A 57,671-nucleotide genomic window follows, 5' to 3' on the forward strand; every position below is an offset into this window, starting at 1 on the left:
ATAACAAGGTTCATGATGCTTTTAAACCCCGCTAAACCCGTGATTTTTCAAAATGGAACGCGCTTTGTCTGTCTGCAGAAAGGAGACAAATGCTTTGGCTGTTTGTTTGTCTTTACTGGAGGTTATGACGGCACCTGTATAAATAATGGGCGCGTGGAGGTCATCATCAATCGTGAATACGTTTTGAATCAATTCAGATCGTTGGAGATCGCTACTATAAATAAAGCCTGCTTCCATATTTCCGGACTCGACATAGGTGAGCGACCGTCCGCCTTCATTGGTATAAACGATTGTTTCCTTAATCGTTTCCCAGACACCGCTTTTTTTTAGTGCTTGTGTGGCATATTTTCCGGCGGCGATGTTTTCCGGATTACCCATGGCTATTTGTTTTATGTTCAGTTCCGGCAATTGCTTGATGGATGTTGCCGGAAATGATTCTTGTTTGCTGCTTGCCAGTATCAGACGATTACGGGCAAAATCCATTTCTGTGTCGGTTGTCAGCAAGTTTTGTCCGGTGAGTTGTTCGATAGGTTGCTGACCAGCTGATAAGAAAACGTCAACCGGTGACCCGTTGCTGATTTGGTCCGCTAACTTGCTTGAAGCACCGTAATGAAACGAGAGTGCTGCGTCCGGATGTTCTTCCTGAAATGCATCCGCCAGGTCGCCCAACACATCCGATAAACTGGACGAAGCCGATACAACCACTTCGGACGTGTCTGCATTGTCCTGGCCGGTGCACCCAACACTTATCACGGCGGCTGCGAATATAAGAATAACACCGAGATACCGCATGGAAGATCCCTCCTATGGTCGTTTTTTTCGTTTCGGATAGACCGTTATTATTTTTAGCAAAAAAATAAGCGAATATGGGACAAATAAAGCGAGCCATGAATCGTCCAGCGGAAAAAACAAGGCAAGTACCGAAAATAGAATAAACGGAAGACTTGTCGTGTATACGGTGATTTTCCACAGGATGGGAAATGTAATTTTTCGTTGCAGCAATTTAGCTGTTTTCGTTCCGATATAAGCCATTAATGAAATAAGCAAAACCACCATGACGGTTAGCGGCAGGTAGTAAAATATAAAAAAGTAAATGATTATAATTAGCGGATTCATAGTTGCTCCGGGTTCACCAGCCGTCTGCATTCTGGAAATAAGGGATGGCATGGACGTGATGAGCATCAGGATAAATAAGTACAGGACGGCATAATCCATACCAATCCGATTTAATTGAAATATGGTTTGTTTAGCGGGCAACTTCAGGCTATTGATGAATATGCGTAAAAAAATCATGGTTTCTCACCCTTAACAAATGACGTCCCAGTATTTAAAATACCATTAAATGACGTTCATGACCATGAATCGTTCTTAAAATGCCTTTATTTATCGACAAATTTCCCGAATTTATTTCCCGGGTAATAATTCGGGTTAGTCTTTTCAAATGACAATAAAAGCTTCAAACGTGTTATTATATATGAATGAGCAGTATGTTGTCTGGATGGAAAACACACCTCATAATCATGCAAGATACAAAGAAGGTGCAGTGAATGGATCAATCAAATCAATGGCGAGATGGAGCATTATTAACCATTATTTATATGCTTATTGCGCTGGTGGCTGTTTTTGTTCCGGTTATACCGTTTGTTGCTGTTTTTTTGCTTCCGGTCCCTTTCATCGTGTTTGCTTCACGATATGACTGGAAATCATCAATCATTATGGTGCTTGCAGCGTCAGGCTTAACGATGGTTTTGCTCTCGGTTCACGTTGTGCCTCTTCCCGTCCTGATGGGATTGGGTGGCGTTGCCATTGGCTCCGCTATTTACAGAAAGCACTCCGCTTATGAAACGCTGGCGAGCGGCACATTAGGGTTTGTTGTCGGGTTTGTTATGCTGTTTTTGTACAGCCAGCTTGTTTTGCAAGTTGATTTGATCAGTGAATGGAATAGCGTGATGGATGAATCCATATCCATGAGTCAAGATGTGATCGAAGAATTTGGAATGGCCGGCGAAGCAGAAGACCAAATGCAGGCAGTAAAAGATCAACTTGATATGCTATTGGAACTTATCCCGGTTTGGATCGTGTTAATCAGTTTACTGATGGCTTTTATCAGCCAATGGGTGAGCTATAAAGTGATTACGAAATGGCAGAATCATGCGTTGCAATTTCCGCCGTTTCGTATGTTCCGGCTTCCTTTGTCGCTTATTTGGGTCTATTTTGTCGCCCTGATGCTATCCTTTTTGGATCTGTCTGGAATGACCGCACAGGCCGTCCATAATGTTATGATGCTTGCTGGATTGTTAATCGCATTGCAGGGACTATCCTTTATCTTTTATTATACGTATGTGAAAAGGATAACCAAAGCGTTGCCGGTGATGAGCGTTTTGTTGACGATTTTCCTTCCGTTCATCTTCCTTTTCCTTGTGCGTTTGCTTGGTATCATAGATATAGGGTTTGCACTTAGGGACCGCATTGCCAATGGCAAAACATGATCGGGAGTACAGGTAGGAGCTGATGATATGCAGGAGTTTCAACGAAAACAGCCGTTAAGCCTCCATTTATGGGTGATGTACGTGGTTGCAGCTGTTCTTGTCGGTTTTATCTGGTACTTTCAATGGGTGCCAGGACTGATAATGACTCTTATTCTGGCTGCAGCCATCTATTACAGCATCCGATCGGAGCGGAAGCTGGTAGATGCGACGCAAAAGTACATTGAAACGCTTTCCCATCGTGTGAAACGGGTTGGGGAAGAGGCATTGCTTGAGATGCCGATTGGAATTATTTTATTTAATGAAGAATATATCATCGAATGGGCCAATCCATATATGAATCGTTTTTCTGACGAGGAGGATACGCTTGTCGGAATGTCATTGAATGACCTTTCCGATGATTTTGCGTCACGAATTAAGGAAAATGATGACGACATCTGGATGGATATGAACGGTTATCAATTTCAGATAGCAATCAGAAAGGATGACCGGCTTTTATATTTCTTTGACCGGACGGAACAGGCCCATATTCAGACACGTTATGAAAATGAGCAAACCACGATTGCTATCATATATCTTGATAATTATGAGGAAATCACCCAAAACATGGATGATACCCTTAAAAGCCAGCTGAATTCCAAAGTAACGTCTGTACTTAACAGTTGGTCAACGGATTATGGGTTTTATTTAAAACGGACATCACAGGATCGTTTTCTAGCTGTTTTGACTAAGGACACACTGGATCAGCTGGAAAAATCAAAATTTGATATACTGGATGAAGTCCGGGAACTGAACGCTGAGCAGAACGTTCCGGTTACGCTGAGCATTGGTATCGGTGCCGGAGACAACACACTTCCGGAACTTGGCGAAATGGCGCAATCCAGTCTTGATCTGGCTCTTGGCCGTGGCGGTGATCAGGTTGCGATCAAGGATAACCTGGGCAAAGTACGCTTTTATGGCGGCCGTACGAATCCAATGGAAAAACGAACGAGAGTCCGTGCACGCGTCATTTCACACGCATTAAAAGAACTTGTCCGGGAAAGTGACAATGTTATTATTATGGGGCATAAGGCACCGGATATGGATGCATTCGGTGCTGCAATTGGCATTCTGAATATAGCGAGAGCCAATGATGTGGACGGCTATATTGTATTTGACTCGAATGATGTGGATACCGGTGTCCACCGCTTGGTTGATGCACTCAAACAAGATGATGATTTATGGGGATATTTCATTGATCCGGATGAGTCAGAGGCGCTTGTTACCAGCCGTAGCCTGATTGTTGTGGTTGATACGCATAAACCTGGTATGGTGGCTCATGAAAAACTATTAAACAAAACTGATTACAAAGTTGTAATTGATCACCACAGACGTGCAGAAGAGTTTATTGAGAACCCAACGCTTGTTTATATGGAACCTTATGCATCGTCAACAGCGGAACTTGTAACGGAACTGCTGGAGTATCAGCCGCAAAAACTGAAGCTTAAAATGCTTGAAGCAACCGCTCTGCTTTCCGGTATTATAGTTGATACAAAAAGTTTCACGCTCAGGACGGGTTCCCGTACATTTGATGCCGCATCCTATCTGCGTTCCAAAGGTGCGGACACCGTACTTGTGCAGCGTTTCATGAAAGAAGATCTTGATCTTTATATTAAGCGTGGCAAACTGATTGAGCGTGCTGAAATTTATAGTAATTCCATTGCGATTGCCAAGGGTAGTCCTGGTGAAATTTATGGTGGTGTGCTGCTGGCGCAGACTGCTGACACCCTCTTGACTATGAGTGGAATTAACGCTTCGTTTGTCATTTCGGAACGTGACGACGGGCGAATTGGCATAAGTGCCCGTTCGCTCGGCGATGTAAACGTCCAGGTGATTATGGAAAAAATGAACGGTGGCGGACACCTTACCAATGCTGCCACACAAATTGAAGATACAACGATTGACGATGCAGAAGCATTGTTAAAAGATATATTGGAAGAATATTTTACAGGAGGGGAAACAGAATGAAAGTCATCTTAAAAAAGGACGTAAAAGGCCAAGGAAAAAAAGGAGAAGTAAAAAATGTCTCAGATGGTTATGCACGGAACTACCTCCTGAAAAAAGGTCTTGCAGACGAGGCGACATCAGGAAACCTGAAAGCACTTGAAGCACAAAAGGAAAAACAGCGGCAACAGGAAGATGAAATTAAAAAGGAAGCCGAACTGCTTAAAAATGAACTGGAAGATATAACCGTGGAAATTAAAGCAAAATCAGGTGAAGCCGGCCGTCTGTTTGGTTCGATCACATCGAAACATATTGCAGATACATTGAAAAACGATTATAACTATAAAATCGATAAGCGCAAAATTGAGCTGGACAGCCCCATTCGGACGCTTGGCTACACGAATGTCCCTGTCAAATTGCACCAAGACGTCACGGGAACAATTAACGTCCATGTAACTGAAACATGACTGGATGATTTTATAAAGCAGCAAGGCTCGCCGTATCTTTTTAATAAGGAGGGCAACCGATGAGTGAGCTATGGAATGATCGGACACCGCCGCATAATATAGAGGCAGAACAGGCTGTCATTGGTGCCATTTTCCTTGAACCTGATGCTATGCCAACAGCTGCTGAGCACCTTATGGCTGATGATTTTTACCGGGCAAGTCATCAACGGATTTTTGACGCCATGCTGCGATTGATGGATCGGGGGGAACCGATTGATCTTGTTACGGTGACAACCCTTCTGTCCAACGAAAAAAAGCTCGATGAAGCTGGCGGCGTCTCATATTTATCCGATTTGGCCGGTAGTGTTCCAACCGCAGCCAACATCGTTTATTACAGCAAAATCGTTGAAGAAAAAGCATTGTTGCGTCGACTGATCCGGACAGCGACAGATATTGTCACATCAGGCTTTTCCAGTGAGGAAGATGTGGATGATATTTTGAATGAAGCCGAGAAAAATATTCTTGAAGTATCCGGGCGGAAAAACACAAGCAATTTTCAACCAATTAAAGATGTTCTAATCGATGTCTATGATAATATTGAGCAGCTTCATCATCATGATGGAGATATAACAGGCATTCCAACAGGTTATCGCGATTTGGATCAGATTACGTCGGGTTTTCAGCGCAATGACTTAATTATTATTGCCGCTCGTCCGTCGGTTGGTAAAACGGCCTTTGCACTAAATATTGCACAAAACATTGCCATCAAAACCGATGAAAATGTGGCGATATTCAGTCTGGAAATGGGAGCAGACCAGCTTGTTTCCCGGATGCTTTGTGCGGAAGGGAACATCGATGCCCAGCGGCTGCGGACCGGGAAACTTGAGCCGGATGATTGGAGTAAGCTGACCATGGCGATGGGCAGTTTGTCCAATGCCGGTATTTATATCGACGATTCGCCGGGAATCCGTGTCAGTGAAATCCGTTCGAAATGCCGTCGTTTGAAACAGGAGCATGGTCTTGGCATGATCATGATCGATTATTTGCAGCTGATCCAGGGCCAGGGTCAGTCACGGGAAAACCGACAGCAGGAAGTGTCGGAGATCTCGCGTGCTTTGAAGGCACTAGCGCGGGAATTGAACGTTCCGCTGATTGCTCTGTCACAGTTATCACGTGGCGTCGAAGCACGTCAGGATAAACGGCCGATGATGTCTGATTTGCGGGAGTCCGGAAGTATTGAACAGGATGCTGATATTGTCGGCTTTTTGTACCGGGACGATTACTATGACCAGGAATCCGAAAAACAGAATATTATCGAAATTATTATTTCCAAGCAGCGGAATGGGCCAGTAGGCAATGTTGAATTGGCGTTTGTTAAAGAATATAATAAATTTGTTGATCTTGATCACCGTTATTCGGAAAGTGATGTCCCGCCTGAACCTGTACAGACATAACCAGTTCTTCAACCATGGAACTGGTTTTTTGTTTGTGCTTTGAACGAATAATAATTGATATTGTTGGTTATATCGTTCGTGTTTAATTTGACAGTCAGGACTATGATTGATAAAATCATGCTGTCAGTAACGAAAATACAATTGTGGATGCATGATGGAGGTGCGCCATGTCCTCAGTAGTAGTAGTCGGAACGCAATGGGGCGATGAAGGAAAAGGTAAAATCACCGACTTCCTGTCGCAGAATGCCGAAGTGGTTGCTCGTTATCAGGGAGGAAATAATGCGGGGCATACCATTAAATTTGACGATGCAACGTATAAATTGCACTTGATCCCATCCGGAATATTTTTTCATGATAAAACGTGTGTATTAGGTAATGGAATGGTTATTGATCCAAAGGCTTTCACAGAAGAGATGACTTATTTACATGACAATGGCATAGCAACCGATCATTTGCGTATCAGCAATCGTGCTCATATCATTTTGCCGTATCATATCAAGCTAGATGTCCTTCAAGAAGAAGATAAAGGAAACGATAAAATCGGGACAACGAAAAAAGGAATCGGCCCAGCCTATATGGATAAAGCCGCACGCATGGGCATTCGTGTTGCCGATTTGTTGGACAAAGATGCATTCCGTACAAAGCTTGAACAAAATTTAAAAGAAAAAAACCGTTTGTTTGAAAAGATTTATGAAACGGAACCAATGCAAGTGGAGGAGATACTGGAAGAGTATCACGAATACGGTCGACAGATGGCTCCATTTGTATGTGATACGTCGGTTGTTTTAAATGATGCCCTTGATCAGGGACGCCGTGTTTTATTCGAAGGAGCTCAAGGTGTGATGCTTGATATTGATCAGGGAACTTATCCGTTTGTCACATCATCCAATCCGATTGCTGGTGGGGTCACCATTGGCTCCGGTATAGGCCCGTCGAAAATTGACCATGTCGTTGGGGTGTCTAAAGCGTATACGACACGAGTCGGGGATGGTCCGTTTCCGACTGAATTGACCGACGCCACCGGCCAACAGATACGGGAGACCGGCAACGAATACGGAACAACAACTGGACGACCGCGACGTGTTGGTTGGTTTGACAGTGTGGTTGTGCGTCATGCCCAGCGTGTTAGCGGCGTGACGGATTTATCCCTCAATTCACTTGATGTTTTGACAGGTATTGAAACTCTCAAAATCTGTGTGGCTTACATGTATAACGGAGAAAAAATACATGAATTTCCGGCCAATCTGCGTATACTGGCTGAATGTGAGCCGGTTTATGAAGAAATGCCCGGATGGACGGAAAGTATCACCAATGTTCAATCCATTCATGAGCTTCCACCCAACGCCAGACATTATTTGGAACGCATCGCACAATTAACCGGCATTCAACTGTCTATTTTTTCCGTCGGTCCGGATCGCACGCAGACAAATATGGTACGCAGCGTTTACAGCTAAATACAATACTTGCTTTCACTCAACCTCTGTCTTATCGACGGAGGTTTTTTTGTCGGTTTCAGACTGAAATTTTGAAACGTATAAAATAATTGTCACTAATTGTAACGTGATTGTAAAAAAAGTAGACGTTATTATACAATTCATTTACATTTACCCGTTCTCTATTTTATCGTGTGCGAAGTTATGATAGTTTAATAAAGGACTAAAAGAAGCAATGAGACTTGTATATATCGTTGCATGGTAAAAGGAGCGTACGGTATGGCACGAAGAAAACCGCTTGATGATCTTCACAGGAATCGTCATATACTACCAAAAATAGCCATTATGATAGGTCTTGGAATATTTTTGTTTGGTACGGCTGCTCAGGCTGAAGAAGGGTCGCTGGGGAAAATATTTCATGTTTATGTTGATGGTGAACATATTGGCAAAGTAAATGATAAACAGGCCATGAAGGATATAATGGAAAGCAAAGTGAAGAACAAGAAAGCTGATTTTAACAATCTTTCGCTGACGATTGGGGAAGAAGTGAATATAGTACCTGAGCGCGTATTCGACCCATCGTATGATAACCAGAAAGTGAGCACGTATTTGCAAGAAAACCTATCTGTTCAAGCGGAAGCCGTTAAAATGGAAATAGGCGGAAAAAGCGTTGGATACTTTCAAAATAAAAAGGCCGCTGAACAAACGCTGAACGCCTATCAAACCAACTTTGTCGATGAACAGGATCTCGAGACGTTGACGGCAAAAAAACAGGAAAACGACATGACCGATTATACCCGGGCAAATCTAGTGAATGATAAACAAACGACGGACCATTTAAGCGCCGGGGATACTATTATTACAGACGTTTCCCTTTCAGATAAGGTTTCCTTTTCCGAACAAAAAACAGCGCCATCCGGCGTTTTGACGAAAAAGCAAGGTATTTCCGTCCTTGAAAAGGGGACACCAGTTGAAACGGTACATAAAGTAAACGAAGGAGAAACATTGGTGGATATAGCCAAGCAGCACGATTTAACCTTGGATGAATTGCTTAACTTAAACGAGGAACTGAAAAAATCCTCTGTTTTGCAAATTGGACAGAAACTTTATGTGACGGACTATCAGCCATTTGTTGACGTTATCGTTAAGAAGGAAATAAAAGAAAAAACGTCGATTGATTATAAAACAAAAACCATCGAATCCGATAATCTTTACAAAGGTGAAGAAAACGTAAAACAGCAAGGTGAAGAAGGTCAAAAGATGGTGCATTATTCCCTGACGATAAATAATGGGAATGAATCCAGCCGAAATATTATTAATGAAAAAACAACCAAAGAACCGGTCAAAAAAATTATCGTTAAAGGAACCAAGGTTGTCCCGTCACGTGGAACAGGCAACCTGAACTGGCCTGCAGTCGGTGGATATATATCCAGCAATGTAGGCATGCGCTGGGGGTCCATGCATAAAGGAATGGATATTGCGGGACCAAGCAGCCGCACTATAAAGGCAGCTGACAATGGGACGATTGTTTCAGCTGAACGGTCCAGCGGTTATGGTAACAAAATTACGATCGATCATAATAATGGCATGCGAACGATTTATGCTCATTTGGCCTCCATAAATGTCAGCCCGGGTCAAACGGTTGAAAAAGGTCAAAAAATTGGAGTTATGGGAGCAACGGGGGACTCTACTGGCATTCATTTGCATTTTGAAGTCTATCAAAATGGTTCGTTGCAACACCCGAAGAAGTATTTTTAGGTCATTCAGAGTGTAAGAGTTATTTTTCGTAAAAACAAATGACAACTGACTCATGCGTAAAAGATGGGTCAGTTTTTTTGTGACACTAATGATTGCATGAATGCCCGTGTGTTTTATATTTTTCGCATCTGATATAAGACATTTTGGACAAAGTACGATAGAATGGAGCGAGAAACTACAATTGGATAAAGGAAAACAATGGGGTTTAGACTCTCTTTGTTAAACGAACCTTACATAAAGGACGTGACGTTTATGGGACAGAAAATTTTGGTTGTAGATGATGAACAGCCAATAGCTGATATTTTACATTTTAATTTGGATAAAGAAGGGTATGATGTTGTTGTTGCTTACGATGGGGATGAAGCCATCGAGCTGGCTGACGAAGAGGATCCCGATCTTGTCCTTTTGGATATTATGTTACCGAATAAAGATGGTAATGAGGTTTGCCGGGAGATCCGTAAGACGCATTCCATGCCTATCATAATGCTGACGGCCAAGGATGATGAAATTGATAAAGTGCTTGGGTTGGAGCTTGGCGCGGATGATTATGTGACGAAGCCATTCAGTAATCGGGAGTTGATTGCCCGGGTGAAGGCGAATTTGCGCCGTCAACAGCAGATTCCGGATGATGGAGTTAAAACGACGAAAAACATTCAAATCGGCCGACTGGAAATTCAGCCAGATGCTTATGCTGTCACCCGTGACGGGAATCACGTAGATCTGACCCATCGTGAATTCGAATTGCTTTATTATTTGGCCCGTCATATTGGTCAAGTCATGACCCGTGAACATTTGCTGGAGACCGTATGGGGTTACGATTACTTTGGCGATGTACGGACGGTTGATGTTACTGTTCGTCGTCTCCGTGAAAAGATTGAGGAAAATCCGAGCAACCCTGTGTGGATTATTACCCGCCGTGGTGTCGGCTATTATTTGCGCAATCCTGAACAGGAGTAGAACTGGTTCATGAAAAAGTTAGGTTTTTTTCGCTCGATACAAGTGAAATTTATCATTATTTTCATTTTACTTCTATTAATCTCCACCCAGGTGATCAGTGCTTACTTTGCGCGGGGATTGGAGAGTGAGTTGAATGAAAATTTTGAGCAGTCTATTGATGCCAGTGTGGAAATTTTGAAAGTCAATTTGACCCGTGCATTCAGCAAAGACCGTTCCGATGATGATAGCGAACCGACTTTGTCGCAGGAAGTACAGAACATCGTCAATGTCAATGATACCAAAGACATCATTAATATTCAGGTGGTTAATAAACAGAGCAGAATTATAGCTTCAAGCAATAATACTGGCACTAGGAACGTGGGAAAGAAAGTGACGAGAGATATTGTCCGCAATGCTGTTTTATATGGGAACCAGGGTGATAAAAAACAGTACAACCGGGAGAAAAACCTTGTCTATGTTCGGGCGGTTCCCATATATGACAATGAAGACACACAGGTTGGCGCCCTGTACATTGAGGCAAACATGGAGGGCGTATACAATCAGCTGGAAAATATTAATCGTATTTTTATGCAGGGCTCACTTCTTGCCATTACGGTTTCGGTCCTGCTCGGAATATTGGTGGCACGCACAATCACCAAACCGATTAAGGAAATGCGCAAACAAGCACAAACATTGGCAAGAGAAGATTTTTCCCAAAGCGTTAATGTGTATGGAAAAGATGAAATCGGTCAACTTGCTGAATCATTTAATGATTTAACGTCGAAGTTGAAACATTCAAGAGCATTGACAGAAGAGGAACGACGAAAACTGAGCAGCGTTCTGTCCAATATGTCCGACGGTGTTATCGCGACAGATGACCAGGGTGTTATCACGCTTTTGAATGAAGCTGCTGCCCGTTTGCTCGACAAAGAGACGGAAGAAGCAAAAGGGATGTTTTTGTTGGATGTGTTGCAACTGGATGAAAATGAGGTTGACATCACAGAACTGCCTGATAGTGGGTCCATGATTATAGATTTCAGTCATAACGACACGATCTTTCTAATTCGTGCTAAATTCTCGACAGTCATGGACGAGGAAAACGCTATTAATGGGTTTATTACGGTTCTTAGTGATGTAACCGAACAGCAAAAAATGGAACAGGAGCGCCGCGAATTTGTGTCCAATGTATCACATGAACTGCGGACGCCATTGACAACAATGCGGAGTTATATGGAAGCATTGACGGAGGGTGCATGGGAAAACAAAGATCTCGCACCAAAATTTCTGGATGTCACCAAAAATGAAACGGAACGCATGATCCGTATGGTGAATGATCTGTTGCAGCTTTCCCGAATGGATAATCAGAATTATGAATTGAAAATGGAACGCACCGAGTTTATCACTTTCTTCCATCATGTCATCGACCGGTTTGAAATGAACGTGACGAGTGACATTACATTGAAACGGGATTTGTCGGACGGAACCTATGACGTATGGGTTGATAAGGATAAAATATTCCAAGTGCTCGATAACATCATTTCCAACGCTGTTAAGTACTCACCGGAAGGAGGTACCATCCGGTTCAAAACGATGAAACAACAAGGACGGCTGCTGGTGAGTGTGTCGGATGAAGGCATGGGGATCCCCCGGGATAAAGTTGATAAAATATTTGACCGCTTTTACCGTGCAGATAAAGCACGGTCCCGCAAGGTCGGCGGCACGGGTCTGGGATTGTCGATTGCCAGGGAAATTGTTGAAGCACACAATGGCACCATCCGGGCGAAGAGCAAAGAAGGTAAAGGGACAACAATTCTCTTTACGCTTCCGCTAATGAACACGAAGCGGAGGGGTGCGTAATGCGGTTTGAAACCGTCAAATCGGTTATATTATGGGCACTGGTCGTGGGGAGCCTGCTGCTTTCGTTTGCCCTGTGGAATTATAAACCGGAAGTAGAAGATCTCCCACCTGAACAGTTTCAAGACCGGGTTGACCTTGGTGGAGATGAAGAGACAAAAAAAAATATTATAAAACCAAAATCCATTATTTTCCGAAACGAGCAGCATTATTATGGTTTTACAGACCCGAATGACAGCGAAACGTTGTATCAGGATATGCATTCATGGATGTTGTATGACTTCCGGACAGAAGAAAGCCGTGGTCGACCGACGGAAAGCAATCAACTGGAGGTTGTATTCCCGACTGCCATTCCTATGAGCATGTTGGACAGCCTGTTTACATTTAATGGGGATCCTCTTTTTCCCGACTGGGATTTTGAACGGTTCTTTATAACGTTTGATGAAGATGATTCATCACTGCAAATCACGTTTCTTGACCGGAAAGGTGACCAACAAGCGACAGCGGCCGTTAATAATAGTGAAACCTTCAGCCGGCTCTGGCAGCTTTTGACAACGTTTGAAGGATTGCGTGAATACGCGCAGTTTGATAAAGCGGAGCAACCCATTTATATACCGAAACACGCGGTGGAAATGGCAAATAAGTCAGTGGCAGTCAGGGAAATAGGTTCTCATTCAATGGTTGATGTGTTGTTCCGGAATCCGGATGCTGTCATCCGCAATCAAATCAATGACAATGAAGTATATTTTACGGACAATGCACGCGGCATTATGCGTGTTTATCAAGACAGACGGACGATGGAGTTTCAAAACCCTCTTCAGTCCCCTTTTGAACAAATGGAGCCGGCGGCACTCCTGGAACGGAGCAAAAACAATATCAACGAGTATAAGGGATGGACAGATGATTATCATTTGATGGATATAGAAACATCGATCAACACCATTCGTTATCAGATGTTTTATGATGGTTATCCGGTCTATGGAAACAACCATGCATCGATGATTGAGCAACAATACCGGATTAAGGACTTGAATCAGCCGAACCGCTACCATCGTCCATTGTTCAGCCTGGCGAACTTGCTCAGCAGTAAAACGGAAGAACTGCCATCAGGTGCGAACGTCATCGATTATCTGAACAACAATAAAACATATAAGCCAGAGCAAGTGGATGATATTCGCATCGGTTATGACTTGACCTATCAAGGTGAATCAGACGCTCTGACATTGGAAGCGGCATGGTTTATCAATTATAAAGGCTGTTGGCAGAAAATGAGTTCTGATGACATAACGCTGCAAAAAGGAGGGAGCTGAGGATGCAATGGAAACAAATCAAAATGCTATTTATCCTCTGCTTCCTTGTGCTTAATGTGTATTTATTATTCATGTTTTTTAATAAACAAGAGGAATCCGATTTTGGTTACGAAAATCCGGACGAAGTAACATTGGAGCAGGAGTTGGAGTCAGAAGATATTACTATCAGTACTGACTTGTCACAGAAGGAAATAAATGAATCATATATTACAGCAGGGAAGAAAACATTCACAGACAAAGAATTGGACTATTTCAGTCCACTGGAAAATCAAAACGTCGAAATTCTGAATCAAACATTTATCATTTCCCGTTTTAAAGAACCAGTAAGCGTACCGGATGATGCAAAGAAAAATACAATCAGTCAACTGGTTAAAAGCAAGATTCTTCTTCCCGATAATTATACATTTGGTTCATGGAATAAGTCGATGAATACGCTCGTGTTTTTCCAGAAGAAAAAGGATCATCCCATTTATTACAATCAAAGTGGCATCATTATCGTATATCTCAATGATGACAATGAGATGATGTTCTATACACAAACCATGCTCGGAAAGGCAGCGCCGTCTACAAATAAAAAGAAGACTCTGATTAAGCAAATGGATGCCATCAAGGTTCTTTATGAAGGCAACAAAATTTGGCCAGGTGATGACATAACAGATGTCAAACTTGGTTTTCACACACGATTTCCACTTCCGAATGGGAAACAGGTTTTTGCGCCTACATGGATCGTTTCTGTTAATGAAGACAAGCATTTTTCTGTGAACGCACTTGAGAATCTCGTCGTCCAAAACGATGAAACATCCTTTTTAGTCGATGCCGTGGCAGCGTCTATAGAAAAAGTTAAAAATCTGCCAGACGACAATGATATGAAAAAGTATGTACTGAAACATATGAATGAACGTGTGAATCGTCAGTAAAAGAGGTGGGATTAAATGACTATGCGTTTTAGTGTTTTAGCCTCCGGAAGCACCGGAAATGCCTTTTATATTGAATCTAATCAAGAGAAACTGCTGGTTGACGTCGGGTTGAGTGGAAAGCAAATGGACAGGCTGTTTAACGAAATAAGCGTCGATCCATCCGAATTAACCGGTATTTTAGTGACACATGAACATCAGGATCACATAAAAGGATTGGGGGTTTTTGCGCGTAAATATCAGTTGCCGATTTATGCGAATGAAAAAACCTGGAAAGCTATGCAACCGTCCATTGGAACCATTGCATTGGATCAGAAGTTTCATTTTGGTATGGAAGAAGTGAAGCCATTCAATGATATGGATGTGGAATCGTTCGGTGTGTCCCATGATGCAGCTGAACCCATGTTTTTCACGTTTCGTCACAATGGCACCAAAGTTGCACTTGTGACTGATTTGGGCTATGTATCTGAGCGGATCCGGAAAACGGTGGAAGATGCGGATGCTTATATATTTGAAGCCAATCATGATATAGAGATGCTGCGTATGGGACGTTATCCGTGGAACGTCAAACGACGTATACTGGGGGACACCGGCCATGTTTCTAACGAGGATAGCGGTCTTGCTCTTTGTGATGTGATCAGTAATCGCACCAAGCGTATTTATTTGGCCCATTTAAGCCAAGATAATAACATGAAGGAACTCGCACGTATGTCGGTTAGCCATGTTCTGACGGATCGAGGGATTGATCTCCCTCTTTATAATACTGATCCGAAAATACCGACATCATTGTATGACGTCGGTTGAAATCATTGGCATCCGTGAGTGCGTGGTTCTCATCCTTTTAAAGGAGAGATAACATGGGTTATTTTGAAAAGGGCCATGCTGAACGAGGAAGTAGCAAACGCGGGTGGCTTGTTCCAGCACTTATAGGAATGGGAATAGGCATAATAGCTGTCTTGGCGTTGATTCCCACAGTACTCAAAACTGACATAATGCCGTCTTTAGGGATGAACGATACATCGGAAAAGGCAATAGATGGTACCGGTTCCGGGCTTGATGCCAATGATTATGTATCGGTGAATGTTTCCTCGCAGATTACAGATGTTGTAGACAATGTTTCCCCTGCTGTTGTAGGTGTCATTAATATACAGCGCAAAGGTGATTATTGGCAACAGGGTAATCAGCGAAAAGCTGGTTCCGGCTCGGGGGTTATCTATAAGAAGCAGGACGGCCAGGCATATGTCATCACCAATCATCATGTGGTGCAGGGGGCCGATTCGGTGGAAATCATTCTATCCAATGATAATCGTGTTGAAGCCAAAATTCTTGGAAGTGATTTATTTTCTGATTTGGCGGTTCTGCAGATGGATGGCAGCAATGTGAACCAAACGATGAAACTGGGAACATCGGCTAATGTAAAAGTCGGGGAGCCAGCCATTGCCATCGGGAATCCACTCGGTAAGTTTTTAGGTTCCGTTACCCAGGGCGTCATCAGCGGAACGCAACGTACTATTCCACAGGATTTCAACCAGGACGGCCGGGCGGATTGGCAAACTGAAGTCATTCAGACAGATGCGGCCATTAATCCGGGCAACAGTGGTGGTGCATTGATTAATATCGATGGTCGGCTGATTGGAATCAACTCCATGAAAATTAATGAAGAATCGGTCGAGGGCATTGGGTTTGCCATCCCGATTGATGCTGCCAAACCGATTGTCGATCAGCTGGAACAGAATGGTCAGGTGAAGCGTCCGTATATGGGTGTGGAGATATATTCTCTGGATGAGGTGCCAAAGACCGAATGGGACCGGACATTGAACCTTCCTGACGATGTGAATGGTGGGGTTTATGTCTGGAATACTGAATCACTGTCTCCTGCAGACAAGGCCGGAATCAAGCGTCTTGACGTTATCACCGCCATCGACGGAAAACAGGTACTGAACATGATTGATCTGCGGAAGATTCTTTATCAGAAAAAAGAAATCGGCGACTCGTTGGACGTGACATTTTATCGGGACGGAGATAAGCAGACAACAACGATGACTTTAGGCAAGCAACGCTAAGCTATCCTTTATAAAGGATAGCTTTTGCTTTTTTAAGGTTTATAGCAGGGATTACTGAAAGGATTTGTTGTTCATTTATACACATTTCATCCACAGCCTGTATATAACAAACTATATATGGTAGCGAACATGTATGCCAGGACAACATAACGACGAACATTTGTGCATATGTGTATAAATTTGTGGATAAGTACGAAAGCATATCGTTATGGTCAGGAGGACGGTTGGCCCGGTTTGTGCTGCCAAAGTAACAGAAGCAAGATGAGCATAACGATATCAAGCCGTGCTTCAAAAGCGAATGACAACACTCCTTGGTTCATTAACACAGGAATTTTGGTTACATAAATAGCCCCAATGATAATGATCATGAGTGCTGTGGCCGCTTGTCTAACATAGATTCTCCCGATAATGAGCACACTGCATGCAAGTTCTGTTATGGCTACGAGAAAAAGAAATTTTTCCGGAAATGGAAGTCCCAGATTGGCGAAAACCGTTTGGAAATCGCTATTGACTAACTTACATACGCCGGATATGAAAAAAACGTAACCAATTGCGTAACCGATCCAGTTCATAGTTTGCATACACACCTCCTTGCCATGGTGTGTTATGTATATGTTCGAATTGGGACAATCTTGACAACCTCTCCCACATTTTTTGTATGGTTATTCAGAACGGCAGTTGTAACAAAGGTCGATGTGACTTATCCCCAAAAATCTGTGGATGAACTGTGGATAATATGTTGATTGGCTGAATGAAATGGTCCATTTTGTTACACTGGACCTACGTAAGTTTAAGAGTATTCTTATGATGGGTTAAGGAGGCGATTGGAATGGAACGTTTAAGCGAAGAGCAAATAGAAACAGAATTGGAAACGTTGCCGGAATGGAAACGCCTTGACGAAAAATGGATCGAACGTCGCTACCGGTTTAAAGACTTTTTGAGTGGTGTTCGTTTTGTGGATCAGATTGCGGAATATGCCGAAAGCAAAAAGCATCATCCATTTATCTCTATCGATTACAAAGTCGTCACCTTGAAAATATCGTCATGGCAAATGAAGGGACTGACCGATTTGGACTTCGAAATGGTCAGGCATTTTGACGATCTGTACGAGAAGGCATCAAAATAATTAATTGTGGATGCTGGTGTTAGATTCTGTACGTTTCTTTATGTTTTATGAAAGGCCGGGTGATAATTGGAAGCATGATTCGGTCGCAGCTGCTTCCATTCAGATGCCAACATGCCGTATAACGCATGATCGGTATAAGATGCGTGCAATTGTTCGGCTTGGCGCAACTGTCCTTCCTGTACAAAACGAAGCCGTTCCGGAATCGCTCGGCTTTTCGTGTTGGCAACGGCTGCCCGGATTTCAATACGATTTAATGCCAACGAATAAACGCCATAGTCAATTAAACCACTAACGGCACGGATCATGATCCCATTGCCTTGATAAGGCGTTCCCAACCAATAGCCGATTTGGCCGGCATTATTTGCCCAGTCCAGATGATTGAAAGCAACCACCCCGGCTAGTTCGCTTTTATAAAGAATACCGGTTGTCAGTGCTCGACGATTGGAAAAAGCTTTCAGGCTGGATTGGATAAATGCTTTGGAATCCGCTGTCGAATTAGTGCCATCAACCCATGGCAGCCATTGACGCAAGTGGTGCCGTGATTGATCCGTCAATTGAAATAACCGGTTCGCATCATGAAGTTCTAAATGTTTTAATGCCAATTCATCGTCGATCTGAAAAAGAAACATAATATCACACCCCCAATGAAGTTAAGGCTATTTTATCATGAAAACGAGGGTATCGCGGATAGAATTGCAAATTTTTTTATGCACTCTTAGTCTGATTATATTGCGGTAGATGGAGAGAAAGAAAAGACAATCGAACATGAAAGGAGGATGACAGGATGAAGACAAATGTTAATGGTCGTACGGTGGAACTGCTGACGGGTGATATTACCAAACAGCAGACGGATGCGATTGTTAATGCCGCGAACGGCACCCTACTTGGGGGAGGTGGTGTGGATGGTGCTATCCATCGGGCAGCCGGCAATAATCTGCTCACTGCTTGCAAAAGCGTACGCCAAGAGAAGCTGAACGGTGAAAAGCTGCCGACAGGGGAAGCCGTAATAACAGATGGTTTTAGGCTTCCGGCCACGTATGTTATCCATACAGTCGGCCCGGTCTGGTCAGGGAACCATCAGCAAAGAGATGAACAGTTACTGGCCGACTGTTACTGGAATTCTTTGCAGCTAGCAGCTGATCATCAGGCAACGAGCGTCGCTTTTCCATCGATTGCAACAGGTGTTTATCGTTTTCCCGTGGATTTGGCAGCACAGGTGGCATTAACGACGATTGCCCGCTTTCTCCGGAATCAGAATGATCATGATATTCGTTATGTCGCTATGGTATTGTTTTCCGAACAAGATTACGATATATATCAGGCGTCCATGGAAGAAATAAAGACATCCACCCGAGATTTGGAATAGATGGGTGTTGGTATTATTCCTTCCTCATAAGATAAGGAAGTCTGGTCGTGAACCAGGCTTTTTTTCAGGTGACTCGTTCTAGCGACAAGTCTTGCAATCTGATGTATAATGGGTTCCGGGAAAACAGGCAGTCGCGCCAACACTTGTATGAAGGAATGACAGTACGAATAGGGGAGTCGTTATGGACGAAGAGAATGTAACACGGATTGATCAGGACGGAAAAACATATATTTTGATTGGCACGGCCCACGTATCCAAACATAGTGCTGAACAAGTTCGCGACGTCATTGACGAAGAACAGCCGGATGCCGTTTGTATTGAACTTGATGAGCAGCGGTACCAATCTGTTACAGAAGGCGATAAATGGAAGGAAACGGACATTTTTCAAATCATTAAACAAAGAAAAGCAACGGTGTTGTTAATGAACCTCGTCATTTCTTCCTTCCAAAAACGAATGGCCAAGCAATTTGGCATTAACGCCGGACAAGAGATGATTCAGGGTATTGAGTCAGCACATGAGGCGGATGCCGACCTAGTACTGGCCGATCGCGATATTCGCATAACCTTTTCCCGCATATGGGGAAACATTGGACTAAAGGGAAAAATGATGCTATTGATGCAGATGATTGGCAGCATATTCAGCCAGCAAACCATTACTGAAGAGGAGCTGGAGAAATTAAAGTCGAAAGATATGCTGGACAGCATGCTGGAAGAGTTCACAGAGCATTTCCCACGGTTGAAAAAACCGCTTATTGACGAACGGGATCAATATCTCGCTCAAAAGATAAAACAAGCGCCAGGTGACAAAGTTGTTGCTGTGCTTGGTGCGGCACATGTTCCGGGTATTCAACGGGAGATCCATACGGAGCATGATCTGACGCGGCTTCAGGAGCGTCCGACCAAGTCCCGCATTCCAAAAATCATTGCTTGGGCCATTCCGATTCTGATTCTGTCCGTGATTGCCTATACATTTTGGACAAACCCGGCAGCAGGATGGCAGCAAACGATCAGTTGGGTTGTTTGGAATGGAGTCCTATCCGCTATTGGAACAGCGGTTGCCTTGGGACATCCTCTGACCATCGTAACAGCATTTGTCGCAGCCCCGTTGTCATCCTTGAACCCGCTGATTGCCGCCGGTTGGTTTGCCGGTATTGTCCAGGCATTCGTCCGCAAACCGAATGTTGGTGATTTTGAACAATTGACAGAAGATGTCCATCATGTGAAAGGGTTTTGGCATAATAAGGTCACCCGCATACTGCTCATCGTCGTTCTTGCCAACATTGGCAGCTCACTTGGCACATTTATTGGCGGCGCCGACGTTATCCGGTTGTTTTTTGAGAACCTGTGAACGCACCGATCGTAGGATAACTTATGAAAGCATTAAAAAAAGCTTGAGAGAGTATGAACCTCAAGCTTTTTTTGCATCGTTGTCTTTTAGTTTGAAGCCGATAAATTTGGCCTCGGTCATATCCTCAACGGCATATTTGACACCCTCTTTTCCAATGCCGCTCTGTTTCACCCCACCATATGGGTGATTATCCTGGCGATATGTGGAGATTTCGTTGATCCAAACGCCGCCCATCTCGAGCTGGTCAGCTACTCTTAATGCCTGGTCGAGGTTCTTTGTAAAGACGCCCGCTTGGAGACCGTAAATCGAATTGTTCGAATAGGTAACGGCGTCGTCCTCGTTATCAAACGGAATAACCGATACAATCGGTGCAAAGACTTCTTCAGCAATGATTTTCATGTTGCTATTAACATTGGTCATGATGGCTGGTCGTAAAACTGTTCCTTCCTGGTTGCCACCCGCTTCGACGTTGGCTCCGTTATCGACCGCATCGTCTATCCATTGTTTAGCGCGCTTCGCTTCACTTTCGTCAATCATTGGTCCGATGTCTGTATCTGTTTCTTCCGGATTCCCGACCTTCAGACCTTTTGTTTTTTCAATAAACTGCTTGAGAAATTGGTCATAAACGGACGTCTGCACATAAATTCGCTGAGCGGAAATACATACTTGTCCGGAGAAAGCAAACGATCCTTTCACTAAAAGATCCACGGCTTCATTGATGTTGGCATCGTCAAAAATAATATTGGGCGAGTTGGATCCGAGTTCTAGCGTCACTTTTTTAAACCCGGCTGATTCTCGGATGGAACGTCCCACGGGAAGACTGCCGGTAAACGATATTTTATGCACCTGATCGTGCTTGACGAGACCTTCCCCGATTTCACCAGTTCCCAGCAACAGATTCAGCACGCCATCCGGTATACCTGCTTCTTGAAAAAGCTGAACAAGTTTATAAGCGGAAACCGGTGTTTTTTCGGCCGGCTTGAAAATGACGGTGTTGCCGGCAGCAATTGCTGGAGCAATTTTGTGCAACGATAAATTCAGCGGAAAATTGAACGGCGTAATCGCTGCAACGACGCCAAGTGGAATGTGCTTGACCAGCCCAAGACGCCCGTCTCCATCCAGGGCGGCATCCATTGGTACCACTTCACCGCTGATATGTTTTGCTTCTTCGGAGGCAAAACGCAACACTTGAATGGCCCGCTGCACTTCTTCCTGGCTCGAACGGATCGGTTTGCCTGCTTCTTTCATAATAGTATCTGCAAAATCATCAACCCGCTCTTCCATCAAATCGGCTGTCTTCCGTAAAATATCCGATCGTTCATGCGCGGGCATATCTTTCATCGTGTGGTGAAATGTGTCAAAAGCATTAGTAACCGCCTGTTCCAAATCGGCTTTGGATGCGAGAGCAATGGTCGCCTCTTTTTCCCGTGTGTATGGGTTTAATACGTCCTTGGTATTCGACGCTTCGTTGTATTCCTGGCCATTAATGATCGAACCGAGCATGGTCTATCTTCCTTTCTGTTAACAAATGATGTCACCCAGTTTTTCCGTCAGTTTCATGTTTTCCTTATAGTCGACCGGGCAATCGATAAAGACTGGTTTAGCCATGGCGGTGGCTTGCTCCAGCGCTGGCTTAAGGTCGTCCGCTGCTTGGATGTTTATGGCTTCAAATCCGTATGATGTCGCCAGTTGCTGGTAGTCCGGGTTGCCAAATTTGATGTAGGAGGCCCGGTCAAATTCTTTCTTTTGGTGCCACTCAATCAACCCATAGCCATTATCGCGCCACATGAGCACTATGATCGGCAAGTCGAGACGTTTGGCCGTTTCCAGTTCGGCACCGGTCATTTGGAAAGATCCATCCCCGCAGACAGCAACAACATGGCGTTGTGGCTTGGCCATTTTGGCGGCAATGGCGCTCGGAACCGCAACGCCCATGGATGCAAGTCCGTTCGATATAAGGCATGTATTCGGTTCGTAACAATGGTACATGCGCGCCATCCACATTTTGTGAGCACCGACATCGGATATAGCGATATCGTCTTCTCTCAGCACAGAGCGCAAATCGGCAATGATTTTTTGCGGCTTAACCGGAAAGCTGTCATCCGTCCGGAATGATTCAAATTCGTTAATGGTTTGCTTGCGCACATTGGCCGCCCACTCTTTGTCCCGTTTTCGGGTGTCGATTGCTTCGCTTAAATGTCTCAGGTTGTTGGTTATGTTACCGAGCACATTCAAAGCGACTGGATAATTCATATCCGTTTCCGCTTCTGTGGTGTCGATATGAATAATCGACGTTGTGCCGTTAGAGTTCCAATTTTTAGGTGGGTATTCAGCTATATCGAATCCAACCGTGATGATCAAATCGGACGTGTCAAAGCCGCATGCAATGTAATCATTTTCACCGATTCCGGCTGTTAATAGACTGAGATCATTGGTCCATGGCAGCGTGCCCTTTCCCATAAAGGAATGCACAACAGGTATCTGGCTTTTCTCGCTGAATGCCCGCATGTCTTCCGTTGCCTGTTGTCTCGCTATTCCATTGCCGGCAAGGATAATTGGGTTTTCCGCTTGATTGATCATGGATGCTGCCCGTTTGACGACATCCTCGCTTGCCTCTGTATGCGGTCTACCCATTAAGGGAAGTGGCTGGCCGTCAGTGTCCATGGCAGCGATATCTTCCGGCAAATCAATATGGGTAGCCCCCCATTTATCTCCACCGGCAATCTGGAAGGCTTTGCGGACGACCTCAGGAGTGATGGAGGGGGTTTTAATTTGTGTGTTCCATTTGGTGACAGGTTCGTACATGTTGATCAAATCGTAATATTGATGTGATATTTTGTGCTGGCGGTCCAGCCCTGCCTGCCCGGTGATGGCAACAAGCGGTGCGTGATCCATATTAGCATTGGCCACCCCTGTCATCAGATTGGTAGCGCCGGGACCAAGTGTGGCAAGGCAGACACCCGGTTTTCCGGTCAGTCGCCCATATGTGCCAGCCATAAATGCGGCGCTCGTTTCATGGTGGGTAACGATGAAATCAATGGTTGAATCAGAGAATGCATCCATCAGATCAATATTTTCTTCGCCCGGAACACCAAAAACGTATTGGACCCCTTCCTGTTCCAGACATTTGACAATTAATTTGGCAACATTCATGCTATCCATCCTTTTTAGCTTAGTAACAAATGAGCTCTGTTCTTGTTCTAGCTTTCCTTGAACCGCGTATAATATGAATCAAAAAGTATGTTCAGGAGGATAGACATAATAGGTTACATGCTGTCGTCATTGGTGGGTTTCGTGAGGAACGGGCATTTTCGCGACACCGCTTGCATAGGATGTAGAAATCGTTTCCTGGATGGAGGAATGACATGGATATTCTTAATAAGGTGAAACATCATCGTGAAGAAGAACAACAGTTAAAGTGGGAAGGCACGTTTGCAGAATATCTGGAAATTGTAAAGGAACATCCGGAAGTTGCCCAGACAGCCCACTCGCGCGTTTATAATATGATCCAACAGTCCGGATTAAAGGAAAAAGATGGCCAAAAGATGTATCAATTTTTTGGTGATGAGATTTTTGGACTGGAAGATACGATTGAAAAACTAGTGGAGGAATACTTTCATCCGGCAGCAAAAAGGCTCGACGTACGGAAACGGATTTTGCTTTTAATGGGACCTGTCAGCGGTGGAAAATCGACCATTGTCAACATGTTGAAACGCGGTCTTGAACAGTATTCACGGACCGATGAAGGTGCTGTTTACGCTATTAAAGGCTGCCCAATGCATGAGGATCCGCTTCATTTAATCCCTCAGCATTTGCGTGAAGATTTTTACGATGAATACGGCATTCGCATTGAAGGACATCTTTCCCCCTTGAATGCGATGCGATTGGAAAAAGAGTACGACGGGCGCATGGAAGATGTGATGGTGGAACGCATCTTTCTTTCCGAAGATAATCGAGTTGGTATCGGTACGTTTACTCCATCGGATCCGAAATCCCAGGATATTGCCGATTTGACGGGCAGTATCGACTTTTCAACGATTGCCGAGTATGGGTCGGAGTCCGATCCGCGTGCCTACCGTTTCGATGGTGAGTTGAACAAAGCCAATCGCGGCATGATGGAATTTCAGGAAATGCTGAAGTGTGATGAAAAGTTTCTGTGGCACTTGCTCTCTTTAACCCAGGAAGGCAATTTCAAAGCCGGTCGATTCGCTTTAATTAGCGCGGATGAAATGATTGTGGCCCACACGAACGAGGCGGAATACCGATCCTTCATTGCCAATCAAAAAAACGAAGCTCTCCAATCACGGATTATCGTTATGCCGATACCGTACAACTTGAGAGTAAGCGAGGAAGAACGGATTTATCAAAAAATGATCCGTGAAAGCGATATGGCACACGTTCATATTGCCCCGCATGCGCTCAGGGTTGCAGCTATTTTTTCCATTTTGACGAGGTTGGAAGAGTCCAAAAAACAGAGCGTCGATCTCGTCAAGAAAATGCGTCTGTATGACGGCGACAATGTGGAAGGATATAACCAGGTTGATGTAGACGAATTGAAAAAAGAATATCCGGATGAAGGAATGAATGGCATTGATCCACGCTATGTCATCAACCGGATTTCCTCGGCCATTATCCGTAAAGAGGTTGCCTCCATCAATGCGCTTGATGTGCTGCGTTCCTTGAAGGAAGGTCTGGAACAGCATCCATCAATATCGGATGAGGATAAAGAAAGGTATTTAAACTATATTTCCGTTGCGCGACGGGAATATGATGATATTGCCAAAAAAGAAGTGCAGAAAGCGTTCGTCTATTCCTATGAGGAATCTGCCAAAACCTTGCTGAATAACTATTTGGATAACGTTGAAGCGTATTGCAATCAAACCAAACTGCCTGATCCGCTTACTGGTGAGGAAATGAATCCGGATGAAAAACTTATGCGGTCAATTGAGGAGCAGATCGGCATCTCGGAAAATGCAAAAAAAGCCTTCAGAGAGGAAATTCTGATTCGCATTTCCGCTTACGCACGCAAAGGAAAACGCTTCGATTACAGTTCCCACGAGCGTCTGCGGGAGGCTATTCAGAAGAAGTTGTTTGCTGATTTGAAGGACGTTGTTAAAATTACTACCTCATCCCAGACACCGGATGAATCCCAACTGAAGAAAATCAATGAAGTCATTGCGCGTCTGATTGATGAATACGGCTATAGCTCCGTATCCGCTAACGAGCTGCTACGCTACGTTGGAAGCCTGCTTAATCGGTAATGGTAAGGGAAAAATAACAAGACTAATGTCCCATGGACGCTTGTTATTTTTCCCTATTTAATACGGTTGGGATAACTTGTTTGCTTGTCTACGCATAAACTGATTAAAAGGATAAGGAGGGGAAACTATGAATGACGACAAAAGGAATTATACCGTTTCCCGGGAAGATTGGTCCCTCCATCGTAAAGGTTATCAAGATCAGAAGCGCCATATGGATAAAGTGAAAGATGCTATTCGAAATAATTTGCCTGATTTAATCAGTGAAGAAAATATCATTATGTCCAACGGCCGTGATGTCGTCAAGATACCTATTCGTTCGCTGGACGAATACAAAATCCGATATAATCATGACAAATCCAAACAGGTTGGCCAAGGGGACGGAGAAAGTGACGTAGGCGATGTCATCGGCCGTGATCCAAACAGCGGAGATCAGGGAAAGAACGGATCTGGCCAGGGAAAGCAGGCGGGTGATCAGGCCGGTAGTGATTACTACGAGGCCGACGTGTCCATGACAGAACTCGAAGAAGCCCTTTTTGAGGAACTTGAGCTGCCCAATCTGCATCAAAAAGACGAAGCAGACATAACGACGGAGGATATCGAATTTAATGACGTACGTAAAAAAGGCTTAATGGGCAACGTCGATAAAAAACGGACGATTTTGTCGGCATTGAAACGCAACGCTATGAAAGGAAAGACGCAAATCGCACCCATCTATAACGATGATCTTCGTTTTAAAACATGGAACGATGTGATCAAACCGGAGTCAAAAGCAGTGATTATGGCTATGATGGACACAAGTGCATCAATGGGGAACTTTGAGAAATATTTAGCGAGAAGTTTCTTTTTCTGGATGCTTAAGTTTTTACGCACGAAATACGAAAGCGTGGAAATAGTCTTTATTGCGCATCACACCGAAGCAAAAGTGGTGACGGAAGAAGCGTTTTTTTCCAAAGGGGAAAGTGGAGGGACCATTTGTTCGTCGGCTTATGAAAAAGCATTGGAATTGATGGCTGACGAATACAGTCCTGATAGGTATAATATTTATCCATTTCATTTTTCCGATGGAGAAAACATCACATCTGATAACCCCAAATGTGTCCGCTTGGTGGAGGATATTATGGCGCAATCTAATTTGTTCGGTTATGCCGAAGTGAACGTGTACAATCGCCAGTCCACCCTAATGCGGGCGTACAGCGAATTCAGGGATCCCAAATTCCGCCACTATATTTTAAAAGGAAATCAGGATGTATATCATGCACTGAAACAATTCTTTCAGAAAGAAACAGCCACCGTTTGAGGCCTCCGCATACGCGGGGGCTTTTTTGCATCAAACGTGATGGCGGCTGGTGCTAAAAGCGGGATCAGAACACCATAAGGATAATGGTGATTCGTTATACCCGTTCAATTTTATACACGCCGCGGGATGTGCTAATTAAAAATTGGTTTCCGTCAAACTCGTATAAGGAATGGTCATCGAGTGGGATATCGTATAACGACGAAGGGAGTTCTTGAGGTTCCCTTGCATCGGTTTCCATCGTCCCATTACCGTTCAGCTGAAGTGTATGCATTGGTACATAATCATCCAGCCTTCTTGTATTGCGTTCATAGGAAATCGCCTGCAATGTCATCAATATTTCATCAAGGTCATATTGTTCGTGTTTGGAAATTTTAATCCTGTCTCCGCTCCATTGCTGCAAAAGCTTATTGAACGATTCAATCGTCAAAAATTGCAAACCCATCTTCATCCCTCCTGTTTATAGAGTGGCTCACAGAAAGGCAAACATACAAAGAAGAGAAAGGCAAAATTTGACGTCGTTCAGGGAAAGCTGTTGTCGCAGCACGAGAGTTAAATAATGCCTTGTTCTAGCATGGTATCGGCAACCCGTATAAAGCCAGCAATGTTGGCACCATCCGCCAAGTTGTCTTCATGACCGTAATCCTTGGCAGCCTGTTTGCAATTTTGATAAATGGTTGTCATGATATCTTGCAGTTTTGTATCCACTTCGTCAAATGACCAGGACAGTTTGCCGCTATTCTGGGCCATTTCCAAAGAGGATACAGCGACACCGCCGGCATTGGCAGCTTTTGCTGGTGCAAACAGAATATCGTTGTCAAGGAATACATTAATGGCTTCCAACGTGGACGGCATGTTGGCCCCTTCACCAATGACTTTCACACCGTTGGCCACCAATGTTTTGGCGGTTGCCTCATCGATTTCGTTTTGCGTTGCACATGGCAGGGCAATGTCACACGGGATGGACCAAATGCCATTGCAACCATCAACATATTGGGCGTGCGGATGCATATTTGTGTAGCTGTGAATCCGCTCGTTGCCCGTTTCCTTTAAAGTCTTGACGGTATCAATGTCAATTCCCTGTTCATCATAGATAAAACCGTTTGAATCACTGCATGCGACAATGGTCGCACCAAGTTCCGCAGCCTTCTCCATAGCATAAATGGAGACGTTGCCCGAACCGGATACCGTAATGGTGCGGCCTGAAAAATCAAGCCCTTTATCCTTGAGCATCTCCTGCACAAAATAAATCGTTCCATAGCCTGTTGCTTCTTTTCGGGTCAGGCTACCGCCGTACTTAAGCCCTTTGCCGGTCAAAACACCGGGTTCCACAGTGCCGCGGATGCGTTTATATTGACCAAATAAGTAGCCGATCTCCCGGGCACCAACGCCAATGTCTCCGGCTGGCACATCCGTATCTGATCCGATATAACGGTATAACTCGGTCATAAAACTTTGGCAGAAGCGCATGATTTCTACATCGGATTTCCCTTTTGGATCGAAATCGGATCCACCTTTTCCGCCTCCAATCGGCTGTCCGGTCAAGGAATTTTTAAAGATTTGTTCAAATCCAAGGAATTTGATAATGCTGCTATTGACGGATGGATGGAATCGCAAGCCGCCTTTGTGTGGTCCCAAGGCACTGTTGAACTGTACACGGAATCCCCGGTTAACATGAACGTATCCATCATCATCCACCCACGGCACTCTGAATGTAATAAATCGCTCCGGCTCCGTAAGTCGCTCCAGTATGTTGTATTTCATATAGTCCGGATAAGCGGCAAAAACCGGTGTGAGGGAGTCAAAAATTTCACTGATCGTTTGGTGAAATTCCTCTTCGTTTGGATTGCGTTCTTTGACCGTCTCGTATACACGATTCACATAATCCTGTGCCGCCTGTGCTTTTCCTGTTTGCAAGACACCTTCTGTCGTTTTCATGGCAACAAACCCCTTTCAAAAAATTGTACAAACGTGCACTCAAGCCATATTGCCGTTCATTTACGAAAAAGGTACGACCCTTTTTTGATAAAAAGGGATATAATACTATATTGTATAACGAATTAGCGATTTTAACAATAATTTTGAAAGTCATTAATAAAATTTTTAAAACAGTGGTAATACATTAGGGGGAACGGTCAAATTTTTCTCTTTCTGTCATACAATGTAAAAAGGACATTGGGAGGGATGATGGTGACGGATACACAAAAGTTGAACCGCACGATTGATGAGATTACAGAAATTGCCTCTGGGTTTGGTCTCGATTTTTATCCGATGCGGTATGAAATTTGTCCAGCTTCGATTATATACACGTTTGGAGCTTACGGTATGCCGACGCGTTTTTCCCACTGGAGCTTCGGCAAACAGTTTCATAAAATGAAGACGCATTACGATCTGGGTCTGAGCCAGATCTATGAATTGGTTATTAATTCGGACCCGTGTTATGCGTTTTTGCTGGATACGAACAGTCTTATCGAAAATAAGCTCATTATCGCGCACGTGCTTGCCCACAGCGACTTTTTCAAAAATAACGTCCGATTTTCACCGACCAGGCGCGATATGGTGGAAAGTATGACGGCAACAGCCGAGCGGATTGAGCATTATGAAATGATTCATGGCCGGGAGAAGGTGGAACAATTTTTGGATGCCGTTCTGTCCATTCAGGAACATATTGACCCGTCCGTTATCGAACCGAGCGGGGAAAATGACGCCTCTGATGATGGCGCTGTGCCTGCCGCACGCCAATCGGCCGGCACTTCCTATGATGACTTGTGGGAACTGGACGAATCCGCGTCATCCAACGAGCAGCTTCCGGCCCAACAGCCCGTAACATTCCCGCCCCACCCCGAAAAAGATGTGCTTTTATTCATAGAGGAATACAGTCGGGAGCTGGATGACTGGCAGCGGGATATATTGACAATGATGCGGGAAGAAATGCGTTACTTCTGGCCGCAACTGGAGACGAAAATCATGAACGAAGGCTGGGCGTCATACTGGCATAAGCGGATTTTGCGGGAGATGGACCTGACTGAAGATGAATCTGTGGAATTCGCATCATTAAACGCCAACGTTGTCCAGCCATCCAAACAGCAAATCAACCCGTATTATCTCGGTTTAAAAATGCTGGAGGATATTGAAGAGCGCTATAACAACCCGACAGACGACATGCGCAATCTAGGAGTTGTGCCCGGATCTGGACGGGAAAAGATTTTTGAAGTACGGGAGATGGAATCGGATATATCATTCATCCGTAATTATTTGACCAAAGACCTTGTACGTCAGGAAGATATGTACCTGTTCGAGAAGCAGGGATCCGATTATACGATTACCGACAAAGCGTTTGAACAGGTGCGGGATCAACTCATTACGCAGCGCGTGAACGGTGGGTTTCCCTATATCACCGTTGAAAATGGCGATTACCTGCAAAACGGTGAATTATATTTGCAGCATAGCTATGAAGGAACCGAACTCGACCTGCATTATTTGGAGAATGTGCTGCCGTATATTCACCAGCTTTGGGGCCGGCCCGTTCATATGGAAACGATCGTCGACGATAAACGAGTGGTTTTCTCGTATAATGGGAAAAAAGTACACCGAAAATTTTTGTAATATAGGATGAGATCCGCTGCCCATCTCCAACCAAAACTGGCCGCTTCTGGATGAAGCTCTTATCGCATATGCCGATAGCAAAACGTGATAAGGGATGTGATCAGCATGAGGTTATATATGAACCGAGGTGAACACGATCAGTCACAAGATACTATGCTTGATCGGCAGGGGGCTTTTTAAGCCAAAACCCCGCATGAAAGCGAGAGAGGGGCCTCTCAAGTCCAAAACGCCGTACGAAAGCAGTTGAAAAGTCCGAGAAAGAGCCTCTCAAGGCCAAAATGCTGCACGAAAGTGGAAGAAAAGTCCGAGAGAGGGCCTCTCAAGGCCAAAATGCCGCACGAAAGCGAGTGAAGAGTGAAGAGTCCGAGAGAGAGCTTCTCAAGGCCAAAACGCCGCACGAAAGCGAGTGAAAGGTCCGAGAGAGAGCTTCTCGGGCTCAAAATCGCTCCCGATAGCAGCCAAAAAGTCCGAGAACAACAACTTTCCGAAAAATCAGCGGATCTCTAACTCCCTAATGTCATTACTGTTTTTTCCTTATTTTATTCATAGTACGTCCATCGATTTTCCCCTATTCTTGTATAATTCTGATCCAATATTCTTCTAACTCGCTTTTTGAACGGTACCACTTGACACCAATCATAAATGGTATTGGTTGTAATTTTCCTGTCCGGAAACAGTAGCTTGAATTCCTCGACTGCCCGCATGACAGCCGCTGCAACTATTTCTTCATGTTCACATTCTTTGCAAACAAGTTTTCTCCCCTCAACTGCAGTGGACAAGGACTTGCATGCTAAGCACGTAATCCCATTTTGCAAGTCCTGATAAGTATAAGGTGGCCGTTGCTTATAAGGCGGATCCTCAATATGAAGAGAGATCAATTTGTCTGCTAACCGCTTGTGCTGCTCATTTAGTTTGGAAGGTGCTGAATTTAATTGATTCAAATAGTTTTTGATCTGGGTTGGTAAAATCATTGGCTTATCAATAGGTGCCTGGTATAGAGTGAATTCCGGATTGATAAAAACCACAGAGGCGTCAATTGGAAGATTGATTTTATCTTTGAGGAGTAACTGCCGCAGTAATGATTCGCTTCTTCCCAACTGGTGCAGAGGATTTATGATTTCATATTGAGGCAACTTGAAAAATTTATCTGCTTCGTAATTATAATCCCCTTCAAGATTCTTTACTTCAAACAAATGAATTTTCCTGGATGAGATGAGCAGCGAATCAATTTGAAAGAGCGTGTTATTAACTTTCAGCAGCAAGTCATTTAATATGAAACAGTCACACGTAAGGTTTTCGGTTAATGAATCAAATAGGACCTCGCCTTCATAGCCTCTGCTCAAATTTATAAAATGCTGCTTATCCTTTGAAGGCAAAATCATTCGCGTATTCAGGGAGCTCAATAGTTGTAGTTCTGCAGGTTTTGTACGTAATTTATATGGCATGTCCCACATCCTTTCTACATTTCTGCTCTATTGTACTAAATAAAAGGGAAAATTCACAGAAAAACCAAATATTTTGAATTGGACATCTCACTATTATCAGTCGTTCGGAATGTTTGTGCGATCACTTTTTGGTAAACTGAAGGCAAGAATGCAATGCAAAGGATGGACAGTGGATGAAAATTGATATCGTGGCAGTCGGGAAACTGAAGGAAAAGTATTTGCAGCAGGGCATCGAGGAGTACCTGAAGCGGCTCAGCCCATACACGAAAGTACACATTGCCGAAGTTGCTGACGAAAAAGCCCCCGATAATATGAGTGATGCGAATATGCAGGAGGTAAAACGAAAAGAAGGCGAGCGGATCCTATCCCACATCAGCAAGGATTCGTACGTCATCACTCTGGAAATCAACGGGAAAATGCTCACTTCTGAAACATTTGCCGATAAATTGGACAAGCTCGCCACCTATGGCAAAAGCAAAATTACCTTCGTCATCGGTGGATCGGTCGGTATAAGCGAAGACGTACAGAAGCGGAGTGACATGGCATTATCGTTTTCAAAAATGACGTTTCCTCATCAGATGTTTCGCATGATTCTGCTGGAGCAAGTGTATCGGGCGTTCCGGATTATGCGAGGTGAGCCGTATCATAAATAACACCTCTGCTTCTCATTATCATGTCATGTTTGCCCACGCGCCCAGGCTTGGACTTGTTCCCGAAGCTGCTGTTTTCGCTGTCCAAACTGTTTAACGCGATGGCCGTTTGCACCGGATGGATGCGGGAAGCCGGTTAAATATGTATGATCGGGAAGCTTCTGTTCCTGTGCCAGTCCGGTGATGGTTTCGTCAACCTTTTTTCCAAGCGGAATCACGAGCGCGTTTGGCTGAATAGAAGCTAGTTCATCAGGGAAGGTTTTCCAAGCATAAGGCTGTAATAATCGGCATCGGTGGATGGGTGGCTGATGTCCGGTATAGTTTTTCCCTTTTATAAACACCGGATATTTAATGACTGACGTCGTATGAAGAAGATATCGGTAGCCTTCAAACAAATCAGTAGCATTGGAAAGGCCAAGCATATCCGGTATGCCGCACTCATTCAGCATGTGCACGAGGTTGTTGCGCATCGATCCGGCGAAACCGGCTGCCTGTTTGGTTTCTTTCAGGCACGTTTCCAGTGTGTTACCTGACGCGAGACTGCTCACCAATTGTTCAAAAGCAACTTTCATTTGCCTCCATCCGGGGGTGATGCCAACGATAACGATTGGGGCATCCAGGTTGATGGTGTCATTATGGGGGGCATAGTACATACGTGTATCGCCATCATTATCCATTAGCAAAGGTGCTGTCAATAAATTATGTTTAGTGAGCGGCTGATCAATGGGCAATGTTCGAATGTACGGCAAATAATGCTGAATAGCTGTATATAGCACATAAAACCCTCCTTTCTGCACCATATTAAACCATTTCTTCTTCTCTTCGCTATGTTTAGCTTAAAGCTATTCCTTAGTGAATCCTTTATATTGAATGCAGCCGGACAGCCTCTGATTCCGACTGGCTTTGTTACAATACTACCGGGTAGCCAAGGTTTTCGATGGTTGTCTTCAGATCTTCCGCAGTTACTTTGCTGGCAATTGATTCAAGGTAGTCGACGAACATGAACAACAATGTGACGACGGCTGCTTCGACATATTCCCCGATAACCAATGATGTGGGTCAACTATAGAGGAAAACAGAAACATTTCGTAAATAAATATTTCAGTTTGTATAAAATTTTGATAGACTATATATGGGCTATCAAGGATTGTGATGAAAATGGCCGGGAGCTTACCGTTTGATGTCGATATCAGCGGAAGCACAGTGTCTTTTTAGCAAATCTTGAAGGATAGGGATGAGAAAATGAATAACGAACATACAACAACCGACGTTATTCTGATCGGTGCCGGGATCATGAGCGCCACGTTTGCCACCCTTTTAAAGGAATTGGCACCGGATTGGGATATTACCATCTTTGAGAAGCTTGAAAAAGGAGGAGAAGAAAGCTCCAATGTATGGAATAATGCAGGGACAGGACATTCTGCATTATGTGAGCTTAATTATACGCCCGAACAACCGGACGGATCCATTGATTGTACAAAAGCATTGGATATCAATGAAAAGTTTCAAGAGTCCAAACAATTTTGGTCGCATCTCGTCAACAACAATCTGATTGATAACCCTCAGGACTTTATTAGGCCCTTACCGCATATGAGTTTGGTTCATGGCGAGGACAATGTGACGTTTTTGAAAAAGCGGTTTGAAGCTTTAACCAACAACCCACTCTTTCAAGGAATGGAATTTTCCGATAATAGGGAAACATTGAAAGAATGGATGCCTCTGATTATGGAAGAACGAACGGATCAAGAACCCAGGGCGGCAACAAAAATCGATACTGGTACGGATGTCGACTTTGGCACTTTGACGCAAAAGCTTTTGAAGCACTTGGAACAGCAGAATGTTCATATCAAATATAATCATACGGTGGATGATATGGAACGTACGAATGACGGTGGATGGGAAGTGAAGGTGCGGAATTTTGAACGCGGCACACTTGAAACGCATACGTCATCATTCGTCTTTATCGGAACCGGTGGAGCCGCTTTGCCGTTGCTGCAAAAAACGGGCATTCCGGAAAGCAAACACGTGGGTGGGTTTCCAGTAAGTGGTCTATTCCTCGTCTGTGACAATCCGGATGTTGTCCAAAAACATAAAGCAAAAGTATACGGCAAAGCGCCGGTCGGAGCGCCACCAATGTCGGTGCCGCACCTTGACAGACGGTATATCGGCAACAAGGAGACGTTATTATTCGGGCCATTCGCCGGATTTTCACCGAAGTTTTTGAAAACCGGTTCGAATATGGATTTATTAGGTTCGGTTAAACCGGGTAACGCCTTCACGATGTTGGCAGCAGGAGCTAAAAACATGTCATTGACCAAATATTTGCTCGGACAACTCATGTTATCGAAGGAACAATACATCGAGGAGTTGCGTGAATTTGTTCCGACAGCCAACAGCGATGACTGGGACATCGTGACTGCGGGTCAGCGGGTCCAGGTGATCAAGGATACGGACACAGGCAAAGGCACACTTCAGTTTGGAACAGAAATTGTCAATTCCGATGACGGATCCATTGCCGCATTGCTCGGTGCATCGCCGGGGGCCTCAACGGCGGTTTCCATCATACTGGAGATTATTGAGAAATGTTTTCCAGAGTATCTACAGGAATGGGAGCCCAAAATAAAAGAAATGATTCCATCATACGGTTTATCCTTGAGGGATTATCCCGAGCTTATCGATGATATTCAAAAAACAGCCGCCCATGCGCTCGGGCTGACCAATGACCGTCAAGGAAGCTCAGTATAAGAGAATGGGCCTATGAGCCAGCCATGGTTTTCACAGACGGGTAACGGTTTTTCCGAATAATCGTGTTTATTATGAAATGAAAAAGCTCTTTCCTTGCTTGAGGGAAGAGCTTTTTGAATACGCGTCCGTCACGTTGCCGTCTTTCGTTTTTCCGTCCGGTCAACAACAGCAGCGCCGATAATGTCACCGATCACATTGGATGCCGTGCCGCCCATCCCGATCAGGGCATCAACACCTGCAATGAGGGCCACCACTTCAAGCGGCAGTCCGAACATGGTGAGAACGGCTGATAGTGTGACTAGACCTGCTGCTGGAACACCTGCCGTTCCAATCGACAGCAGTGTACCAATTAACACAATAACAAAAAAATCCGTCGGTGACAGGGTCAGATCAGTAATGTTAGCTGCGAATACGAGCGATACCCCCATCCGCAGTGCGCCGCCATCCGAGTTAAAAACAGCGCCTATCGGCAAGGTGAAATTCGCTGTTTTGGCGGAAATACCCGCTTTTTTGGCGGATTCAATGGCTATTGGCAACGATGCAATGCTGCTTGATGTAAAGAATGCTGTCGTATAGGCTTCACGCGTGTTCCGGAAAAAGGAAAAGACTGAGGTTCCGGATAACTTGAGAAAGGCGGCGTATACAAATACCCACAGCAATAAAATGCCAAGATAGAACACACCGGTCAGCTTCAGCAACGATTCCAGTGTGGACCATCCCTGGCCGCCAAAAGCAGAAGCAGTGATGGCGAATATTCCAATCGGTGCATACAGCAGAACCCCTCGTAAAATTTTAAAGAACATTTCATTCAGGGCCGTGAAGAAACGGTCAAGCATATCCCCATACTGTTTCATTTTTTCCTCTTCTGAAAATTTCATCATGGAAATAGCCATGCCAATGATAACCGCTAAAAACAGAATGGACATAAGATCGCCTGAGGTGAACGCTTTAAATAAGTTTTCAGGTACGATCTGCAGGATTACCTCAGATATGGGCGGCGTGTCCGGTTGTTCCACATTTTTATCCGGCAATGTCAGATTGTTTCCCGGTTCAAAAAACCAGGCCAGCCCTAAGCCGATCAGTACCGCCCCCGCCGTTGTAATCATATAGTAGCCAAGGAGCTTGCCGCCAATTCGGCCAAGCTGTTTGATATTCATTTGGTTAACCGCAAGAACCACGGTCAGAAATATAACTGGTATAGCAATTAAACGGAGCAGGTGAATGAGCAATGTCCCGAGTGGGCTGATTATTTCTGCTTGTTTGCCGAACACGATACCAGCGATCGTGCCCAGAACAAACCCAAGCGACATTTTGAGTACAAACGAAGATTCCTTATATCGATTCCATAATTTCATAAACGATTCAACGCCTCTTTATCTCTGACTTTGTCATACGCTTAGCACCATTTTAACAGAAACAGACGTAGTATACCTATAAATGGACTGGCCTATTTATGTTGGTGGTGCATGCATAGGTTGGATACGTCGGTGAGGGGTATGATGAGTAACGATCTGGACCATTGTAATAAGGAGAGGTCCAACTGAACATTTTGAAAATTTGACATAATTGAGTTTGGTTATTACACTTAGTTCAACAAGGTTGAATCAAAAGAAACAATTATGAATATAATGAGATTATGTTGAAACGACGTATATACGTGCAGGCATATTCACCTTGAAAAGGAGGGGGCCGCATGGGACGATGGCCGGAAGCTGTGCAGATAAAGGAAGTCGGTCCGCGCGACGGCTTGCAAAATGAAACGACACGGGTGGCCACAGCGGATAAAACCCACTGGATCAATATGCTGTCTGAATCAGGCTTAAAGGAAATTGAGTATTCCTCGTTTGTCCATCCGAAATGGGTTCCAGCCCTGTCGGATGCCCATGATGTCGGCAAGGCGATTCATCGCAACCCCAATATCCGCTATTCAGCGCTCGTTCCCAATATAAAGGGGCTTGAGCTTGCACTGGAAACAGGAATTGACGGGGCAGCGGTGTTTATGTCGGCAAGCGAAACGCATAACCGGAAAAATATTAATAAATCGATTGATCAGACGTTTCCAGTGTTTCAAGAGGTTGTACAGGATGCAAAACAGGCGGGAAAACACGTGACGGGATATGTGTCAACTGTGTTTGATTGCCCGTATGAAGGTCGGATAACACCGGAGCAGGTCGTTCGCCTTAGTGATCAACTGTTCGAATTCGGAGTGGACGATGTCTCCCTTGGTGACACCATCGGCACAGCTGTTCCATCACAAGTGGAGAACCTCCTGGATGTCATGTTGGCCCGGTATCCACAGAAAAATATTATTATGCATTTTCATGACACACGCGGCATGGCCATTGCTAATATTATGACATCATTGGAATATGGCATCACCCGTCTGGACAGTTCAATTGGTGGTTTGGGCGGTTGTCCGTATGCACCGGGAGCCGCTGGGAATGTCGCGACCAATGATGTTTTGTATTTGTTGCATGGCCTTGGTATCGATACAGGAGTAAACGAACATAAACTCCGGGAAGCAGCTCTCTATATCCAAAATAAACTGGGTAAAACGTTGCCGAGCAAGACATTAGCTTCAGCCGTCAGTCCACGTTGAAAGAATCCGGCACCATACGGACACATTTGCCTAGAAACCCTCACCCATGCAGACAGAGTGAGGGTTACGTGTGCTGGTGACGACTATCCGGTTAAGAAACAGAGTCGTTGTATGTCGGTTGTCAACGCGGCAAAATTGCCCTATTCTATGTAAGAGAGACTATTGAGGCGAAAGGGGAGAGCAGCCATCAATCTTGAAACAATAGGCTTGAAGTTGAAGCAAGCACGTATTAAAAGCAAACATACGCAGCAGCAAATCGCGGATCAGTGTGGCATTTCCAAAAGCCTTCTGTCCAAAATTGAAAATGGCCAGACCTCATCGGCAGTTGCAACGCTTTCCAAAATTTCCGAGTCCCTCGATGTGCCACTTACATGGGTTCTTGATGGGCATCCTGAAACAGATTTGGTCATCCTTCCCACGGTGGACAGGCAGATTAATGCCGATGATAATGATATGGGCTACTCGTTTGAGCTGCTTGCCAATCGCTCCCGTTTTTCGCGGATAGAACCGACCATCGTCCATGTCACCCCAATGGATTACAATAAGCGCCACGAGCCGTATACGCATTCCCAAGACGAATTTATTTACATGGTTGAAGGGGCGATGGAACTCTTTTATGACGGCGAAAAGCATTATATGAAAAAAGGCGACACAAGCTATTTTAAAGGGGTGAAGCCACATTTGTTCATCCCCGTCGACAATGACGGGGCTAAAGTGCTGACCGTGTTTGTTGATGACTGACCGCCTACCGTAAAAAAACGCTATACATACTTTTTGACAAACATTCTCCTGAACCATTTGGTGCCTCAGGGGGGCTTTCATTCAGCTGTCCGTTTTGGTTTGTTCCGTTTTGTTAATAATGCTTGTTCCGACCAAATCACCGGTTACGTTCAGTGCGGTGCAACCCATGCCGATAATGACGTCGATGGCCGTGAGCAATCCGACGGCTTCCATTGGCAGACCGAGCTGGGCGAAAACGGTCGCTATCATAATAATTCCTGCCCCTGGTACACCAGCGGTACCAACGGATGCCAGGGTGCCAACCAGCACGACTTGAAGCATTTGCATGAAGCTGAGCGGATCCCCGACCACGTTAGCGGCAAAAACGGCTGAAACAGCAATCCGGATGGCCGCTCCGTCCATGTTAATGGTTGCACCTAGCGGAAGACTGAATCCATAAAGACTTTTTTTCAGGTTGAGGTTTTTGGCAGCATTAAGTGTCAGCGGCAGCGTTCCGGAGCTGCTTTGTGTGACAAAGGATGTGATCATCGGTGTACGCCCCTGTTTGAAAAAGTTTTTGATATTAATGTTGGTCAGCGCCATAAAGATGATATAGATAAGGAGCTGAACAAGCAATGCGATATACAGAACGGCGATCACATTGCTGAGCGACCAAAGGGTATCGCCCCCTTGTTTGCCGACGATCTCGGCAATAATGGCTAAAATTCCAATTGGCACATACTGAATGATGCCTTTCATAATCGTCATTGTTGCTTCGTTGAGCCCGTCAATGACGCGGTAGACAGCTTCACCAAGATCATGATTCGTCTCCGATGTACGCAGTGCCGAAATAGCAATACCGAATACCAGCGCAGTGAAAATAATACCTAATAAATTCAATTCGCTGAAGGCTGATATGATATTGTTGGGAACAATACTGAGCAGAACATTAGTAACGCCGGGATTTTCCGGAACATCAAATGATTCGCTTCCATCAAGCGTCATCCCTGTTCCTGGATTAAACAGGCTGGCCACGGCAATGCCGACGACGATGGCAAAGGCCGATGTCATAAGATAGTAGACGAATACTTTTCCGCCCATTCGACCAAGGCTGCCCAAATTGGCTTGATTAACACCTACAATCAAGGTGAATAAAATGAGCGGCACAATCAGAAACCGCAATAGACGGAGCAGGAGATCACCGAATGGCGCCAGAACAGCCGCATCTTCACCGAATATAAGACCAACCAGAATACCCAGCACAAGCGCAACGGTGATTTTGGAAATGAGTGACGCTTGAATATAGCCTCTCCATAATGCTTTCATGTTGCTTCCCCCTTATAGGTTCAATTCTCATTAGAATACTATGAATTTTATGGCTCGATATTACCTTGTCTATTCCTTTTTGTCAAAAAACGTTCTCTTATGCAAATAAAAAAGCCATGCAACCGGATTTGGCATGCATGGCTGGTTGGTTTTCTGTTACTTTTCAATAAACATCTGAGTCCAATAATTTCCTTTCCGTGTAAAGCCAACCCCGATATGGGTGAACGATTCATCCAAAATGTTTTTACGATGGTCGGCGCTATTCATCCAGGAATCAACAACGTGACTTGGCTTAGGTTGTCCTCTGGCGATATTTTCACCGGCCGATTCGTAGGTGACATCGAATTGCTTCATCATCTCAAAAGGGGAACCATACGTCGGGCTTTTATGAGAGAAATAATTTTTCTGTTGCATGTCCATGGATTTATTGTTCGCTACACGACTTAATTGTTTGTCAGCCTTCAACGCCGGCAATCCTTGTTTGCTTCGTTCCTGATTGGTCAGCTCGATGACTTTCGATGCATACTGACTGATGCTTTCTTGTTGCGCATTGTTCCCATTGCGGTCGATGGGTTCCTGTCCGGCTGGATTTTTTCGAATTTGCGGATCGTTATTTTGCTCCAAATTGCGTTCGAGGGGGTCTTCTTCGTTCCGCCTGTTATTAAGCGGTGCCTGTTTAAACCGCATTTTGTCTGTTTCCTGTCGGTTGCTGGATGAGTCGGTCCGGACAGTGGAAATGGGCAACTGGTTATTATCCACCTCTGTTTTGCTCGAATAATCGGCTGCCTGTTCCTGATTATTTTGGTTCTCGTTCCCGTTACAGGCTGCCAGCACTAGGCTGATTCCAACAATTAGAAGAAAACGTATCGTCGATTGCTTCATAAACTATACTCCTTTGTTGTTGATTTTTTCTTATTATGGTCCTCATTCGTAACATCCATGCATATCAACAGCCATAAATACGGATGGACATTGCAACAATTGTCCTGTTGCGTGATTTCAAGTACAATATAAGCAGCTTGTATCAGGAGAAAACGAACGCTGTATGCTGGAGGAGGTTTGCATTGACGGGGCGAGGAAAGATTTTTCAGACATTTTATTATGGATGGTTCATCGTTTTTATCGGTGGCTTGGGCATCTTTTTCTCCGGGCCCGGGCAGACGTATTCCAATTCGGCGTTCATTGATCAGTATATTCAGGATTTTGGTTGGTCGCGGACAGAGGTGTCGAGTCTTTATTCGACAGCAACACTGATTGCCGGTATCATGATGATGGTTGTCGGACGGTTTATTGATCGGTATGGGCAGCGGTTCATGATGGTGACGGTTGGAACGGTTTTTGCTCTGGCGTGCTTTTGGAACAGCATGGTCACCAATATGGCTATGCTGGCGGTCGGGTTTTTCCTTGTTCGTCTTCTCGGACAGGGAACGATGTCGCTGATTCCGAATACGCTCGCCGCCCAATGGTTTGTGAAAAAAAGAGGTCGGGCATTCAGTTTTATGACGTTGGGCAGTTTTGCCAGTGCGATGCTTTTTCCGATTATCAATACGTGGATCATTGAAACGTGGGGCTGGCCAATAGCTTGGCGTTTCTGGGGTGTGGCGTTGCTGGTCGTGTTTGTTCCGTTTGCCCTGTTCGGTGTGCGCAACCGGCCGGAAGAGATGGGGTTAGAACCGGATGGTTTTCAAACGGAAACTGAGAACGAAACCGGCGAACCAATTGCCGGCACCACGCTTCCAGAATCCAATGAAGACTTCACGTTAAAAGAAGCGATGCGGACGTGGGCTTTCTGGGGAATTCTGATCAGCGTCGGTATTCCGGCGATGATTAATACCGGCATTACATTTCATATTATATCGATTTTTGATACGAATGGCCTGTCGTCGGCTGTGGCTGCTATGGTACTGAGCCTGATGGCATTTGCGGGTATTCCGATATCGTTCATTTCCGGTTTTATTACGGAGCGAATACCAACGAATTATCTGTTGGCCAGTGTGTTTGTCATTGAAATTATTTTTTTGTTCATGCTGCTTATCACCAATAGTGTGTTTATGGCGATTTTATTCGGTATCGTGTGGGGAGCTGCGAATGGCCTGGAGCGCATTGGTATGAACATTATCTGGCCGGATTATTTTGGCCGGAAATATGTCGGCAGTATCAATGGCGTTGGAATGACTATGGTGGTGATCGGTTCGTCGCTGGGCCCATTGCCGTTCGGTGCTGGATTTGATCTATTTCACAATTACACGCCGGTATTGCTGGCTTCTCTGACGTTTCCTGTCATCGGTGCCATTTGCGCCATTACGGCAAAACGTCCGGATAAAGCCAAGCTGCACTCTCATTAATGAAACAAAGCGGTGATGATGAATGCTTAAAGATACAGGAGAACGGATTATTCCCGAAAACATGACTATAACGAACGACATGCTGATAGAGCATGTGGCAAGGTATCATTTTGCCAGTGAATTAGTGTACGGACGGGTGCTTGATTTCGCCTGTGGTACGGGGTATGGCACGCATATTTTGGCCAAAAATCCGAAGTCGGATGTCACCGAGACGATTGGTATTGACTTGGACCCGGAAACGGTGAACTATGCGCGCGGCGCGTACCATCATCCGAAGTCCACTTTTCTTGAGGGAGATGTGACGGATGCCGGTTTGCCGGAAAAACTGGGGACATTTGATTGCATCGTCAGCTTTGAGTCGATCGAGCACATTCAAGCGGAAGAACAGTTTTTAGCCAATGTGTATGCTTTGCTGAAGCCGGGAGGGACACTTATACTGTCCACGCCGTTCGGTAAGGGGCGCGGTAAGCCATGCAAATCGCCCTTTCACGTGCATCAGCTGACGGTTGCTGAGTTTTTACAGTTATTTCCGGCGTATGCTTCGGCCCATTTTTATGTTCAAAGAAGTGCATTAATCAAACCGGCTGAGGACCATTATGCCGGACAATACCCACTTGGAATCGCCGTCTGTAAAAAATGATTAAATACTGCGAAGATGGAATGCGCTCAGGAAACGTTATTCATCGTCGCAATGAGTCCCCGAATCGGTACCAGGAAGCGTTTGAAAGTCGTTCATCAACGTAATGAATGCCTAAAACACGAGCAACGAGCTAGAAGGGGTCGCTCATCGCCCTCAATAAGCACCATCTTCGACCCTATGACTAATGCTCGCTTTCCAGATCCGTCAATTGATCTATAATTTGCTCGTTCATTTTCTCAGCCACGTCATTGGAGATAATATCTTCACGGGCAAGCTGCTCGACTGCTTCGTGCTGAGCATAGAGGGAATGGCGTTTCAGTGTGTTCAACTGTTTTTCTTTCATCTCCGGTTGCTTATCAAAAAGGGTATCGATATCCTGCTGTATGGTTTCCAATGATTGTTTATAATCGGTTACGAGGTCATTCGTTACAGCATCCGTGATCCGCAGATTCTCCTTCACCCTGCCGATCTCTTCGATGGCCCTTTTGTTCCGATACGCATCGGCTAACAGCATTTCATAATCCTCATAACCGGTTTCCTGCTGGTTGACGTTGAGCCAGTTGAGCACCGGTTTAATGGTAAGCCCCTGACATATAAGTGAAAACAGTACGGTACTGAAGGCGAAAATCAAAATATCTTCCCGTCCGTCAAAATCTCTCGGCAAGCTGAGTACAAGAGCAATTGACAAGGATCCTTTCAGCCCTCCCCAGTTCAAGACGTGTTTCCACGTACGGGGGATGTCATCTGTGAATAGCGTGCTCGTATAGACAGCAATGCTTCTGGCGACAAGCACAATCAGAATGGCCGTAAATATCAGTCCCCACCGGTCAGCGACATCAATTTTTGTAATCTCCAAACCGACCATCAAAAAGACAAGGGAGTTAACAAGCAACGTGACGACATCCCAAAAGTTTCTGATGTTCAACTTGGTTGCCGGGCTCATGCCGATTTTGGAACCATAATTGCCAAGCGTCAGTGCGGCGACAACAACAGCGATAACGCCGGATGCACCGACATTTTCCGCCAGTAAATAGGATCCGTAAAACAGAATGATACTGAAAATAATCTCAAGCGGGTAATCATCAAAATACTTGGTTAGACGTGATGCAATGTAGCCGGCAGTTCCACCGATAATAAGGCCCAGGGCAACGACTTTGATGAATTCCCATAAACCAAGGCCAACCCCCTCGATTCCTGAATTCAAATACGTCAGCAGGGAAAAAGCCGAAATGTTGAAGAGAACAACCGCCAACCCGTCATTGAATAAACTTTCCCCTTCAATAACAGTGGACAGACGTTTATGAACACCGAGATTTTTGAAGATGGACAGCACACTGACTGGGTCCGTCGCGCTCATGACGGAAGCGAACACAAAAGCGGCCGGGATAGATAATTGTAGAAGCCACATCGACGAAAAACCAATAACGACAAATGACAGAAAGGTCCCGCCAAACGCCAGCAACAGGATGGGTCTTTTGTTGTCAAACAACCGGGAAAATGGAAGCTTTAACGCTGCTTCCCCGAGCAGAGCCGGCAGAAAAAGCGTAATAACAGCAAAATTAAAAACGTCGCCTTCGGTAATGAATCCTTTCAACGGTTCCAGAAAAGGGATGTTACTGAGTCCGATGATAGCTCCGATAATAACTAAGGCAATCGGATACGGTTGCTTAAATTTCTTTGCGATGGCGGTGATACCCGCTGCGAGCATGACTAGAACAAGCGTCAGTGAAAAAATATGATGTAGATCCAACTCCTCCACGACAACAGCCTCCTTCTGATAATGGCTAAGGTTTTTATTACGCATTAACTCACCTGTCATACCTCCACTGATTGAAGGTTCACTTTATAGGTATTTTTGCCGAAAATGCTGATAAAATTCGGTGAATACGGAAAGAGTAATGGTTTAGTCATGAAGTACTTCATGGATTGGAAAATCACCAAACGATAGAGAAATCATTGATTCCTACATAAATAATATAAATGACATTTGTCACATGCGCTACTTGACGTTTATGACTTCTAACGTTTCTTTGTTTTCTTTATCCTATATATAAATGAATAGATAAAAATAATTCTACTGCAGGAGGACATAATGAGCAGACAACAACAAGCACAGTTAAAAAAGAGCGTCGCAGCTTTTGCTAATCCAGATACAAAGGCGAGTATATTACAGTTAATCAATACGATTCCGCCGTTTTTCCTTATATGGTTTTTGGCTTACCAAAGTCTGTCTGTCTCCATTTGGCTGACGCTTGCCTTGACAGTTCTGTTATCAGGATTCGTTATTCGCATTTTCATTATTTTCCATGACTGTACACATGGATCCTTTTTTAAAAATGGCAAGGCTAATCGCTTGGTTGGAACGATCACCGGCGTTATCACGTTATTTGCTTTCGAAAAATGGAAACGGAGCCATGCGATTCATCATGCGACAAGCGGCAATCTGGACAAGCGTGGCACTGGTGATGTATGGGTGATGACAGTGGATGAATATATGGACGCTTCCTTTTGGGGCAGGCTGGCTTACCGGCTTTACCGCAACCCAATTGTCATGTTCGGATTGGGACCATTGTATCTTTATCTTCTTGCCAATCGTTTTAACCGAATTGGGGCAAAACAAAAGGAATGTTGGAATACGTATATTATCAATGCATCTGTTGTTGTTATTTATGGTCTGCTAATCTGGGTAATCGGCTGGCAGGCATTTCTCATTATCCAGTTGCCCATTAGCTTTATGGCAGGGGCCATGGGAATTTGGCTTTTTTATGTACAACATCAGTTTGAGGATTCTTATTTCGAAAATGAAGACGAGTGGGATTTTGTCAAAGCTGCTGTTGATGGAAGTTCTTATTACAAATTGCCGAAAATCTTGCAATGGCTAACAGGCAGCATTGGCTTCCACCATGTACATCATTTAAGTCCCAAAGTCCCGAACTATCATTTGGAAAAGGCCCATGAATCGACCCTGCCTCTCAAGCAGGCAACAACGATTACATTAATGTCCAGTTTGAAATCCCTCCGTTTCCGGCTGTATGATGAAGCGAATAAGACGTTTGTCAGTTTTAAAGAGGTTAAAAAAAAGCATACGGTTGAACACGGACCAGTCAACCTTTCAAAAAAATAATAACGTTGTCCATCAGACCCTTCAATCATGTATTGGGGGGTCTGATTTTTTGATATACTTAACGGAAGCAGTTAGGAGGAACAGTATGCAGAAATGGTATCACCTCGTTCCGAAGAATACAGGGCTTAGTATTTATGCGTGGATTATTTTTTGTATTCTGCCTTTCTATTTTATCTTTCGGACATCAGGTGCATTGGAAATCGTCTTCGGTATTTTCATGATATTGCTGTTTTTCACCGCATACAGTGTGTCTTTTCTGTCGGAGGGATGGGCGGTCTACTTGTCAGTGGGAGTCGAAATGGTTATAAGCGTTGTGATGACGGTGTTTTTGGGATATGTTTATTTCGCATTGTTTTTAGCGTTTTACATCGGAAATATACCGCATAAAGCTGGCTTTATAACATTGTATGTGATTCACTTGGTTACAACGGTTGCGGCAGTTACGATAAGTTATTTTACTCAAAACGTCATATTCTTTTCCCAACTCCCATTTATTGTATTTAGTGTTATTGGGGTTGTTCTGCTGCCACTAACGATTTATTTCCGAAACAAGCAGGAGCAATTGGAAAATCAATTGGAAGCAGCCAACCAAAAGCTTTCCCAATTAGCTGTTCTGGAGGAGCGTCAGCGGATTGCTCGCGACCTGCATGATACACTGGGACAAAAGTTGTCTATGATTGGCCTGAAAAGTGATTTAGCAGGGAAGCTAGTGGATGCAAAACCTCCTGCAGCAAAAAATGAACTTAATGATATTCATCAGACGGCTCGAACGGCGCTAAAGGAAGTGCGTGAAATGGTGTCAAATATGAAAGGTGCCAAACTGGAAGATGAAGTCAATCGTGTCCAGGAAATGTTGACAGCTGCCCAAATTGATTTTCATTTGGAAGGAAACGCGGAACTTACCGATACGCCTTTATTCATTGAAAATGTGTTGAGTATGTGTTTGAAAGAGGCTGTGACCAATGTTGTCAAACATAGCGGAGCGTCTTCCTGCACCGTTATCATTTCACCATTACGGGAAGAAGTACTTATGGAAATCCAGGATAATGGAATTGGCAAGACGAATCAAAAGGGTACTTATTTCGAAAATGGACTGCAAGGGATGAGAGACCGGCTGGAGTTTGTTAATGGTAGTTTGGAAATGACATCCGTCAATGGAACAACCCTGTCGATTCGGGTGCCAAATGACATTCAGCGGCCAGAACAGGAGGACTTATCGTGATAAGCATTGTAATAGCAGAAGATCAACGTATGCTGCTTGGGGCACTAGGATCACTGCTTGAACTGGAAAACGATATGGAAGTTGCCGGAGAAGCAAGGAATGGAGAAGAAGCGTTATCGCTTGTGCGGCGGCACCATCCGGATATTTGTATAATGGATATTGAAATGCCAATAAAAAACGGTCTCGATGCAGCAGAAGAATTGAAGGATGATCCTTGTAAGGTCATTGTGTTAACAACTTTTGCACGAACAGGTTATTTTGAACGGGCGCGGAAAGCTGATGTGAGTGGCTATTTGCTGAAAGACAGTCCGAGTGAGGATTTAGCGAACTCCATCCGCACGATTATGAACGGGAACCGGATTTATGCGCCGGAACTGGTTGATATGGCATACGACCATAGCAATCCGGTGACAGAACGAGAGGAACAGGTAATGAAGCTGATCGCTGAGGGGAAAAATACAAAGGAAATTGCAAATTGGCTGTATCTGACAAATGGCACGGTCCGTAACTATGTATCCGTCATTCTTGATAAACTGGAAGTAACCAACCGGATTGAAGCCGTTTCCAAAGTGAAGGAAAAAGGCTGGCTACCCTAAAAGCCTTTGCATAACTAACCCTCCTTATTCAAAAGCTAGGCCTGATCATGAAAAAGGGAGGTCAGACACATGGCGGAAAAACACGAAGCGGAAAAAAACAATCAATTCAAAGAAAATGCCAACAATGGTGAACACCGTAATGGACGTAAAAGTCAGTATAAAAACTATAATCCCGAGGGCGGACGTCCCAATGAGTATAGAAGTGACAAAGGTGAATAGTGGAAAAATGACGGAATGACTGCAGCCTCACCAACGTAGCTGCAGCAAAAAAAATGGCGGTGTGATGCTGAGTGCTTCATACCGCCTTTGCTGATGGGAGGGAGTGGTATGAATCAAGCCGTTTTTTTGGACCGCGACGGGGTTATCAATGAAGTGCTTACTGATCGGGTGAAATTTGTTAACCGACCAAGTGATGTTTACTTATTAGATGGAGTCGGCGAGGCCATTCAAGCGTTTAATGATATGGGGTTTTTTGTTTTTGTGGTCACCAATCAGGGCGGAATCGGACTCGGTTATATGACCGATGATGCGCTGGATGCCGTACATAAACGCATGCAAGCCGACCTGGCAGCATTTGGCGCTACGATTGATGATATTGCCTATTGCCCCCACAAGCCACATGCCGGTTGTGAGTGCCGCAAACCACGCCCTAAAATGATTGTTGATTTGGCACAAACGTATGATATTGCCCTGGATAAAAGCTTTATGGTAGGTGACCGGGACCCGGACATCGCCGCCGGAAATAAGGCGGGAACGACAACCGTCTTCATCGGCCACCGTGAGCGGCAACAGCACGAGGTGACCGCGGATAAAACGTTTCCTGATCTTTTAGCGTTTGCCCGTTGGCTGCAAAAACAGTAATCATGTGTTATGGATTCGTCACGTCTGGTCATACTAAGTCTGTCGCAATCTACTGAAACAGGAGGGTGAACCCCATGATGAAGCACTTATTGGCTGCCACCGCCCTGTTATGGTCACTGGTATTGCCACCGACAGGCTTCTCATTTGCGTCGGACTTTTACAAAGGATTTGCCGATGATTTGCACAGCAAACAAGACGTGAGAGAGGATAAAGAAGAATTATACGAGCGGATTTTCATGGAAATGGAGGCCAAAGAACTCGGCATTGAAACAGAAAATAAAGGCCTGAAGCAGATTGCCAAACAAGTGGCGGAAACCAAAATTAAGCGCTCCGCAAGAAAGCTTGGCCTGGAAACAGAAGGGAAAGATATTAAGGAACTGGCTAAAGAAGTCCATCACGCCGAGGTGAAACAGAAAGCCGATGAACTCGGGATTGATCAAAAAGGGAAGGACCCACAGTTGCTTGCCGAAAATGTGTATGAAGAAATGCTGCGACAAAAAGCGGAAGAATTGGGTGTTGAAAAGGATGAACGCGATCTTCGTGGGCTTAAACAGGCCGTGCTCAAAGCCGTGATAAAAAACGAGGCCGACGAACTGGGCATCGACAGGAAAGGCAAAAGCGTTCAACGACTGCGGGAAGACATACATGACCAAAAGCTTATTCAAACAGCGGAAGAATTGGATCTGGAAACAATGGATAAGGACACCAGTGACCTGTTTGATGAGATCGTAACGGAGCATGCCGAAGAAGCAAAAAAAAAGCGGCTATTTCCGTTTGAAAAGAGGGACGGTGACTTTTTTTGGGACACCATGAAAAAAACCCATCATGGTCAAATGAATAACGAGTGATCATCCGTGGGAGTCCACAGATGGAACTTTCTTGTCATTTCGGCAGGATATTCCGAATGGGCATCGAATATAGGTGTTAGAAGATAAGAGAAAGGGGAAGAGATGCATGAGTGACAATGTAAAAATAACAGTGAATGACAACGGACCGTACCGGGTGAAAGGCGATGTGGAGTTAGTCGATGCCGAAGGGAATGCGTTTGAAACGAAAAAAATGATCTCTCTTTGTCGCTGCGGCCATTCCTCGAACAAACCATTCTGTGATGGCAGTCACCGGCAAATCGGTTTTGAAAGTGAACCGCGTGCGGAATAATGACATCCCCTTCTATGTTTTCCATGGCATGGAAGGGGTTTTTTGTATGGATAACTTTTGGATCCAACGTCAAACAGCATAGTTGTCATTATGGTCGCTGTTTGGAATAATAATAACTATAAACCTAAATTAAAGGAGATGGACCTCATGCACGTTTTGGTTGCAGGAGCGAATGGACAAATCGGTCAACATATCGTTAAGCAATTGCACAATAACCCAGAGCATACAGTAAGAGCGATGGTTCGGCGGGAAGAGCAGGCAGAGGAACTGAAAAAACAGGGAATTGATGCTGTCATGGCCAATCTCGAAGGCAGAAAAGAATCCATTAAAAAAGCGGCAAAAGGCTGTGATGCAGTTATTTTCACAGCGGGGTCCGGCGGCAGCACAGGACCGGACAAGACACTGCTCGTTGATTTGGATGGTGCGGTCAAAACGATTGAAGCAGCTGAGGATGCCGGTGTGGATCGCTTTGTCATGGTGAGTGCCCTGCAGGCCAACAATCGCGGCCATTGGAATGAAAAAATTCGCCATTATTACGCTGCTAAGCACTATGCTGACAGAATCCTCCAGACGAGCAGCTTAAATTATACGATTGTCCGGCCCGGCCGACTGCTGAATGAAGCAGCGACTGGCAAGGTTACCGTTTCCGACAATATGGAGGAACGGGGATCGGTTCCGCGCGAGGATGTGGCCAGCGTGGTCACCGCATCCTTGACGGAAGAGAACACATATAAACGCGGGTTTGATCTCATTTCCGGTGAAACAGATGTTGACGATGCATTGAGGACTATGTAATCTGACAAGGGCTTTTGTTGAATAAACGTCATACTGAGATAATCGAGAGGTGGCCGAATGGACAAACGAGTAATGATAGACTGTGATCCCGGACATGATGATGCGATGGCCATTCTGTTGGCTGCTTCTAATGTGAGCAATCTCAGCATTGAGGCGATTACGACGGTTGCTGGCAATGTTGGTGTCGATAAAAACACGATCAATGCTTTGCGTGTATGCGAACTTGCTGGTCTTGATGATACCCTTGTTGCCAAAGGAGCTGACCGGCCATTGGTAAGGGATTCATTAGAAGCAGCCCATGTGCATGGGGATAGCGGCCTTGATGGCACTTCTCTGCCGGAGAGTCCAGTCAAGCAAGCTGACGGTGCTCATGCTGTTGATATCCTCATTGATAAATTGATGGCATCAGAAGGCGATATCAGCATTGCAGCGATTGGTCCGTTGACGAATATTGCACTCGCTATGCGGAAAAAACCGGAGATTATTCCTCGCATTAATGAGATTACTATGATGGGCGGCGGTACATACGGTAATCGGACACCGGCGGCGGAATTCAACATCTACGCCGATGCTGAGGCGGCAAAAGTCGTGTTTGAAAGCGGTGTGCCAATGACCATGTTTGGGCTTGATGTTACCCATCAGGTTCTCGCCACGGATGAGCGGATGAAACAATTAGCAGCGATTAATACGCCGGAAGCAGCAGCTGTTACAGATATGCTCCGCTTTTATTCTGGTGCCTATAAGGAAAAATTTTCAGGTGCAGCACTGCACGATCCGTGTCCAGTTGCCTATTTGATCGAACCGGCGATGTTTCAGCTGGAAAAGGTACGGGCTGATGTAGAGATAAAAGGCGAATTCACCTATGGTATGACGGTGATTGATGCAGAGGGACAATCAAGCCGAACACCCAATGTTCAGTTCGCCCGCGAGATTGACTCGAACCGGTTTTGGCAGCTGTTTTTGCAGGCACTGTCAGAAATGAGGTAGACCGTCGTTAAAGCAAGACAGACAAACGACATCAATATAAAAAATCACCCCTGCACCCTTTTATAGGGAGCGCGGGTGATCTTTGTAACGTCGGCTGTGTAGGAGAGGTCCCGGTTGAGTTCGGACATGGAGTTAATCCGTATTGGACAGCCCCAGCTTCGTATCCAGTGTACCGTGAATGGACGTAGTCGCAACATCGTCGCCACGAAGCCAGCCGTCAAAATCAAAGATAACAGGGTCCCGATCGCCACCCAGAGCGAACCACGCTTTCAATTCTTTTGGAAAATAAGCGGTGGTATGAATTGTGCCTGCCCAACTTTTATACAAATCGGCAAACACGCCCCGATCTTTGTCATTCATGAGCCGGAACGCATCATATGCACAGATTCGGTCTTCCTTCTCCTGGATCAGGTTTAATCGACGCGTGGAGTCATCCAGATGGTGGCGATTTTCATGCGTCAGCAGTTCAAAATGATTCGTACATGTATGGGATCGTCGTACGTCCACGGAGCGCGGTGACACTTCTATGACATACGTTTCGTCGCTCCGATCCAAAACGATATAACTGAATGATCCGCGGTGCGGGATGTCTTTCAACAGTTGCACAGCATCATCGACCGTGGCGCACGTTTCAAGAATTATTCGCCCCACCATATAGGATACAAAACCGTCGCCGGGTTTACGACGCTGCATGAAATTATACGCCATCACGAGTCCCTTTTCGTTCATGCCATCCATACGACCGGTCACACGCGATGTCGGTCCCATCATCGCATAGCCCTGATCAGTCGGCTGAAAAAAGCTGTACCGTCCGTCGTACGTCGTCGGATGATAATCATAATTGCGCACCATGAAGTTGCTCCCTGTTAAAACGGAACAACCACTCGGCTTCGCATTCACCCGGTAATGGCCGAAGTCCCGGAGCACGTCCGTCATCGGCAAACCAAGCGCATCACGCATGCCCAACAATTCATCCCAAATACCGGGAGCAAACCGCATAAACGCATGTTTCACATCTTGTTCCCATGTTTGAAACCGGGGTTTACGGATGCGCCAGCTGTCCCGGCGATTTTTCAGGACAGGCGACTCCTTGATGGCCGCCCCTTGGGCATAGCCAAAATCATAATGGCTGCCGCGAAATTGAGTTATATCGGTACGTACGTCGGTCATGAAATCATCCTCTTTGTTCATACTGGTTTAATGGTACATCAGTCTTTGTCAAATTAAAATAGATTTACACTCATGGCCTCTGTTCGTTGCCAAACAGGATCAACTTGCCGAGGAGTGATCCCAGCAGGCTGAGGACAACATATACGGCGATCCATACGGCAAATGAAACATTCATGAATAGAAACATGCTGCCGATACTTGATAGAAGCGTTGCAAGCGGTCCGATCCAACTGTTTTTCAGCACGAGGCTAGCCAACAAACCAATGACAAAGGTTGCGACGGGGTAAAATATTAATATGGCAATAAATTCATTGATTTGAAAGAGCATCATGGAACTGTAGACACCGAACAACACGCCGAGCAACACAGCGAACAGCACCATTTGATTTTTGCTGTTTTTGATCCGTTTTACCATCTTGTCCGCATCTCCCGCTTCCTGTTTGTTTTGCTCTGCACGCGGCAATGCCCTTTGTATTGTTTGTAATTCGTTTTTGCATTCCTGGCAGGATAAAAGGTGCTGATCAACAAATTGTTTGCTTTCATCACTCGTGAGATTCTCCACATGCATGGGGAGGAGATCCCTTACTATATCGCAGTTCTTATTCCTCATTCATGCCACCTCCGTCCATTATGGTTATCAGTTTGTTTTTGGCTCTGTAAAAATTGACACGCGCCCACGTCTCGGACTGATTAAAAATATCAGCAATGGCCTTATAATCCAATTCATTATAACTTCTAAGAATGACAATATCCTGATGAGGCTGTTTCAATTGTCTGATAGCTGTCAGTAGTTGAATGGATGTTTCCTTTTGTTCATAGATTTTCTCCGGCGTCGTTGCATCTGCCACACTGTTTTCCTGTTCGGTTTTTTTGATAAGTTGTTTATGTTTTTCTTCTTTTCTTACTTGCTTGTAAAAGACATGTTTGGCAATCTGGAACAGCCAAGTTGAAATGGCGCTTTGCCCTTTAAAGCGATGAATGGATTTGAATGCCTGTAAAAATGTTTCTTGTGTCAGTTCATCTGCCAGCGACTGACGACCGGTCAGGTAGAACAAATAGGTATGAATGTGTTGATAATGCTCCACATATAACTGCTTGAATGCCTCCAACGTCTGCCCCCCCTTCCGGCAGCTTTCATTATATTAGTACCATTGGGACGTCAAACGTTACAATTCATTTTTGATTTTTTGGGTTTAAAAACAAGAGAATCATTTCATACGTATGAATAAAGGATTTTTAAATACGTGTATCGAATGTAGTTATTAGATTTGAAAACGGGAGGGGAATGGATGGCACGCAATCGTATATTCTCAATTATAGTTGGAGGGATCGCCCTCGTTGCTTTGTTACTTTTGCCGGCAATGGTACATATTTACTATACACCGTACTATTATGCCGTGGCTTCAATAATATTTTTAATGGTCCTGTATAACGTATTACGCAAGGATACGGATGAAATATTTTATCAGAAGTGGCGAAAGCAAAAGTCTAAGGGTTTTTGGTTTTATGTTGCTTGGAAAGGATTATGGTCATCGTTCGTCATTGTTGTGGTCGTTTGTTTTGGACAACTGTTTGGCAATAATTATACACCGTTAGCAATCTGGGCAGCTTTATCGACCGGAGAGCTTGTAGGCGTGCTGCTGCTCATAATGGTCTTCGGTTTTGCCAGTGCTGCTGGTTCGTGGTTCGACAATAACAAACGGTACGAACGAGTGATCGATGAACGTATGAAAAATGAATAGGGGAGTCGGGTGGAAACAGTGTACTGCAAGTTATTATGGCACTGGAGGTAGTCTATCTTCGCCGTGGCGGTCAATGTTTTCAACCTGAGTTATTATTGGTGAGACTAGGCATTGGCCTTAAACTCAGCCATTATTAGAGAAAGGATAATGTTGTATGACATTAGAAGGAAGTATCGTAGCGATAACGGTTTATGTATTATTTCTGCTTATGGCGTTGGCTCTCAGGTAGTTGTTGCAGCGGTTATGAATTTCTTTCTCGGGGTGTGTGTAATCTTTGGCTGGTTTTTCTACGCCTGGGACATCAGTGAATCCCTTTTCCTCGGTGGGTTATTACTGGGAGCGGTCTTACTTGCTGTTAGTGAGGCAGCCTTGATTATCACATTATTTGTTCGGCGGGATAAATTGATGGGAACATATCATGAACGAATGGATTTCGACGTTTCTGAACGGGGGGTAGCTACAGCCAACTCAGTTGCCGCGGCCAGACGGAGGGAAGCCATACGGCGGCAGCAACTAGCATGGTCACCGTTGACCCCCTTTTATTCGTCGTTCTATACCTGCAAGACGCCCTTTTCTCTGGATTTATCATTTAACTAATGGCATTTAAATACAGATCCAACGAAGACTCTGCTTCCTTTGTCACTAACTGAATAAAGTCATCATAATCTTTTTGGGTATGTGCTTTATCCAATGCTTCGTAATAATTCAATCGATTTTCAACTTTGATGACAATCGGTGGAAAGCCATCTTTCATAAGTTCAAGATTCAATAATAAACGCAATACACGACCATTACCATCGATGAAAGGGTGAATTCCAACAAATATAGCATGCAGCATAGTGCCGCGGGTAATGGGATGCAACGATTTTGCTTCGTGCTGATACCAATTCAGGAGATTCTCCATTTGTTCCGGAATGAAAAGTGCAGATGGCGGTGTATGTTCAGCACCTGAAATGAACACTTGCTGGTCCCGGTAGACACCGGCATAGTCATCATTAATTTCTTTTAAGATCAATTGATGCAAATTTTTTATTTGCCATTCTGATAAGGGTTCATTTTTTTTTACTATTTCTTCTACATACGCAATCGCATCACGATGATTAATAACCTCCAGGTGTTCACGCATCGTTTTTCCGCCGACAGTAATGCCTTCCAACACAACCTTTGTCTCGTTGATGGTTAATGTATTGCCCTCGATAGCATTGGAGTTGTATGTCCATTCGAGCCAAAGCTTTTCACGCAGACTGTTCAGTGTATAAGTTGGCAGTGGCCGGTTTGCATCAAGTCGAGCCTTTTTTTGATTGATTTGGTCAAACATAGCTATCATCTCCATGGATACTGATTCAACGTTCGGTGAAGCACCGCCTAAAACTATATTCTACATGAACGTATATCCCATTATCCAGACAAAAGGAATGTCGGATCGTTCACCTTCCCTCATTTTTAACCCTTGCCCGCAGATTCTCGCGGCAAGCCGATCGATTACGATGCAGCCACTTCATCTACTCGCCTCTTAATCCGCCGATAGTACAGCCAGGACTTTACCATCAAGAAGCTGTATTCCATAATTAAAAGACTGAATATCCCCATCTGCAACCAGCTTATATCCATTCCATCTGTTTGAACGAGATTGATATCCGTCATAATGAGCCCGATAAACATCAATACCACCGGCCCAAACAGTGCCATATACGTTATCATTATTCGCTTGGCATGTTTCAGCATGTGTGTACGGTCACTGTACAGCGTCGGTGGCGCTTCTTCCGTCTGGTATTCCTTAGCCCAGATGGCCCATTTAGCTAACACAACGTCGCTCGTGTACATAAGCTGCCACCCCGCTTGTTTATGCATATCAAAATAACTTGGGCGATGACTGTTCTGATAATCGACACAATAGCTTACTTTTCTTGCTTCACCTTCTTGGAAATGGAACCGGAGGCCGGCCATGCTGATGCGCGTCAGGTTATATCCATCTTCCTCCATATCCCGAAGCCATTGTTCCAGTTTATCAGGTGCATAATTCCAGCCGAATTTCCATTTTGTTACGATACGACCGGTCGTGGTGAAGAACGTTTCCCTGTTTTGGGTCTCTGTATGGCTATGTTGAAGTCGCTTAAGAGAACGATACAGCTTAATGAAGGAATAAGGCACCAAACCCCATACTACGATCAAATAAGCAATGGTTATCGCCCAAAACGGACTTCCCACAACATGAATACTCCCACCTGTCATTAAAACCAAGCCATTGATCAACAGGGGCATGAGTAATGTGAAAATATGATAGAGAAAGATGCTACCAAATACATACATTAATACTTTATTGCGCTTCATGAGTCCATCCCGAATAGGAAACATACGGATATTGTATGCAGGCTGATCATTGCGAAGGATCTGCCACTTGCGATGCTGCCATACAAGGTGCCATCCGTCATTTTCTAACGCAGCAGGCAATTCTGTGTTTTTGTCGTATTGAATTCGAAACGTAACATCTTTTGGTTCGCCTTTTTCAAAAACGAATTGCCGCTTCTGTGTCCTTAGCCTAATAAAATGATAGCCATGCGCAGCCATTTCACCGAGCCACTTTTCAGTTTTAGCGATATCATAACTCCAGAATGGCCGAATTGTTTGTATCGTCATCGCAGTTCCCCCTCAAATGTCATGGCGTTGGCGTGCAGTTCCTTAATCCTGGTGATTTCCTGCTGCATAATCTGCCGTCCCGTTTCCGTCATTTCATATATCTTTTTACGCTTGTCATCGGCGTAGACGGTAATGAGGCCATCCCGCTGCATTTTCGTCAATGTCCCGTAAACCGTTCCGGACCCTAAGCGAATTCTGCTATTTGTGATGGTCTCCACATGTTTGATAATACCGTATCCGTGCCGCGGTTCGACTAGGGAAATCAGGATGT

General features: G+C 44.7%; 56 protein-coding genes (1 of these 56 only partly in view). 35 read left to right on the plus strand and 21 right to left on the minus strand.

The genetic code is table 11. The features are described 5' to 3' along the window. Nucleotides 1-21: 21 nt before the first annotated feature. Together modA and ABDZ72_RS06225 are read right to left on the minus strand one after the other, a co-directional pair. Nucleotides 22-792, minus strand: coding sequence for a molybdate ABC transporter substrate-binding protein (modA, locus tag ABDZ72_RS06220; protein ID WP_343751827.1), 771 nt, complete (start codon nucleotides 790-792; stop codon nucleotides 22-24). 12 nt (nucleotides 793-804) lie between these two features. Next, on the minus strand, nucleotides 805-1,293 hold the full coding sequence (locus tag ABDZ72_RS06225) for a hypothetical protein (RefSeq protein WP_343751828.1): 489 nt from the start codon (nucleotides 1,291-1,293) through the stop codon (nucleotides 805-807). A gap of 254 nt (nucleotides 1,294-1,547) precedes the next feature. Between ABDZ72_RS06225 and ABDZ72_RS06230 the strand changes: the two genes are divergently transcribed. The 12 genes from ABDZ72_RS06230 (at nucleotide 1,548) to ABDZ72_RS06285 (ending at nucleotide 16,637) form a co-directional block, all read left to right on the plus strand. Further along, nucleotides 1,548-2,489 (plus strand): YybS family protein, encoded by a 942-nt coding sequence (locus ABDZ72_RS06230; protein ID WP_343751829.1) that lies wholly within the window; start codon nucleotides 1,548-1,550, stop codon nucleotides 2,487-2,489. 27 nt (nucleotides 2,490-2,516) lie between these two features. Beyond that, nucleotides 2,517-4,493 carry a DHH family phosphoesterase gene (locus tag ABDZ72_RS06235; RefSeq protein ID WP_343751830.1) on the plus strand — a complete coding sequence of 659 codons (1,977 nt, stop codon included), beginning with the start codon at nucleotides 2,517-2,519 and terminating at the stop codon, nucleotides 4,491-4,493. Further along, nucleotides 4,490-4,936, plus strand: a complete 447-nt coding sequence (gene rplI, locus ABDZ72_RS06240) for a 50S ribosomal protein L9 (protein WP_343751831.1) — start codon at nucleotides 4,490-4,492, stop codon at nucleotides 4,934-4,936. Before ABDZ72_RS06235 ends, rplI begins: the two co-directional genes overlap by 4 nt. Nucleotides 4,937-4,995: 59 nt before the next feature. Continuing rightward, nucleotides 4,996-6,369, plus strand: coding sequence for a replicative DNA helicase (dnaB, locus tag ABDZ72_RS06245; RefSeq protein WP_343751832.1), 1,374 nt, complete (start codon nucleotides 4,996-4,998; stop codon nucleotides 6,367-6,369). 167 nt (nucleotides 6,370-6,536) lie between these two features. Beyond that, a complete protein-coding gene (locus ABDZ72_RS06250; protein ID WP_343751833.1) occupies nucleotides 6,537-7,823 on the plus strand; it encodes an adenylosuccinate synthase in 1,287 nt (428 codons plus the stop codon). A gap of 258 nt (nucleotides 7,824-8,081) precedes the next feature. Further along, nucleotides 8,082-9,560: a peptidoglycan DD-metalloendopeptidase family protein gene (locus tag ABDZ72_RS06255; RefSeq protein ID WP_343751834.1), complete on the plus strand. Its 1,479-nt coding sequence runs from the start codon at nucleotides 8,082-8,084 to the stop codon at nucleotides 9,558-9,560. Between the two features lie 252 nt (nucleotides 9,561-9,812). Further along, complete coding sequence (gene yycF / locus ABDZ72_RS06260) at nucleotides 9,813-10,517, plus strand: response regulator YycF (protein ID WP_343751835.1); 705 nt, start codon at nucleotides 9,813-9,815, stop codon at nucleotides 10,515-10,517. Nucleotides 10,518-10,526: 9 nt separating this feature from the next. Further along, entirely contained in the window at nucleotides 10,527-12,353 is a 1,827-nt protein-coding gene (gene walK / locus ABDZ72_RS06265) for a cell wall metabolism sensor histidine kinase WalK (RefSeq protein WP_343751836.1), read from the plus strand. Then, on the plus strand, nucleotides 12,353-13,660 hold the full coding sequence (locus ABDZ72_RS06270) for a YycH family regulatory protein (RefSeq protein WP_343751837.1): 1,308 nt from the start codon (nucleotides 12,353-12,355) through the stop codon (nucleotides 13,658-13,660). The genes walK and ABDZ72_RS06270 overlap by 1 nt, the downstream gene beginning before the upstream one ends. Nucleotides 13,661-13,662: 2 nt before the next feature. Continuing rightward, nucleotides 13,663-14,577, plus strand: a complete 915-nt coding sequence (locus ABDZ72_RS06275; protein ID WP_343751839.1) for a two-component system regulatory protein YycI — start codon at nucleotides 13,663-13,665, stop codon at nucleotides 14,575-14,577. Nucleotides 14,578-14,592: 15 nt separating this feature from the next. Further along, a complete protein-coding gene (locus tag ABDZ72_RS06280) occupies nucleotides 14,593-15,378 on the plus strand; it encodes an MBL fold metallo-hydrolase (RefSeq protein WP_343751841.1) in 786 nt (261 codons plus the stop codon). 53 nt (nucleotides 15,379-15,431) lie between these two features. Beyond that, nucleotides 15,432-16,637 carry a S1C family serine protease gene (locus tag ABDZ72_RS06285; protein WP_343751843.1) on the plus strand — a complete coding sequence of 402 codons (1,206 nt, stop codon included), beginning with the start codon at nucleotides 15,432-15,434 and terminating at the stop codon, nucleotides 16,635-16,637. A gap of 212 nt (nucleotides 16,638-16,849) precedes the next feature. Here ABDZ72_RS06285 and ABDZ72_RS06290 read toward each other — a convergent pair whose 3' ends face one another. After that, on the minus strand, nucleotides 16,850-17,218 hold the full coding sequence (locus ABDZ72_RS06290; protein ID WP_343751845.1) for a DoxX family protein: 369 nt from the start codon (nucleotides 17,216-17,218) through the stop codon (nucleotides 16,850-16,852). A gap of 248 nt (nucleotides 17,219-17,466) precedes the next feature. Between ABDZ72_RS06290 and ABDZ72_RS06295 the strand changes: the two genes are divergently transcribed. Then, nucleotides 17,467-17,763 (plus strand): 4a-hydroxytetrahydrobiopterin dehydratase, encoded by a 297-nt coding sequence (locus ABDZ72_RS06295; RefSeq protein ID WP_343751847.1) that lies wholly within the window; start codon nucleotides 17,467-17,469, stop codon nucleotides 17,761-17,763. Between the two features lie 38 nt (nucleotides 17,764-17,801). Here ABDZ72_RS06295 and ABDZ72_RS06300 read toward each other — a convergent pair whose 3' ends face one another. Then, nucleotides 17,802-18,392, minus strand: coding sequence for a GNAT family N-acetyltransferase (locus tag ABDZ72_RS06300; RefSeq protein WP_343751849.1), 591 nt, complete (start codon nucleotides 18,390-18,392; stop codon nucleotides 17,802-17,804). Nucleotides 18,393-18,547: 155 nt separating this feature from the next. Here ABDZ72_RS06300 and ABDZ72_RS06305 point away from each other — a divergent pair, with 155 nt between their 5' ends. Further along, nucleotides 18,548-19,129 carry an O-acetyl-ADP-ribose deacetylase gene (locus ABDZ72_RS06305; RefSeq protein ID WP_343751851.1) on the plus strand — a complete coding sequence of 194 codons (582 nt, stop codon included), beginning with the start codon at nucleotides 18,548-18,550 and terminating at the stop codon, nucleotides 19,127-19,129. Nucleotides 19,130-19,310: 181 nt separating this feature from the next. Further along, the gene (locus ABDZ72_RS06310; protein WP_343751853.1) at nucleotides 19,311-20,477 is read left to right on the plus strand and encodes a TraB/GumN family protein; all 1,167 of its coding nucleotides are present in this window, start codon (nucleotides 19,311-19,313) and stop codon (nucleotides 20,475-20,477) included. Nucleotides 20,478-20,537: 60 nt separating this feature from the next. On the opposite strand, the gene ABDZ72_RS06315 is transcribed toward ABDZ72_RS06310, so the two are convergent. Beyond that, on the minus strand, nucleotides 20,538-21,980 hold the full coding sequence (locus ABDZ72_RS06315) for an aldehyde dehydrogenase family protein (RefSeq protein WP_343751855.1): 1,443 nt from the start codon (nucleotides 21,978-21,980) through the stop codon (nucleotides 20,538-20,540). Nucleotides 21,981-21,998: 18 nt separating this feature from the next. Further along, on the minus strand, nucleotides 21,999-23,630 hold the full coding sequence (locus ABDZ72_RS06320) for an acetolactate synthase large subunit (RefSeq protein ID WP_343751857.1): 1,632 nt from the start codon (nucleotides 23,628-23,630) through the stop codon (nucleotides 21,999-22,001). Nucleotides 23,631-23,842: 212 nt separating this feature from the next. Here ABDZ72_RS06320 and ABDZ72_RS06325 point away from each other — a divergent pair, with 212 nt between their 5' ends. Together ABDZ72_RS06325 and yhbH are read left to right on the plus strand one after the other, a co-directional pair. Then, the gene (locus tag ABDZ72_RS06325) at nucleotides 23,843-25,738 is read left to right on the plus strand and encodes a PrkA family serine protein kinase (protein WP_343751859.1); all 1,896 of its coding nucleotides are present in this window, start codon (nucleotides 23,843-23,845) and stop codon (nucleotides 25,736-25,738) included. Nucleotides 25,739-25,865: 127 nt separating this feature from the next. Next, on the plus strand, nucleotides 25,866-27,035 hold the full coding sequence (gene yhbH / locus ABDZ72_RS06330) for a sporulation protein YhbH (RefSeq protein WP_343751861.1): 1,170 nt from the start codon (nucleotides 25,866-25,868) through the stop codon (nucleotides 27,033-27,035). Between the two features lie 94 nt (nucleotides 27,036-27,129). Here yhbH and ymzB read toward each other — a convergent pair whose 3' ends face one another. Next, nucleotides 27,130-27,477: a protein YmzB gene (ymzB, locus tag ABDZ72_RS06335; protein ID WP_343751863.1), complete on the minus strand. Its 348-nt coding sequence runs from the start codon at nucleotides 27,475-27,477 to the stop codon at nucleotides 27,130-27,132. 107 nt (nucleotides 27,478-27,584) lie between these two features. Then, complete coding sequence (gene gdhA / locus ABDZ72_RS06340; RefSeq protein WP_343751865.1) at nucleotides 27,585-28,970, minus strand: NADP-specific glutamate dehydrogenase; 1,386 nt, start codon at nucleotides 28,968-28,970, stop codon at nucleotides 27,585-27,587. A gap of 252 nt (nucleotides 28,971-29,222) precedes the next feature. Here gdhA and ABDZ72_RS06345 point away from each other — a divergent pair, with 252 nt between their 5' ends. Next, nucleotides 29,223-30,638, plus strand: a complete 1,416-nt coding sequence (locus ABDZ72_RS06345; protein WP_425542358.1) for a SpoVR family protein — start codon at nucleotides 29,223-29,225, stop codon at nucleotides 30,636-30,638. 539 nt (nucleotides 30,639-31,177) lie between these two features. Here ABDZ72_RS06345 and ABDZ72_RS06350 read toward each other — a convergent pair. Continuing rightward, nucleotides 31,178-32,083: a nuclease-related domain-containing protein gene (locus tag ABDZ72_RS06350; RefSeq protein WP_343751867.1), complete on the minus strand. Its 906-nt coding sequence runs from the start codon at nucleotides 32,081-32,083 to the stop codon at nucleotides 31,178-31,180. 173 nt (nucleotides 32,084-32,256) lie between these two features. On the opposite strand from ABDZ72_RS06350, the gene rlmH reads away from it, so the two are divergent. Next, nucleotides 32,257-32,736 carry a 23S rRNA (pseudouridine(1915)-N(3))-methyltransferase RlmH gene (rlmH, locus tag ABDZ72_RS06355; RefSeq protein WP_343751869.1) on the plus strand — a complete coding sequence of 160 codons (480 nt, stop codon included), beginning with the start codon at nucleotides 32,257-32,259 and terminating at the stop codon, nucleotides 32,734-32,736. 23 nt (nucleotides 32,737-32,759) lie between these two features. Here the strand turns inward: rlmH and ABDZ72_RS06360 are convergent, their stop codons facing one another. Next, nucleotides 32,760-33,509: a uracil-DNA glycosylase family protein gene (locus ABDZ72_RS06360; protein ID WP_343751870.1), complete on the minus strand. Its 750-nt coding sequence runs from the start codon at nucleotides 33,507-33,509 to the stop codon at nucleotides 32,760-32,762. A gap of 130 nt (nucleotides 33,510-33,639) precedes the next feature. After that, nucleotides 33,640-33,783, minus strand: coding sequence for a hypothetical protein (locus tag ABDZ72_RS06365; protein WP_343751872.1), 144 nt, complete (start codon nucleotides 33,781-33,783; stop codon nucleotides 33,640-33,642). 192 nt (nucleotides 33,784-33,975) lie between these two features. Here ABDZ72_RS06365 and mqo point away from each other — a divergent pair, with 192 nt between their 5' ends. Then, nucleotides 33,976-35,478: a malate dehydrogenase (quinone) gene (gene mqo / locus ABDZ72_RS06370; RefSeq protein WP_343751873.1), complete on the plus strand. Its 1,503-nt coding sequence runs from the start codon at nucleotides 33,976-33,978 to the stop codon at nucleotides 35,476-35,478. Between the two features lie 128 nt (nucleotides 35,479-35,606). Here mqo and ABDZ72_RS06375 read toward each other — a convergent pair whose 3' ends face one another. Then, the gene (locus tag ABDZ72_RS06375) at nucleotides 35,607-36,833 is read right to left on the minus strand and encodes a dicarboxylate/amino acid:cation symporter (protein ID WP_343751874.1); all 1,227 of its coding nucleotides are present in this window, start codon (nucleotides 36,831-36,833) and stop codon (nucleotides 35,607-35,609) included. 338 nt (nucleotides 36,834-37,171) lie between these two features. On the opposite strand from ABDZ72_RS06375, the gene ABDZ72_RS06380 reads away from it, so the two are divergent. Together ABDZ72_RS06380 and ABDZ72_RS06385 are read left to right on the plus strand one after the other, a co-directional pair. Then, entirely contained in the window at nucleotides 37,172-38,077 is a 906-nt protein-coding gene (locus ABDZ72_RS06380; protein ID WP_343751875.1) for a hydroxymethylglutaryl-CoA lyase, read from the plus strand. Nucleotides 38,078-38,239: 162 nt separating this feature from the next. Continuing rightward, nucleotides 38,240-38,818: a helix-turn-helix domain-containing protein gene (locus ABDZ72_RS06385; protein ID WP_343751876.1), complete on the plus strand. Its 579-nt coding sequence runs from the start codon at nucleotides 38,240-38,242 to the stop codon at nucleotides 38,816-38,818. A gap of 81 nt (nucleotides 38,819-38,899) precedes the next feature. Here the strand turns inward: ABDZ72_RS06385 and ABDZ72_RS06390 are convergent, their stop codons facing one another. Both ABDZ72_RS06390 and ABDZ72_RS06395 read right to left on the minus strand, forming a co-directional pair. Further along, on the minus strand, nucleotides 38,900-40,123 hold the full coding sequence (locus ABDZ72_RS06390) for a dicarboxylate/amino acid:cation symporter (protein ID WP_343751877.1): 1,224 nt from the start codon (nucleotides 40,121-40,123) through the stop codon (nucleotides 38,900-38,902). A 156-nt stretch (nucleotides 40,124-40,279) separates the two neighbouring features. Further along, a complete protein-coding gene (locus tag ABDZ72_RS06395) occupies nucleotides 40,280-41,005 on the minus strand; it encodes a CAP domain-containing protein (protein ID WP_343751878.1) in 726 nt (241 codons plus the stop codon). A gap of 182 nt (nucleotides 41,006-41,187) precedes the next feature. Between ABDZ72_RS06395 and ABDZ72_RS06400 the strand changes: the two genes are divergently transcribed. Then, on the plus strand, nucleotides 41,188-42,468 hold the full coding sequence (locus ABDZ72_RS06400; RefSeq protein WP_343751879.1) for an MFS transporter: 1,281 nt from the start codon (nucleotides 41,188-41,190) through the stop codon (nucleotides 42,466-42,468). Nucleotides 42,469-42,490: 22 nt separating this feature from the next. Next, nucleotides 42,491-43,108: a class I SAM-dependent methyltransferase gene (locus ABDZ72_RS06405; protein WP_343751880.1), complete on the plus strand. Its 618-nt coding sequence runs from the start codon at nucleotides 42,491-42,493 to the stop codon at nucleotides 43,106-43,108. Between the two features lie 181 nt (nucleotides 43,109-43,289). Here the strand turns inward: ABDZ72_RS06405 and ABDZ72_RS06410 are convergent, their stop codons facing one another. Beyond that, nucleotides 43,290-44,867: a Na+/H+ antiporter gene (locus ABDZ72_RS06410; protein ID WP_343751881.1), complete on the minus strand. Its 1,578-nt coding sequence runs from the start codon at nucleotides 44,865-44,867 to the stop codon at nucleotides 43,290-43,292. A 333-nt stretch (nucleotides 44,868-45,200) separates the two neighbouring features. Between ABDZ72_RS06410 and desA the strand changes: the two genes are divergently transcribed. The 9 genes from desA (at nucleotide 45,201) to ABDZ72_RS06455 (ending at nucleotide 51,851) form a co-directional block, all read left to right on the plus strand. Then, nucleotides 45,201-46,232, plus strand: a complete 1,032-nt coding sequence (gene desA, locus ABDZ72_RS06415) for a Delta(5) desaturase DesA (RefSeq protein WP_343751883.1) — start codon at nucleotides 45,201-45,203, stop codon at nucleotides 46,230-46,232. A gap of 85 nt (nucleotides 46,233-46,317) precedes the next feature. Next, complete coding sequence (locus ABDZ72_RS06420; protein ID WP_343751885.1) at nucleotides 46,318-47,454, plus strand: sensor histidine kinase; 1,137 nt, start codon at nucleotides 46,318-46,320, stop codon at nucleotides 47,452-47,454. Continuing rightward, nucleotides 47,451-48,050: a response regulator gene (locus tag ABDZ72_RS06425; RefSeq protein WP_343751886.1), complete on the plus strand. Its 600-nt coding sequence runs from the start codon at nucleotides 47,451-47,453 to the stop codon at nucleotides 48,048-48,050. Before ABDZ72_RS06420 ends, ABDZ72_RS06425 begins: the two co-directional genes overlap by 4 nt. 69 nt (nucleotides 48,051-48,119) lie before the next feature. Continuing rightward, nucleotides 48,120-48,269 carry a hypothetical protein gene (locus tag ABDZ72_RS06430; protein ID WP_343751887.1) on the plus strand — a complete coding sequence of 50 codons (150 nt, stop codon included), beginning with the start codon at nucleotides 48,120-48,122 and terminating at the stop codon, nucleotides 48,267-48,269. Nucleotides 48,270-48,377: 108 nt separating this feature from the next. After that, nucleotides 48,378-48,911: a D-glycero-alpha-D-manno-heptose-1,7-bisphosphate 7-phosphatase gene (locus tag ABDZ72_RS06435; protein ID WP_343751888.1), complete on the plus strand. Its 534-nt coding sequence runs from the start codon at nucleotides 48,378-48,380 to the stop codon at nucleotides 48,909-48,911. A gap of 74 nt (nucleotides 48,912-48,985) precedes the next feature. Beyond that, nucleotides 48,986-49,759 (plus strand): hypothetical protein, encoded by a 774-nt coding sequence (locus tag ABDZ72_RS06440; protein WP_343751889.1) that lies wholly within the window; start codon nucleotides 48,986-48,988, stop codon nucleotides 49,757-49,759. A 106-nt stretch (nucleotides 49,760-49,865) separates the two neighbouring features. Further along, nucleotides 49,866-50,069: a CDGSH iron-sulfur domain-containing protein gene (locus ABDZ72_RS06445; RefSeq protein WP_343751890.1), complete on the plus strand. Its 204-nt coding sequence runs from the start codon at nucleotides 49,866-49,868 to the stop codon at nucleotides 50,067-50,069. Between the two features lie 147 nt (nucleotides 50,070-50,216). Then, entirely contained in the window at nucleotides 50,217-50,864 is a 648-nt protein-coding gene (locus ABDZ72_RS06450) for an SDR family oxidoreductase (protein WP_343751891.1), read from the plus strand. A 57-nt stretch (nucleotides 50,865-50,921) separates the two neighbouring features. Next, a complete protein-coding gene (locus ABDZ72_RS06455) occupies nucleotides 50,922-51,851 on the plus strand; it encodes a nucleoside hydrolase (protein WP_343751892.1) in 930 nt (309 codons plus the stop codon). 132 nt (nucleotides 51,852-51,983) lie between these two features. Here ABDZ72_RS06455 and ABDZ72_RS06460 read toward each other — a convergent pair whose 3' ends face one another. The 3 genes from ABDZ72_RS06460 to ABDZ72_RS06470 all read right to left on the minus strand — a co-directional run bounded on the left by ABDZ72_RS06460 (nucleotide 51,984) and on the right by ABDZ72_RS06470 (nucleotide 54,130). After that, nucleotides 51,984-53,021 carry a C45 family autoproteolytic acyltransferase/hydrolase gene (locus ABDZ72_RS06460; RefSeq protein WP_343751894.1) on the minus strand — a complete coding sequence of 346 codons (1,038 nt, stop codon included), beginning with the start codon at nucleotides 53,019-53,021 and terminating at the stop codon, nucleotides 51,984-51,986. A gap of 70 nt (nucleotides 53,022-53,091) precedes the next feature. Continuing rightward, nucleotides 53,092-53,631: a DUF2651 family protein gene (locus ABDZ72_RS06465; protein ID WP_343751896.1), complete on the minus strand. Its 540-nt coding sequence runs from the start codon at nucleotides 53,629-53,631 to the stop codon at nucleotides 53,092-53,094. Next, entirely contained in the window at nucleotides 53,621-54,130 is a 510-nt protein-coding gene (locus ABDZ72_RS06470) for an RNA polymerase sigma factor (RefSeq protein ID WP_343751897.1), read from the minus strand. Before ABDZ72_RS06470 ends, ABDZ72_RS06465 begins: the two co-directional genes overlap by 11 nt. 180 nt (nucleotides 54,131-54,310) lie before the next feature. Here ABDZ72_RS06470 and ABDZ72_RS06475 point away from each other — a divergent pair, with 180 nt between their 5' ends. Both ABDZ72_RS06475 and ABDZ72_RS06480 read left to right on the plus strand, forming a co-directional pair. Next, a complete protein-coding gene (locus ABDZ72_RS06475; protein ID WP_343751898.1) occupies nucleotides 54,311-54,763 on the plus strand; it encodes a hypothetical protein in 453 nt (150 codons plus the stop codon). 111 nt (nucleotides 54,764-54,874) lie between these two features. Beyond that, a complete protein-coding gene (locus ABDZ72_RS06480; RefSeq protein WP_343751899.1) occupies nucleotides 54,875-55,360 on the plus strand; it encodes a hypothetical protein in 486 nt (161 codons plus the stop codon). Here ABDZ72_RS06480 and ABDZ72_RS06485 read toward each other — a convergent pair. The 3 genes from ABDZ72_RS06485 to ABDZ72_RS06495 all read right to left on the minus strand — a co-directional run. After that, on the minus strand, nucleotides 55,353-56,081 hold the full coding sequence (locus ABDZ72_RS06485) for a Fic family protein (protein WP_343751900.1): 729 nt from the start codon (nucleotides 56,079-56,081) through the stop codon (nucleotides 55,353-55,355). The two genes, ABDZ72_RS06480 and ABDZ72_RS06485, sit on opposite strands and share 8 nt — an antisense overlap. Nucleotides 56,082-56,245: 164 nt before the next feature. Beyond that, nucleotides 56,246-57,400 carry a DUF2812 domain-containing protein gene (locus ABDZ72_RS06490; protein ID WP_343751902.1) on the minus strand — a complete coding sequence of 385 codons (1,155 nt, stop codon included), beginning with the start codon at nucleotides 57,398-57,400 and terminating at the stop codon, nucleotides 56,246-56,248. Further along, nucleotides 57,397-57,671: the 3' portion of a PadR family transcriptional regulator gene (locus ABDZ72_RS06495; RefSeq protein ID WP_343751903.1), read on the minus strand. 55 nt of this gene lie beyond the right edge of the window; only the last 275 of its 330 coding nucleotides appear in the window; the start codon falls outside the window, past its right edge; the stop codon is at nucleotides 57,397-57,399. The genes ABDZ72_RS06490 and ABDZ72_RS06495 overlap by 4 nt, the downstream gene beginning before the upstream one ends.

Origin of the sequence: Lentibacillus halophilus (genome assembly GCF_039522485.1) — a bacterium.
Lineage (GTDB): Bacteria > Bacillota > Bacilli > Bacillales > Amphibacillaceae > Lentibacillus > Lentibacillus halophilus.

What these genes read in the sequence shown, in the direction of transcription:
- ABDZ72_RS06305 (WP_343751851.1), top strand. Translation starts at nt 18,548, where the DNA reads ATGAAGACAAATGTTAATGGTCGTACGGTGGAACTGCTGACGGGTGAT.
- ABDZ72_RS06270 (WP_343751837.1), top strand. Translation starts at nt 12,353, where the DNA reads ATGCGGTTTGAAACCGTCAAATCGGTTATATTATGGGCACTGGTCGTG.
- ABDZ72_RS06255 (WP_343751834.1), top strand. Translation starts at nt 8,082, where the DNA reads ATGGCACGAAGAAAACCGCTTGATGATCTTCACAGGAATCGTCATATA.
- dnaB (WP_343751832.1), top strand. Translation starts at nt 4,996, where the DNA reads ATGAGTGAGCTATGGAATGATCGGACACCGCCGCATAATATAGAGGCA.
- ABDZ72_RS06475 (WP_343751898.1), top strand. Translation starts at nt 54,311, where the DNA reads ATGGCACGCAATCGTATATTCTCAATTATAGTTGGAGGGATCGCCCTC.
- ABDZ72_RS06295 (WP_343751847.1), top strand. Translation starts at nt 17,467, where the DNA reads ATGGAACGTTTAAGCGAAGAGCAAATAGAAACAGAATTGGAAACGTTG.
- ABDZ72_RS06230 (WP_343751829.1), top strand. Translation starts at nt 1,548, where the DNA reads ATGGATCAATCAAATCAATGGCGAGATGGAGCATTATTAACCATTATT.
- ABDZ72_RS06350 (WP_343751867.1), bottom strand. Translation starts at nt 32,083, where the DNA reads ATGCCATATAAATTACGTACAAAACCTGCAGAACTACAACTATTGAGC.
- ABDZ72_RS06235 (WP_343751830.1), top strand. Translation starts at nt 2,517, where the DNA reads ATGCAGGAGTTTCAACGAAAACAGCCGTTAAGCCTCCATTTATGGGTG.
- ABDZ72_RS06465 (WP_343751896.1), bottom strand. Translation starts at nt 53,631, where the DNA reads ATGAGGAATAAGAACTGCGATATAGTAAGGGATCTCCTCCCCATGCAT.
- ABDZ72_RS06320 (WP_343751857.1), bottom strand. Translation starts at nt 23,630, where the DNA reads ATGAATGTTGCCAAATTAATTGTCAAATGTCTGGAACAGGAAGGGGTC.
- yhbH (WP_343751861.1), top strand. Translation starts at nt 25,866, where the DNA reads ATGAATGACGACAAAAGGAATTATACCGTTTCCCGGGAAGATTGGTCC.
- ABDZ72_RS06290 (WP_343751845.1), bottom strand. Translation starts at nt 17,218, where the DNA reads ATGCAAACTATGAACTGGATCGGTTACGCAATTGGTTACGTTTTTTTC.
- ABDZ72_RS06490 (WP_343751902.1), bottom strand. Translation starts at nt 57,400, where the DNA reads ATGACGATACAAACAATTCGGCCATTCTGGAGTTATGATATCGCTAAA.
- rplI (WP_343751831.1), top strand. Translation starts at nt 4,490, where the DNA reads ATGAAAGTCATCTTAAAAAAGGACGTAAAAGGCCAAGGAAAAAAAGGA.
- ABDZ72_RS06225 (WP_343751828.1), bottom strand. Translation starts at nt 1,293, where the DNA reads ATGATTTTTTTACGCATATTCATCAATAGCCTGAAGTTGCCCGCTAAA.
- ABDZ72_RS06390 (WP_343751877.1), bottom strand. Translation starts at nt 40,123, where the DNA reads ATGAAAGCATTATGGAGAGGCTATATTCAAGCGTCACTCATTTCCAAA.
- ABDZ72_RS06435 (WP_343751888.1), top strand. Translation starts at nt 48,378, where the DNA reads ATGAATCAAGCCGTTTTTTTGGACCGCGACGGGGTTATCAATGAAGTG.
- ABDZ72_RS06450 (WP_343751891.1), top strand. Translation starts at nt 50,217, where the DNA reads ATGCACGTTTTGGTTGCAGGAGCGAATGGACAAATCGGTCAACATATC.
- ABDZ72_RS06440 (WP_343751889.1), top strand. Translation starts at nt 48,986, where the DNA reads ATGATGAAGCACTTATTGGCTGCCACCGCCCTGTTATGGTCACTGGTA.
- ABDZ72_RS06315 (WP_343751855.1), bottom strand. Translation starts at nt 21,980, where the DNA reads ATGCTCGGTTCGATCATTAATGGCCAGGAATACAACGAAGCGTCGAAT.
- ABDZ72_RS06460 (WP_343751894.1), bottom strand. Translation starts at nt 53,021, where the DNA reads ATGACCGACGTACGTACCGATATAACTCAATTTCGCGGCAGCCATTAT.
- ABDZ72_RS06455 (WP_343751892.1), top strand. Translation starts at nt 50,922, where the DNA reads ATGGACAAACGAGTAATGATAGACTGTGATCCCGGACATGATGATGCG.
- desA (WP_343751883.1), top strand. Translation starts at nt 45,201, where the DNA reads ATGAGCAGACAACAACAAGCACAGTTAAAAAAGAGCGTCGCAGCTTTT.
- ABDZ72_RS06445 (WP_343751890.1), top strand. Translation starts at nt 49,866, where the DNA reads ATGAGTGACAATGTAAAAATAACAGTGAATGACAACGGACCGTACCGG.
- ABDZ72_RS06310 (WP_343751853.1), top strand. Translation starts at nt 19,311, where the DNA reads ATGGACGAAGAGAATGTAACACGGATTGATCAGGACGGAAAAACATAT.
- ABDZ72_RS06420 (WP_343751885.1), top strand. Translation starts at nt 46,318, where the DNA reads ATGCAGAAATGGTATCACCTCGTTCCGAAGAATACAGGGCTTAGTATT.
- ABDZ72_RS06375 (WP_343751874.1), bottom strand. Translation starts at nt 36,833, where the DNA reads ATGAAATTATGGAATCGATATAAGGAATCTTCGTTTGTACTCAAAATG.
- gdhA (WP_343751865.1), bottom strand. Translation starts at nt 28,970, where the DNA reads ATGAAAACGACAGAAGGTGTCTTGCAAACAGGAAAAGCACAGGCGGCA.
- ABDZ72_RS06395 (WP_343751878.1), bottom strand. Translation starts at nt 41,005, where the DNA reads ATGAAGCAATCGACGATACGTTTTCTTCTAATTGTTGGAATCAGCCTA.
- ABDZ72_RS06405 (WP_343751880.1), top strand. Translation starts at nt 42,491, where the DNA reads ATGCTTAAAGATACAGGAGAACGGATTATTCCCGAAAACATGACTATA.
- ABDZ72_RS06485 (WP_343751900.1), bottom strand. Translation starts at nt 56,081, where the DNA reads ATGTTTGACCAAATCAATCAAAAAAAGGCTCGACTTGATGCAAACCGG.
- ABDZ72_RS06285 (WP_343751843.1), top strand. Translation starts at nt 15,432, where the DNA reads ATGGGTTATTTTGAAAAGGGCCATGCTGAACGAGGAAGTAGCAAACGC.
- ABDZ72_RS06430 (WP_343751887.1), top strand. Translation starts at nt 48,120, where the DNA reads ATGGCGGAAAAACACGAAGCGGAAAAAAACAATCAATTCAAAGAAAAT.
- yycF (WP_343751835.1), top strand. Translation starts at nt 9,813, where the DNA reads ATGGGACAGAAAATTTTGGTTGTAGATGATGAACAGCCAATAGCTGAT.
- walK (WP_343751836.1), top strand. Translation starts at nt 10,527, where the DNA reads ATGAAAAAGTTAGGTTTTTTTCGCTCGATACAAGTGAAATTTATCATT.
- ymzB (WP_343751863.1), bottom strand. Translation starts at nt 27,477, where the DNA reads ATGGGTTTGCAATTTTTGACGATTGAATCGTTCAATAAGCTTTTGCAG.
- mqo (WP_343751873.1), top strand. Translation starts at nt 33,976, where the DNA reads ATGAATAACGAACATACAACAACCGACGTTATTCTGATCGGTGCCGGG.
- ABDZ72_RS06380 (WP_343751875.1), top strand. Translation starts at nt 37,172, where the DNA reads ATGGGACGATGGCCGGAAGCTGTGCAGATAAAGGAAGTCGGTCCGCGC.
- rlmH (WP_343751869.1), top strand. Translation starts at nt 32,257, where the DNA reads ATGAAAATTGATATCGTGGCAGTCGGGAAACTGAAGGAAAAGTATTTG.
- ABDZ72_RS06300 (WP_343751849.1), bottom strand. Translation starts at nt 18,392, where the DNA reads ATGTTTCTTTTTCAGATCGACGATGAATTGGCATTAAAACATTTAGAA.
- modA (WP_343751827.1), bottom strand. Translation starts at nt 792, where the DNA reads ATGCGGTATCTCGGTGTTATTCTTATATTCGCAGCCGCCGTGATAAGT.
- ABDZ72_RS06250 (WP_343751833.1), top strand. Translation starts at nt 6,537, where the DNA reads ATGTCCTCAGTAGTAGTAGTCGGAACGCAATGGGGCGATGAAGGAAAA.
- ABDZ72_RS06325 (WP_343751859.1), top strand. Translation starts at nt 23,843, where the DNA reads ATGGATATTCTTAATAAGGTGAAACATCATCGTGAAGAAGAACAACAG.
- ABDZ72_RS06275 (WP_343751839.1), top strand. Translation starts at nt 13,663, where the DNA reads ATGCAATGGAAACAAATCAAAATGCTATTTATCCTCTGCTTCCTTGTG.
- ABDZ72_RS06280 (WP_343751841.1), top strand. Translation starts at nt 14,593, where the DNA reads ATGACTATGCGTTTTAGTGTTTTAGCCTCCGGAAGCACCGGAAATGCC.